This is a genomic window from Nonomuraea sp. NPDC049709, assembly GCF_040674815.1.
GTDB lineage: Bacteria > Actinomycetota > Actinomycetes > Streptosporangiales > Streptosporangiaceae > Nonomuraea.
Genome location: NZ_JBFANM010000049.1, coordinates 54959 through 97091, shown reverse-complemented (window position 1 = coordinate 97091; position 42133 = coordinate 54959). Strand labels below are relative to the sequence as shown.

32 protein-coding genes and 3 pseudogenes are annotated in these 42133 nt (G+C 68.9%); 19 read left to right on the top strand and 16 right to left on the bottom strand.

The annotated features are described in order from the left end of the window. The 3 genes from AB0J69_RS39430 to AB0J69_RS39420 all read left to right on the top strand — a co-directional run. On the top strand, positions 1-717 hold a 717-nt coding region (locus tag AB0J69_RS39430; protein WP_364128587.1), incomplete at its 5' end, for a fumarylacetoacetate hydrolase family protein. Further along, positions 718-1731, top strand: coding sequence for an alcohol dehydrogenase catalytic domain-containing protein (locus AB0J69_RS39425; protein WP_364128584.1), 1014 nt, complete (start codon positions 718-720; stop codon positions 1729-1731). A gap of 12 nt (positions 1732-1743) precedes the next feature. Then, positions 1744-1938: a hypothetical protein gene (locus AB0J69_RS39420; RefSeq protein WP_364128581.1), complete on the top strand. Its 195-nt coding sequence runs from the start codon at positions 1744-1746 to the stop codon at positions 1936-1938. On the opposite strand, the gene AB0J69_RS39415 is transcribed toward AB0J69_RS39420, so the two are convergent. The 4 genes from AB0J69_RS39415 to AB0J69_RS39400 all read right to left on the bottom strand — a co-directional run bounded on the left by AB0J69_RS39415 (position 1925) and on the right by AB0J69_RS39400 (position 7562). Continuing rightward, a complete protein-coding gene (locus AB0J69_RS39415) occupies positions 1925-2107 on the bottom strand; it encodes a hypothetical protein (RefSeq protein WP_364128578.1) in 183 nt (60 codons plus the stop codon). The two genes, AB0J69_RS39420 and AB0J69_RS39415, sit on opposite strands and share 14 nt — an antisense overlap. Further along, complete coding sequence (locus AB0J69_RS39410; RefSeq protein WP_364128575.1) at positions 2104-2616, bottom strand: FAD-dependent oxidoreductase; 513 nt, start codon at positions 2614-2616, stop codon at positions 2104-2106. The genes AB0J69_RS39415 and AB0J69_RS39410 overlap by 4 nt, the downstream gene beginning before the upstream one ends. 134 nt (positions 2617-2750) lie before the next feature. Beyond that, positions 2751-3851 (bottom strand): hypothetical protein, encoded by a 1101-nt coding sequence (locus tag AB0J69_RS39405; RefSeq protein ID WP_364128572.1) that lies wholly within the window; start codon positions 3849-3851, stop codon positions 2751-2753. Between the two features lie 624 nt (positions 3852-4475). Continuing rightward, positions 4476-7562, bottom strand: coding sequence for a BTAD domain-containing putative transcriptional regulator (locus AB0J69_RS39400; RefSeq protein WP_364128570.1), 3087 nt, complete (start codon positions 7560-7562; stop codon positions 4476-4478). A 72-nt stretch (positions 7563-7634) separates the two neighbouring features. On the opposite strand from AB0J69_RS39400, the gene AB0J69_RS39395 reads away from it, so the two are divergent. Next, positions 7635-8225, top strand: coding sequence for an NAD(P)H-dependent oxidoreductase (locus tag AB0J69_RS39395; protein ID WP_364128567.1), 591 nt, complete (start codon positions 7635-7637; stop codon positions 8223-8225). After that, complete coding sequence (locus AB0J69_RS39390) at positions 8222-8767, top strand: dihydrofolate reductase family protein (RefSeq protein ID WP_364128564.1); 546 nt, start codon at positions 8222-8224, stop codon at positions 8765-8767. The genes AB0J69_RS39395 and AB0J69_RS39390 overlap by 4 nt, the downstream gene beginning before the upstream one ends. A 265-nt stretch (positions 8768-9032) precedes the next feature. Here AB0J69_RS39390 and AB0J69_RS39385 read toward each other — a convergent pair whose 3' ends face one another. Further along, positions 9033-9392: an SGNH/GDSL hydrolase family protein gene (locus tag AB0J69_RS39385; protein WP_364128612.1), complete on the bottom strand. Its 360-nt coding sequence runs from the start codon at positions 9390-9392 to the stop codon at positions 9033-9035. A 48-nt stretch (positions 9393-9440) separates the two neighbouring features. On the opposite strand from AB0J69_RS39385, the gene AB0J69_RS39380 reads away from it, so the two are divergent. From AB0J69_RS39380 to AB0J69_RS39360, 5 genes are all read left to right on the top strand, one after another. Then, positions 9441-10079 (top strand): LamG domain-containing protein, encoded by a 639-nt coding sequence (locus AB0J69_RS39380; RefSeq protein WP_364128562.1) that lies wholly within the window; start codon positions 9441-9443, stop codon positions 10077-10079. A gap of 690 nt (positions 10080-10769) precedes the next feature. Next, the gene (locus AB0J69_RS39375) at positions 10770-12335 is read left to right on the top strand and encodes a CBM35 domain-containing protein (protein WP_364128559.1); all 1566 of its coding nucleotides are present in this window, start codon (positions 10770-10772) and stop codon (positions 12333-12335) included. A 969-nt stretch (positions 12336-13304) separates the two neighbouring features. Further along, positions 13305-14579, top strand: a complete 1275-nt coding sequence (locus tag AB0J69_RS39370) for an erythromycin esterase family protein (protein WP_364128557.1) — start codon at positions 13305-13307, stop codon at positions 14577-14579. A 358-nt stretch (positions 14580-14937) separates the two neighbouring features. Beyond that, the gene (locus AB0J69_RS39365) at positions 14938-15276 is read left to right on the top strand and encodes an RICIN domain-containing protein (protein ID WP_364128555.1); all 339 of its coding nucleotides are present in this window, start codon (positions 14938-14940) and stop codon (positions 15274-15276) included. 400 nt (positions 15277-15676) lie between these two features. After that, positions 15677-16930 carry a hypothetical protein gene (locus AB0J69_RS39360; protein ID WP_364128552.1) on the top strand — a complete coding sequence of 418 codons (1254 nt, stop codon included), beginning with the start codon at positions 15677-15679 and terminating at the stop codon, positions 16928-16930. Between the two features lie 324 nt (positions 16931-17254). On the opposite strand, the gene AB0J69_RS39355 is transcribed toward AB0J69_RS39360, so the two are convergent. Both AB0J69_RS39355 and AB0J69_RS39350 read right to left on the bottom strand, forming a co-directional pair. Next, on the bottom strand, positions 17255-17488 hold the full coding sequence (locus AB0J69_RS39355; protein ID WP_364128549.1) for a hypothetical protein: 234 nt from the start codon (positions 17486-17488) through the stop codon (positions 17255-17257). Then, a complete protein-coding gene (locus tag AB0J69_RS39350) occupies positions 17413-18012 on the bottom strand; it encodes a hypothetical protein (RefSeq protein WP_364128546.1) in 600 nt (199 codons plus the stop codon). The genes AB0J69_RS39355 and AB0J69_RS39350 overlap by 76 nt, the downstream gene beginning before the upstream one ends. A gap of 305 nt (positions 18013-18317) precedes the next feature. On the opposite strand from AB0J69_RS39350, the gene AB0J69_RS39345 reads away from it, so the two are divergent. The 4 genes from AB0J69_RS39345 to AB0J69_RS39330 all read left to right on the top strand — a co-directional run bounded on the left by AB0J69_RS39345 (position 18318) and on the right by AB0J69_RS39330 (position 22716). Continuing rightward, a complete protein-coding gene (locus tag AB0J69_RS39345; RefSeq protein ID WP_364128543.1) occupies positions 18318-18899 on the top strand; it encodes a TetR/AcrR family transcriptional regulator in 582 nt (193 codons plus the stop codon). A gap of 186 nt (positions 18900-19085) precedes the next feature. After that, complete coding sequence (locus tag AB0J69_RS39340; protein ID WP_364128540.1) at positions 19086-20027, top strand: NADP-dependent oxidoreductase; 942 nt, start codon at positions 19086-19088, stop codon at positions 20025-20027. A 94-nt stretch (positions 20028-20121) separates the two neighbouring features. Next, a complete protein-coding gene (locus AB0J69_RS39335; RefSeq protein ID WP_364128537.1) occupies positions 20122-21228 on the top strand; it encodes a Gfo/Idh/MocA family oxidoreductase in 1107 nt (368 codons plus the stop codon). Between the two features lie 564 nt (positions 21229-21792). Beyond that, complete coding sequence (locus tag AB0J69_RS39330; protein ID WP_364128534.1) at positions 21793-22716, top strand: SDR family NAD(P)-dependent oxidoreductase; 924 nt, start codon at positions 21793-21795, stop codon at positions 22714-22716. Between the two features lie 105 nt (positions 22717-22821). On the opposite strand, the gene AB0J69_RS39325 is transcribed toward AB0J69_RS39330, so the two are convergent. Next, positions 22822-23841, bottom strand: a complete 1020-nt coding sequence (locus AB0J69_RS39325; protein ID WP_364128531.1) for a DUF4331 family protein — start codon at positions 23839-23841, stop codon at positions 22822-22824. A gap of 998 nt (positions 23842-24839) precedes the next feature. On the opposite strand from AB0J69_RS39325, the gene AB0J69_RS39320 reads away from it, so the two are divergent. Then, positions 24840-27767: a LamG-like jellyroll fold domain-containing protein gene (locus AB0J69_RS39320; RefSeq protein WP_364128609.1), complete on the top strand. Its 2928-nt coding sequence runs from the start codon at positions 24840-24842 to the stop codon at positions 27765-27767. A gap of 204 nt (positions 27768-27971) precedes the next feature. Here AB0J69_RS39320 and AB0J69_RS39315 read toward each other — a convergent pair whose 3' ends face one another. Then, positions 27972-29090, bottom strand: coding sequence for a hypothetical protein (locus tag AB0J69_RS39315; protein WP_364128528.1), 1119 nt, complete (start codon positions 29088-29090; stop codon positions 27972-27974). Positions 29091-30201: 1111 nt separating this feature from the next. Between AB0J69_RS39315 and AB0J69_RS39310 the strand changes: the two genes are divergently transcribed. Both AB0J69_RS39310 and AB0J69_RS39305 read left to right on the top strand, forming a co-directional pair. Further along, on the top strand, positions 30202-30471 hold the full coding sequence (locus AB0J69_RS39310; RefSeq protein WP_364128607.1) for a DUF262 domain-containing protein: 270 nt from the start codon (positions 30202-30204) through the stop codon (positions 30469-30471). Then, positions 30384-30893: a DUF262 domain-containing protein gene (locus AB0J69_RS39305; protein WP_364128604.1), complete on the top strand. Its 510-nt coding sequence runs from the start codon at positions 30384-30386 to the stop codon at positions 30891-30893. The genes AB0J69_RS39310 and AB0J69_RS39305 overlap by 88 nt, the downstream gene beginning before the upstream one ends. A 277-nt stretch (positions 30894-31170) precedes the next feature. Here the strand turns inward: AB0J69_RS39305 and AB0J69_RS39300 are convergent, their stop codons facing one another. The 3 genes from AB0J69_RS39300 to AB0J69_RS39290 form a co-directional block, all read right to left on the bottom strand. Then, positions 31171-32655: an ATP-binding protein gene (locus AB0J69_RS39300; RefSeq protein ID WP_364128525.1), complete on the bottom strand. Its 1485-nt coding sequence runs from the start codon at positions 32653-32655 to the stop codon at positions 31171-31173. Positions 32656-34455: 1800 nt separating this feature from the next. Next, on the bottom strand, positions 34456-36126 hold the full coding sequence (locus AB0J69_RS39295; RefSeq protein WP_364128523.1) for a hypothetical protein: 1671 nt from the start codon (positions 36124-36126) through the stop codon (positions 34456-34458). A gap of 633 nt (positions 36127-36759) precedes the next feature. After that, a complete protein-coding gene (locus AB0J69_RS39290; protein ID WP_364128520.1) occupies positions 36760-37566 on the bottom strand; it encodes a TIGR03619 family F420-dependent LLM class oxidoreductase in 807 nt (268 codons plus the stop codon). Positions 37567-37656: 90 nt separating this feature from the next. On the opposite strand from AB0J69_RS39290, the gene AB0J69_RS39285 reads away from it, so the two are divergent. Beyond that, positions 37657-37812, top strand: a complete 156-nt coding sequence (locus AB0J69_RS39285; RefSeq protein ID WP_364128517.1) for a hypothetical protein — start codon at positions 37657-37659, stop codon at positions 37810-37812. Positions 37813-38114: 302 nt separating this feature from the next. Here the strand turns inward: AB0J69_RS39285 and AB0J69_RS39280 are convergent, their stop codons facing one another. Continuing rightward, positions 38115-38813 carry an SDR family NAD(P)-dependent oxidoreductase gene (locus AB0J69_RS39280; RefSeq protein WP_364128514.1) on the bottom strand — a complete coding sequence of 233 codons (699 nt, stop codon included), beginning with the start codon at positions 38811-38813 and terminating at the stop codon, positions 38115-38117. 310 nt (positions 38814-39123) lie between these two features. Between AB0J69_RS39280 and AB0J69_RS39275 the strand changes: the two are divergent. Beyond that, positions 39124-39249 (top strand): annotated as a pseudogene (locus AB0J69_RS39275) (transcriptional regulator); the annotation flags it as partial. 1094 nt (positions 39250-40343) lie between these two features. Here the strand turns inward: AB0J69_RS39275 and AB0J69_RS39270 are convergent. The 3 genes and pseudogenes from AB0J69_RS39270 to AB0J69_RS39260 all read right to left on the bottom strand — a co-directional run. Continuing rightward, positions 40344-40751 (bottom strand): thioredoxin domain-containing protein, encoded by a 408-nt coding sequence (locus AB0J69_RS39270; RefSeq protein WP_364128511.1) that lies wholly within the window; start codon positions 40749-40751, stop codon positions 40344-40346. A gap of 235 nt (positions 40752-40986) precedes the next feature. Continuing rightward, positions 40987-41771, bottom strand: a pseudogene (locus AB0J69_RS39265) (Na+/H+ antiporter NhaA); the annotation flags it as partial. A gap of 91 nt (positions 41772-41862) precedes the next feature. After that, a pseudogene (locus AB0J69_RS39260) lies at positions 41863-42090 on the bottom strand (Na+/H+ antiporter NhaA); the annotation flags it as partial. Positions 42091-42133 lie beyond the last annotated feature (43 nt).

The following is a 42133-nucleotide window of genomic DNA, read 5'->3' as shown; positions in this document are numbered from 1 at the left end:
CTGCTCGCCGACCGGGTCGCCACCGGCCGGCGCCGGGAGTTCGCCGGGGAGCGGATCGGCGCGCCGATCGCCCGGCCGCACCAGATCCTGTGCATCGGCCTCAACTACAGCGACCACGCCGCCGAGACCGGCCAGGCCGTTCCGGACGAGCCGATCCTGTTCACCAAGTCGCCCAACACCCTCATCGGCCCGAACGACGACGTACGCATCCCGCGCGGCGCCACCAAGACCGACTGGGAGGTGGAGCTCGGCATCGTGATCGGCCGCCGCACCTCCTACCTGGACACCGTGGAAGAGGCCAAGAACGCGATCGCCGGCTACTGCGTGGTCAACGACGTCAGCGAGCGCGCCTTCCAGATGGAACGCGGCGGCCAGTGGAGCAAGGGCAAGTCCGCCGAGACCTTCAACCCGGCCGGCCCCTGGCTGGTCACCCCGGACGAGATCGCCGACGTCACCAACCTCGGCATGTGGCTGGACGTCAACGGCGAACGCCGCCAGACCGGCACCACCAAAACGATGATCTTCGACCCGTACGTCATCGTGCACCACCTCAGCCAGTTCATGGTCCTGGAACCCGGCGACCTGATCAACACCGGCACCCCACCCGGCGTCGGCATGGGCCACAACCCGCCCATCTGGCTCCAGCCCGGCGACGTCATCGAGCTCGGCATCGACGGCCTCGGCACCCAGCGCCAGCACGTCGTGGGACCCCGATAGATGCGTGCCCTGGTGTTGACCGGCCCAGGTAAGGCCGAGGTCCACGAGGTCCGAGCGCCCGTCGCCGAGCCAGGCGAAGTGGTCGTGGACATCGAGCGGGTCGGCGTGTGCGGCACGGATGTCGAGCTGTTCACCGGCGAGATGAGCTACCTGCACACCGGCCGCTCCTGGTACCCGCTCCGTCCCGGTCACGAGTGGTGCGGACGCGTCAGTGCGGTGGGCGAGGGCGTGAGCCCTTCATGGCTCGGGCGGCGGGTCACCGGAGACACCATGCTCGGCTGCGGTCACTGCGACCGCTGCCGGGCCGGCCGTCACCACGTGTGCGCCGAGCTTGCCGAGATCGGCATCAGCCGGGGCCGCCCCGGCGCGCTGGCCGAGCAGCTCTCGGTGCCCGCCACGGCCCTGCACCACCTGCCGGACACCGTGGATCCCACGCTCGGCGCGCTCGTCGAACCAGGGGGTAACGCTCTGCGGGCCGTCCGCGCAGCGGGACTGGAGGCGGGTGATCGGCTTCTGGTCCTGGGCACCGGCACGATCGGCCTCCTCACGGCGCTGTTCGCCCGCGCCGACGGAGCCGAGGTCCACTTGATGGGGCGCGACGACGACGGCCTGCGTCTGGCCGCAAGCCTGGGCTTCACCGAGGCCTGGACCCGGGGGTCGCTGCCTTCCCTGCCCTGGGATGCCGTCATCGACGCGTCCAACGCGCCCGAGTTGCCCGCCCTGGCGCTCGACCTCGTCGAACCCGGCCGGCGTGTCGTCTACATCGGCCTGGCCGGCACCCCGTCCACGATCGACACCCGCGACCAGGCGCTCAAGGACGTCACCGCCGTCGGCATCCTGGGCGGGTCGGCCGGCCTGGCGGGAACCATCGCCGCCTACGCCGAAGCCTCGGTCGACGCCCGCCCCCTCGTGGCCGCCACGGTCGGCCTCGCCGAGACCGCCGACGTCCTGGCCGGACGCCGGCCGGCCGGTGCCGGGCCGGGCCCGAAGATCCACATAGACCCGCGCCGATAGGAGAGTACGAACGTGATCGATACGGCGGACCCCGACATCGCCGACCCGTACGCGAGCCAGCGCTCCGGAGAGCGGGCCGATGCCGGCGCGCAGGCCACGTTCCCGTTCGCCGGCACGCCGGACCGGGGCACCTGCTGCACGGCGGGCGATCTGCTCGCCTACGTCCGCGCGCTGCACAACGGCACGCTCCTCGTCATGACCGGGTGAGGAGCCGGCTCTCCACCGCGTCGGTGACCGCGAGGTGGCGGCGGCGGCTCGGCATCATCAGGGTCGGGTGGGAGACGCTCCAGGCCGCGCCGGCGCAGATCATCTCCTTGATGCGGGCGGCGGTCCGGCCCGTGATGACGGTGGACGTGACCTGACCGTCGGGGGTCACGCGCTGGATGATGGCATCGCGGCGTCCGAGGCTGATGCACTGCAGGCGTAGCCGATGGTGGTCCGGGGAACCTTGCGACCGGTCAAGCGCGCGGCGATCGCGGCCTCAAGGTCCGGGTAGGCTTCGGCGATCTCGGTGGCCGCCTCGATGCCGGTCAGGCCGCCGCCCACGATCAGTACGGTCCCACCGGGCTTCAGCTCGCCCAGGCGCGCCCGCAGCCGGACGGCGGCCTGCTTGCCGGCCACGTTGTGGGCGTGCTCCGCGACACCGGGGGTGCCGTGATCGGCGATGGCGCTGCCCAGGGCGTACACGAGGGTGTCATAGGCGAGGGTCTCACCGCTGAGATCGACGGTCTTGCCTGCCACATCGACAGCGGTGACCCGCGCGGTCCGGACCTGTACGCCGGTGCCCGCGTAGAGGTCGCGCAGCGGGCGGGGCGGCAGATCCTGCCCGCTCGCGAGCTGGTACATGCGCACCCGTTCGACGAACTCCGGGTCACCGTTGACCAAGGTGATCTACATCGTGCGCGAAGGTGTCGCCGCCATGCTCTCCCGGGCCGGCGTCGAGGTCGTCGCGTCCGTGGGCGACGCCGTCGAGCTGGTACGGGCCGCCGCCGCCGAGCAGCCGTGCCCGACGGCGCTCGTTACGGCCTGTCCTGCAGCACTCCCGTCAGCCGGTCGTAGCGGTGGACACGCACGCTGGACTCGGCGCGGTTCTGCAGTCCCCTGACCCGCACGACGAGCACACCTTGCTGAGCTCGGTCCTCGGTGCTGACGCGGAGCCAGGGCTCACCGTCACGCAGCGCGATGACATCCTCCACCAGATCGCCGTCGTACCCCGCCGCGATGGCGTACGTACGGCCTTCAGGTGAAGCGATGTCGATGCCGCCGTCCTGCCGAAGCGTGAAGGTGACGACGAGATTGCCGCGGCCGCCGTTCGCGTCGCCCACGAAGTCGTACAGAGGCGCGGGATCGCCCACGTAGTATCGCAGCCGGCCCATGCCGGTGACGTCCATGCCGTTGTAGAAGTTGCGGCCCGCCGAGTCCAACCAGAAATGCGGGTTGTGGGTGGGCGAGCTGAAGCTCGGGCCGGAGTTGTAGGAGATGTGCCAGTGGGGAGGATTGTCGGCGTGCAAGGTGTTGTTGGTCTCGAAGCCCATCAGCACGAACCTGTGCCCCTTCGCCGCGGCGACCTCGACCAGGCCGGAGTCCCGGAGGATGGTGTGTGCCGCGACGAGCTGGTGCACCACCGATCTGACCGGGCCGGCCGGCCACGGCACCGCCGTCCATGGACCCGCGACGCGGTCAGGGTCGTTGTGCTCGATCCGCCAGTTCATTCCCGGCGAGATGTCGGGGAAGCTCCACACCTGGAGCGTCGGCTGGTTCGCGTCGGCCGAGGACTGCGTCATCGGCAGCGTGAACGAGAAGCTGTGCCTGTCGCCGGGTACACGGCGCAGCGCCAGCCGGGTGTCCTGGTGGACGACGGCCTCGATGTGCGTATCCGGCCAACGGACGGTGACCTCTATGCCCGCAGCGTTCTGCGGGCCTTGCACGAACGTGTAGTACTCCGCACGTGAGGCCACGGAGTAGTTCGCGCCGGGCAGGATCTCGTAGCCGGCGGGCAGCACGACCTCGGGCCGGCTGGGTTCGCCAGGCCGGCTACGCACGACGCGGAAGGCCGCGTACGCCGTCGCCGCCGCCTGGACGGCGCCGGGCAGGGCGACCGCCAGGCCGGCAACGGGCACGCCGGCGAGTAAGGCCCGACGGGACAAGGATCCAGACATGAGGGCATTCCTCTCAATCGCACCACGGGGGCTGTGCCGTCCGTTAGGCAGGGGACGCGCCTTGATCTTCTGCCTCGGGCCTACCGGCGGAACCTCCCCTCTCGGAACGGCAAGTGAACACGGAGCATCGTTTCCAGGCCACCCACCGGCAGATCGACGAAATCGTGCTCCTGCTGGAGTTGCTGACGTCGCCACGACCGAACGGTTCTACGTCGAGCGTGGCCTGTCGGTGGCCAAGAGCTCTGGCCGCGAGTACGTCGAGTTCGCCACCTCACCCGTCAAGCCCGCGCTCTACGGGCGCCATACCGCTGCCAAGGACGCCGGCGTCTCCCCGGCCGGCACCGGACCGCACCGGATCGCCGTCGGCAGCGACGCCGCGCACCTTCACCGACCCGGACGGGTTCGAACGGGAGGCCGCCTCCGCCTCACGCCGGCACGGCCACCTCAGGCGATTTGGGCGTCTGGATATCGAAGAATCGCTCCTGCATCAGCGGAGCAGGAGGCGGTCCAATGCCTCTGCCGGCCAGTCGGCGTACTCGCGCAGTTCCCATGTCCTGCCGGCTTCCGTACAGGATCACGACGTGCTCATGTGATCGTCTCGTCCAGGGTCTGGTGGCGGCCGGCGGTGTATTCAGTGGTGAAGATCTCTTCGCCCAGGATCTGGCGGCAGGTTGCGGCGATCCTGTCGGCGTCGGCACGTTCCGCCGGGGACGGCGGGAGGGCGGTGGCCTCGCGGGACGCAGCCGCCGCACCGAGGAGCCGGGCGGCGTGGGCGTGGGCGCCCGCGAGGGCCACGGCCCCGGCCAGGCCCTCCGCGGCGGAGATCACGCCGTGCGGGGCGTCGAGCTTGCGTGCCGCGCTGTACGCCTCCAGGTGCAGGGCGCGGGCGGCCTCGGCGTCGCCGCGTTCCTCGGCGGTGAAGCCCAGTTCGACCAGGACCATCGAGAGGTACAGGGGCTCGGCGCCGCCTCCTGACTTCGCCCGCCGTACCAGGTTGCCGAGGTGTTCCTGGGCGAGTTCGAGCTTGCCCTGCCGGCGGGCGGCGCAGCCGAGGCCGATCTCGGCGAGGATCTCGCCGCCCGAGTAGTCCTGTTCCATGGCGAGGCGGAGGGCGCGCTCGCACAGCTTCCAGGCCTTCGCGTAGTCGCCCAGTTGCACGTGGGTCCAGCCGAGCCAGGCGAGTTGGCCGCTGACCTCCGGCCACAGGCCCAGCTCCTCCGCCATGTGCACACCCTCCTCGTGCCGCCTGGCGGCGCGGTCGTTGTCGCCGGTCAGTTCTGCCAGGCCGCCCAGCCAGCTCGATGCCTGCAGTTGACCCCATCGGTCGCCGAGCTCGGCGAACAGCTCCGCGCTTCTGGTCGCTGCCTGCCCGAGTACGGTCAGGTCGCCGCGTACGTGCGCGAACTGGGCGCGAGTGCTCAGCGCCGCCGCCTCGCCCCACCGGTCGCCCGCGGCGCGCAGGGCCTCCAGAGCCCTGTCGAGCAGGTCTTCAGCGGCTTCCATCTCACCCAGGTTCACCAGCGATAATGCCAGGAACCACGCGGCCCTGGCCCGCTCGCCCAGCTCTCCGGCGAACACCTCGGCCGCCTGCTCCCGGCGTGCCACCCACTCGGCACTCCCGCCCTTCAGCACGGAGATGCCCACAAGCCACGCCATCGCCACAGAACGCACCCCGCCACCCGCCGCGGTGAGGGCGGTTTCGAGTGAGCGACCGGCCTCGGTCAGGCGGCCGCGCAGGTACCAGTACCAGGTGAGGGCATCGACGAGACGGAGGGTCAGCTCCGGGTGAGCGCCGTCCACGACCGCGCGGAGGTTGGCGGCCTCCGCGTCGAGCAGGCCGAGCCACTGGCGCTGGTCGGGGCCGTAGAGGTGGGGGGCGGCTCGTTCAGCGAGCTCGGTGTAATAGGCATGGTGGCGGTGCCGTACCTCATTCAGCTCGCCCGCCTCTCGCATGCGTTCCACGCAGTAGGCGGCGACGGACTCCAGCAGGCGGAAGCGGTTTCCCGCCCTGGCCACCAGCGACCTGTCGACGAGGCGGGCGAGCAGGTCGAGGACGTCCTCGGCGGCCACGCCGGCGCCGGGGCACACGGCCTCGGCCGCCTCCAGGACGCACCCGTCGGCGTGTACGGCCAGGCGGCGCAGCACGAGCCGCTCCTGCTCGGTCAGCAGCTGCCAGCTCCAGTCGATCATGGCGGTCAGCGTCTTCTGGCGGGGAGGCGCACCCCGATGCCCGGTCGCCAGCAGCCTGAAGCGGTCGTCCAGCCGCTCCACCAGGCCGTCCACGCCCAGCGCCCGCACCCTGGTGGCGGCCAGCTCCAGCGCCAGCGGGATCCCGTCCAGCCGCTTGCACAGCAACGAGACGGCGGGGGCGGTCGAGTCGTCGAGCCGGAAATCGCTCTGCGCGGCCGCCGCCCTGGCCGCGAACAACCGGACCGCGCTGTCCTGCTCCAGCGGCGGCACGTTCCACACCACCTCGCCAGGCAGCGCCAGCGGCTCCCTGCTCGTCGCCAGGATCCGGAGTTCCGGCGCGGCCCGCAGCAGCGCCTCCGCCAGGTCCGCCACCTGGTCCACGACGTGCTCGCAGTTGTCCAGCACCAGCAGCACCCGCCGGTTGCGCAGCGCACGCGCCAGCCGGTCGCGTGCCGTACGCGGCTCGCCGCCCGGGTCGCGGATCTCCATGACCGCCATCACGAGCTCGGCCACCTCGCCGGACCGGGGCATGGAGGCCAGCTCGACCAGCCAGACACCGTCGGCGTGGGCGGAGACCAGTCGGCCCGCCGTCTCCACGGCCAGCCGCGTCTTGCCCACCCCGCCGGACCCGCAGAGCGTCACCAGCCGATTCGTCCCGAGCTGTGCGGATACCGCGGCCAATGACTCCTCGCGTCCGATCAGCTCGGTGAGCGGAGCTGGCAGGTTGGTGGCGTGCCGTACCGCAGGAGCGAGGTCAGGGTCCTGGGCGAGGATGGCCCGCTGCAACTCGGCCAGCTCGGGGCTGGGGTCCAGGCCGAGCTCCTCTCCGAGCCGTTCGCGCAGGTCGGCGTAGCTGTCCAGCGCCTCGCTCTGCCGTCCGGCCCGATACAGGGCCTTCAGGTGTACGGCACGCAGCCGCTCACGAAGCGGATGCCGCGCCACCAGGTCGGCCAGCTCCCCGGCGAGCAGGGCGTGTTCCCCCAGCTCCAGCCGGGCCTCGGCGTGCGCCTCCACGGCGGTCAGGCGCTGCTCCTCCAGCCGGGCGATCGCCGCCCTGGCGAACTCCTCGTCGGCGAAATCGGCGAACGCCGGGCCCCGCCACAGGGCCAGCGCGTCGGCCAGCAGCGCGGCCCGCGTTCCCGGGTCTTTCGCCGCTTGTGCCTGCTTGGTGAGCTCGGTGAACCGGCGCGCGTCCACGGCGTCCGCCTCCACCTGCAGCAGGTAACCCGCGGGCCGGTGCGCCACCAGCTTCCGGTCGCCCAGCGCCTTGCGCAGCTGGGAGACCCTGACCTGCAGCGTGGCCGATGGATTGGCGGGGGCGTCGTCCCCCCACAGGTCGTCGACCAGCCGGTCGGCCGACACCGGGCGGCCCTCGTGCAGCAGCAGGTCGGCCAGGATCGCGCGGACCTTCAGCCCACGGATCGTGACGGGCACGCCGTCCGCGTCCCACACCATCAGCGGGCCAAGCACCCCAAACCGCATGACCGTCACCCTATGCCGGAGTGGTAAGAGCGGTGGAAGGAACCGGTAAGGGCCGCCCAGCACAGTGGTCACATGGCAAGCAACGAACGGCTGCGGGTGGCGGTGATCATCGGTAGCACCAGAAACGGCAGGTTCGGCCCGACGGTGGCCGAGTGGTTCGCCGCCCAGGCCCGCAGGCGAAGGGAGCTGGAGGTCGACGTCGTCGATCTGGCCGAGGCGCGGCTGCCCGAGGTCCTCACCGACGAGGACGAGGAGCCGCCCGCCGAGGTGCGGGCGCTGGCTCCGCGGCTGGCCGCGGCGGACGGCTTCGTGGTGGTGACCCCCGAGTACAACCACAGCTTCCCCGCACCGCTCAAGACCGCCATCGACTGGTACTACGCGGAGTGGCAGGCCAAACCGGTCGCCTTCGTGTCGTACGGCAGAGAGTCGGGCGGCCTGCACGCGGTCGCCCAGCTCCGTGAGATCTTCGCCGTGCTGCGGGCGGTGGCCGTCACCGAGGCGGTCAGCCTGCCCTGCTACTGGGATCTCTTCGACGCCGACGGCTCCTGGCCCAAACGGGGCGCGAGCTGCCATGCGGCGGCCGGAATCACGCTTGACCAGCTGTCATGGTGGGCCCGTACGCTGCGGGACGCCAGAAACGATCATCAATGGAGAGAACAATGAGGAAAGTCATCGCTTCGACCTACACCACGCTCGACGGCTACATCGACGAGCCGCAGAACTGGTCGTTCGACTACCGGACGGACGATGCCACCCAGTACGCCCTGGACCTGATGCGCAGGTCGGACGCCCTGCTGGCGGGGCGGCTCACCTACGAGGGGTTCGCGTCGGTCTGGCCGACCAGGCCCAGCGACGAGTTCTCCGACCGAATCAACGGCATGCACCATTACGTGGTCAGCGACACCCTGGAGAAGGCCGACATCTGGGGCACCTCCACCATCATCAGGGGCGAGAACCTCGTCGAGGAGGTCACCAAGCTCAAGCGGCAGCCGGGCGGCGACATCATCATCTACGGCAACGGGCAGCTGACCGACGCGCTGTCGCAGGCCGGGCTGCTCGACGAGTACCACCTGTGGGTGCACCCGCTCATCCTCGGTGAGGGTGAGCCGCTGTTCAGGCGTGAGTCGAAGGCCAAGCTGAAGCTGCTGGAGAGCAAGACGTTCAGCTCCGGCCTGGTCATCCTGGTCTACCAGCCCGAGCAGTAGACCGGGATGACCGTTGCGAACCCGCCTCGGTCAGCGGAACCCGCCGAAGGCTCTTCGGCACCGTCCGGATCGCGCAGGTCGCGGATGGTGCCGGGGCCACGTCGGGAAGCGGCGGGCGTCACCCGCGTTCGGTCCTGAACGAGTATCGCGATCACTACAACGGGCATCGGCCGCATCGGGCTCGCGGGCGGCGCGGGAGTTCTGACGCCCGACAGGCCGTTCGAGAGAAGCAGGGCCGGGTGGACTTGCACCCACGACCCACGGATCATGGGTGCGTCACCCCTGCGCCGGTCCGGTGGCTTGGTGGTTCGGGTTGGAGGTGTGCGCGTACGAGCGGCGTGATCGAGGTGGCCATGTGGGCGTAGCCGGCTGCGTTCGGGTGCAGGCCGTCCGGCATTAGGTGCTCCTGGGCCGGTCCGAACACGTCGAGCCCGTCGACCAGGTGAACATCCGCGTCACCGTGTTCGCGCAGCAGGCGCACGGCCTCGGCGATATCGGCACGCGTCTCCGCCAGGCTCATCCCGGTCTGCCCGGTCTGCTCCTCGCGGCTGGGTGAGAAGATCGGCGACATGACCAGGATCGGCACCCGGGGGTGGCCGTCCCGGACGGTGCTGACGAATCCCAGGACCGCGGGCAGGAACGAGCGCTTGGTGAAGGCCCGACGACCCCGGACGTGTCACCGCGGCACGACAACACCGCGTACGTGCGGGGCGACGCGAGACTGACCGGCGGCCGGTACGGCAAGGGCCTGGCGCTGGACAAGGTCGACGACGGCGTCGAGGTGCCGTACACGCCCGCCGTGGACGTGGAGGATGGCGACTTCACGGCCATGACGTGGTTCCGGTACAACGCGGCCACCGGCTCGCACACCATCCTGTCGGCGTACCGGATCAATGCCGCGCCGCAGATGTGGCTGCTGGCCGAACCGGCGAGCAACCGCATCCGGGCCTTCCTCGGCACCGGCCTGGGCACCGCAGTGACGCTGGAGTCGCCGGCGGCATGCAACGACGGGGCCTGGCACCACATCGCGCTGCAGCGGATCGACCGCCTGCTCACGATGTACGTCGACGGTGCCCCGGTCGCGACGGGCACCACGCCGCCCGGCTCGGTCACCAACGGCCGCGAGTTCGGCGTCCACGGCCTGTCCGTCGGCCAGCGGCTCGCCGGCGCCAACCAGTTCCTCGGCACACTCGACGAATTCAGGTTGTACGGTCGCGCGCTGACGGCCGAGGAGCTTTCCGAGATCCGTACCCACAACGTGCCCATCGCCGGCCGGCTGCGGCTGCCCTTCGAAACGATCGACGCGACGTGACGTGATGACACATCGGCGGCTGTCGGTCGTGACAGCCGCCGGGGTGGCGACCAGCCCACTCATCGATCCCAGCACGAAACATGATCTCGGATCAGCCACTCGGGGGAGTGCTGACTTCCACGTCTGGAAGGGCGGGGCGAGCCACGCCGGCAAGGGGTACACACGACGGCCCGGGGGCGGCGAGCGGGATGAGGTCGCGGTGGGCGGGTGGTCGCACGCGTTGGGCGAGCACTACCGACGCGCCTCCTTCGCTCGAGACGGTCTCGAGCCGCAGCTTGAACCGCACGGGCCGGTCCCTTCAACAACCGGCACATCAGGGGTCGTGAGCGTCGCCGCGGAGGCGGCAACCTCGTCGATGCCCGCTGCCGGCTCGGTGCGACCGCCGGCCTGTTCCGGCACCGCCCGGATGGTGTGCCCGCTGTGGGCCTGCACCACGAGAGCCGTCAGCATTCACCGGGAGCGATCCGCGATGAAACTTTCATGGCGGATGCGGCAGCACGGCTGCACAGCATGATGATGACGCATTCGCCCCTTTCCGTCCCCCGTGACCTCGGCCGACGCGCCGTCTGCCGGTGGGGCTGCCGTGCCGCGGGGGGTTTCGTTTGCAGGCTCGGCCTTTTCATGCTCGGTGGTGCGTGCTTAGATTCGCTCGTCCTCGGAAAGCGCTTACCAAGTCTATGGAGACCAAGGATGCGCCTGAAAGCCGTCACTACCTGCGCCGGCCTGTTGGCCGGCGTACTCGTTGGACTGTCACCGTCGGCCGCGCACGCAGCGCCCACGCGGTACGAGGCCGAAACATCTCCGGCGGTCTGCACCGGCACGATCGACTCCAACCACGCCGGCTTCTCCGGCAGCGGCTTCTGCAACGGCACCAACGCCGCAGGCGCCCACGCCCAGTTCACGGTGAACGCCTCGGCGGCGGGCACGGCGACGCTGGCAGTGCGGTTCGCCAGCGGCACCAGCAGCAGCCGTCCCGCCGACCTGACCGTCAACGGTACGACCGTGCAGTCGGTGTCGTTCGAAGGCACAGGTGCGTGGAACACCTGGGTCACCAAGACCATGACCGTGTCGGTGAACTCGGGCAGCAACACCATCCGGGTCAACCCCACCAGCAGCGCCGGCCTGCCGAATATCGACTACATCGACCTGGAAGCGGGCGGCACGACGCAGCCGCCGGGCGACACCCTGTACGTGGCTCCCGGCGGCAGGGACAGCGCGGCCGGGACGCAGGCGGACCCGACCACGCTCACCTCCGCGATCACCCGCATCGCCGCCGGCGGAACGATCTTCATGCGCGGCGGGCGGTACGACTTCTCCCAGACGGTCACCATCGCGGCGGGCAACAACGGCACCTCCGGCGCCCGCAAGAAGCTGTCCGCCTACCCGGGTGAGACGCCGGTGCTGAACTTCTCCGCCCAGAGCGAGGATCCGGCGAACCGCGGACTTGCCGTGGGCGGGTCGTTCTGGCACATCTACGGCATCGTCGTCGAGCGGGCCGGTGACAACGGGATCCTCCTCGCCGGCAACAACAACATCATCGAACGCACCGTGACGCGCTTCAACCGCGACACCGGGCTGCAGCTCTCGCGGCTGGAAGCCGGGGCGCCACGGGAGCAGTGGCCGTCCAACAACCTCGTCCTGAGCGCGGTGTCGCACGACAACGCCGACTCCGACGGCGAGGACGCCGACGGCTTCGCCCCGAAACTCACCGTGGGCCCCGGCAACGTCTTCCGCTACACCGTCTCCCACAACAACATCGACGACGGCTACGACCTGTTCACCAAGAGCGACACCGGCCCCATCGGCGCAGTGACCATCGAGGACTCCCTCGCCTACGACAACGGCACCCTCAGCAACGGCGGCCAGGCCGGCAACGGCGACCGCAACGGCTACAAGCTCGGCGGCGAGGACATCGGGGTCAACCACGTCATCCAGCGCACCATCGCCTACGGCAACGGCAAGCACGGCTACACCTACAACCGCAACCCGGGCACGATGACGGTGTCGAACAATGTCAGCATCGGCAACGAGGAACGCAACTTCAATTTCGACGGCGGCTCCTCGGTGTTCCGCAACAACACCTCCTGCAACAGCGGGTCGAACGACAGGATCATCGGCAACGCCGACAGCTCCAACCAGTTCTGGTCCGGCTCGAACGGCTCCCGCTGCTCCTCCTACACCGGCGCCCTGGCCTGGTCCTTCGCCGCGGACGGCCGACTGATCGTGACCTTCGGCGGCACACCGGTCAGGCCGTAACAGCCTCCGCCGCCCGACGGCCGCCACCACCGCGGCGGCGGCCGTCGCACCCCCCACCGAGAACACCGCACAGGGCGGCCTCGACACCCGGTTCTTCCGGCGCGAGCCCGTCCTCCGACGGCGACCCTTCCGCGTCACCGTGGGTGCATGGCCGACCCTGCCAAGCCTTGACCAGGTGATCGCACAAAGCCGATCCTGCCGCCCCGCGGAGAGTGGTGCGGCAGGACCAGCTGTCTGCCCCTTCGAATCGGGCTCGTCCATGAGGCGCCGCTGTGCGGGAACCGGGGGTCCTCGCAGGAAGGCCGGAGCGGCCGGAGCGCGCTGAAGGCCGGCAGCGCTCCCAGGCCTGGTGGTCATCGGTGAGATGCCGGCGCAGGACCTGGATGGCGGGCTGCTCATCGAGGTCGGGTGCTGCTCCGGGGCGGGCAGGACGAGGCCGGGAGGTCGGATGCCGTCCCAGATGCCGGATCCGAGCCATCCCTCGCCGCAGGACCAGCGGTGCGGCGTCCGGTAGGAGGCGAGTTCAGCAGGCTCGGCGACGGCGCCGTGGGGCAGGCCGACAGGGCGTCGATGATCTCGGCGAGCGGGGGCACAGCATCGGCCGGCCGCTGTCGTGGAAGGCGAGCATCGCCTGATCGTCGCGGTAAAGCACCAGGCCGGGACGGCTGCCGAGCGGCGCGACCTTGCGCGGCCGCACCGGGGGGCTGGGTAACTCCAGCCGGTCAGGACGGCGGCCGTACCGGTCGGCCCAGCGCGCCGCCGGCTCCACGCGCTGCTCCTCCAAGGCGTCCTGGACGGTTTGCAGGACCAGCGCAGTAGCCCAAGAGACGACTGCTCCGTACGGCGTAGCCGAAAACCCTCCCAAGGAACGACGATCATTGTTGACATGCCGTGAAAGGGTCTTTTCGGACAGTAGGCGTGGAGGTGCGCACGTGCACGCCCGGAGCCACGACGGCGTGGAGGCATGAGATGACCAGCCAACAGAATGTGGCGAGCTGGATACGTGATCACGGGTCTGCTCTCGACACCCTGGAATTTGCGGCTCCCTTGGATGATCTCGAACCGCTCCGGGACGTCGTGGGCGACGCACGGGTGGTGGCATTGGGCGAAAGCTCCCACCACATTCGGGAGTTCTACCAGGTGCGCCATCGCATCCTGCGCTTTCAGGTCGAGCGTTGCGGTTTCCAGGTGTACGCCCTGGAGGCCCCCTTCACTCAAGGGCAGCTCCTGGAGAAGTGGGTGCAGGGCGGCCCGGGGACGGTGGAACAGGTCGCCGGGACCGGCATCGCCATGTCCCTGGGGCAATGCCGGCAGATGTATGAGGTGTTGACCTGGATTCGGCAGCGGAACGAGAAGCCCGAAGGGCCGTTGCTCAGATGTGTCGGAACCGACCTGCCTGGCGCCTTCGGATCGCCCCTGCCCGCGCTCGAAGCGCTTGCCGGCTACCTGAAGTGGGCTTGTCCCGAGGCGCTCCCCACCCAGGAGGCAGCCCTCGACGTGGTCAGGAGCTTCCACGACCCGGTCACCATGCAGGCCTTCGGCCGCTACCAGGAACTCGGCCCCGGCGAGCGGAACACGCTGACCAGTGCGTTGAGCCAGTTGACGGCCGTCATGCAGCGGTTGACCTTCGTGCAAGGCCGTCGGGGCCATGAGGCCGAGCACGACACAGCGCTGTGGCACCTTCGCGGGGCCTGGTACCTGGATCAGCTCCATCGCGCTACCTCAGGGGAGGGCTTCGAGGTCGCATCGACGTTTCGCGATGTCTACATGGCGGAGTCCGTCCTGCGGCTCCTGGACGGGGACCCGGGCACGCGCGTCGTGCTGGCCGCACACAACTGGCACATCCAGAAGACCCCCGCGGCCGAGGGCGGCGATCGCCTGCTGCTGCCGGCCGGAGCCCACCTCGCCGCCGCGCTGGGAGACGATTACCGGGCCATCGGCGTGACCTCGAGTCACGGCCGTACCGCCACCGTGGGCGAACCGACGCCGGAGCGGCCGGAGGGCACCTGGTACGACGCACCGCTCCCGCCGCCCACCGACCACAGCATCGAAGCGGCGTTCCCCACCGGCGCCCTCTGGACCCTCGCGAACCTGCGCGCGGCCCGCCCTCACGTCGAAGACGCGGAAGCCTTCCAGCAGTCCCGCATGGCCGACTACTTCCTCGACATACCGGTGTTCGCGGCGTTCGACGCCATCGCCCACGTATCGCACACGACCGGCACCGACTACGTGGTACGGCGCTGAGCTCCTCATGACTGCGCCGCCCCGGCCTACGCTGTGACCGGAAGCGCGCCCAGGCCCATGAGGCGCGCTCGCGGAGCAGCTTGGCTGCGGGCACGGACGGCCTCCCGCTGGACGGCCTTCCGCTGGACGGCCTTCCGCTGGACGGCCTTCCGCTGGACGGCCTTCCGCTGGACGGCTTCTCGCCAAGCCTTGCCGGGGAATCCAGAGGCGGGTGATGATGCGTTCTCGCTGGAACCGTCCGGCAACCGTGACGAAGACCGCGACGTCGATCACGACGAGCGCTGCGGCGGCGATGCCCGCGATCAAGGTGTCGAACAGCATGAGTCAATAACTTCCACTGGCCCCGAAGCCGGCTGGCATGCTGGTGGAATGCCATGATCAAAAACCTACGTACAGGCCCCCTGATCGCCGATCAAGGCTCGATGGATTGCAGGCTTCTCTTTCGCAGCACTCCGGCAAGTGCCTCGACGTGAACAACACCTCTACCGCGAACAACGCGCCCGTCATCCAGTACACGTGCGGCAGCGGCACCGACCAGCAGTGGCAACTCCGCGCCGTGTCCGGCACGAGCTACGTCGAGATCGTCGCCTGGCACTCGGGCAAGTGCCTCGACGTGTCCGGCCAGTCGACGGCAGACAGCGCCCGTCTCCAGCAGCACACCTGCTGGGGCGGCGCCAACCAGCGCTGGGACGCTTGAGGCCACACCAACCCGAAGCACGTGAACCACGAAGGCATCGGGCCGCCGGAGGGCGAGCAGTCTACGTGATCCTGGACGGCACCCCGGAGCGTCGTCCAGCCCGTGGTCCAGTTCTTCCCGCCCGGCGGCCAGCTGCCGGCCGCGCGACCGCCCCGCCGGGGAGAAGGCGGCCACCCAGGACGAACTGGTCCGGCTGCTCAAATCCAGCCAGATCCTGCGGACCACGGACCATCACCGCGCCCCGGTCACCGGCCAGGCCATGACGCGCAGGCCGTCGAGCATGCCCGGACCGGCGGTGCGAATGCTCCTGCCGGAGGCAGGCGTGTTGACGCCGTTTGTGCGGCATGTTGTGATCCACACATGCGTATTTGGTGATCATTTAGCAGGAAATGAGGTGGTTATGAGGTTACTCCAGCGTGCCGCCGCGGTTGTCATGCTCCTGGTGAGCGCGGCGGGCATCCAGGCCGCGCAGGGTGGACCGGCGCAGGCGGCTCTGCCCACCGCCGCCGTCGCGCTCGGCGACAGCTTCGTCAGCGGGGAGGGCGCGGGGGACTACCAGCCCGTCGTCGACACCTCCGGTACGGCACAGGACTTCCCCGGCTGGTCGGCGGCCAACAGCAACGCCTACTTCTGTCACCGGTCGGCGAACGCCTCGGTGTTCACGGCGTCGCTCCCGGGCATCCAGCAACGTTTCAACCTCGCGTGCTCCGGCGCCCAGCCCGCCGACATCGCCACCCCCGCCAGCGCCCGGGCCGAGGGACGCGCCGTCGCCGCGCAACTCGATCAGCTGCGCGCCCTCGCCCAGACGCACGACATCGACGTCGTCCTCGTCGGCCTCGGCTCCAACAACACCCAGTTCACCTTCGGCGACGTGGCCACGCTGTGCGCCAACCGCTTCATCGCCGACGCCTGGACAGGCTGGTGGGAGTTCTGGGCCTATCTGAAGGGCGAAGTGCCGCAGAAGCCCTGCACCGCCTCGGACCTGGCCACCGACACCGAGGTCGCCGCCGCCACCACCGAGACCACCGCGGCCCTGCGCCAGATCCTCGACACCCTCGCCCAGATCGACGCCGACGGCACCCACCAGGTGATTCTGCAGACCTACACCAACCCGCTGCCGCCCGACATCGCCCCGCAGTACCACGACGAGGACGGCCGCACCGACACGCGCGACAAGTTCCGCGCCCTCGGCGCCGAGCGCTACGCCGCCGGGTGCCCGATCCACCGTGCGAGTCTCGCCCCTGGGCACGTGTTCTCCCAGAACCTCGGCTCCCTGGTCAAGAACGCGCATGCCACGCTGGCAGCCGAACGCCCGGCGGCCGACCTGCGCGTACTGGACGTCCAGAGGGCTTTCGACGGGGCCAGGCTCTGCGAGAACCCCGGCAGCCCGGCGGGCGCGCTCGCGACGCCGGTCCGGGTACAGGACGGGCCGTCCGGCACGTTCATCACAAGCCTGTCGGGCTGGGACAAGATCGGTATCCAACGGGCGGCGAACACCTGCGTCACCTACTTCCAGACCTGCCAGGAGTCGTGGCACCCCAACGCCGCGGGCCACACGGTCCTCGGCCAGTGCCTGACCGGCGCCTTCGCCGCGGCGCCCCGCGCGGTCGTTACGTGCGCCCGTAACGCGGACGGCACGCTCGCCATCTCCTGACGTCTCCTCAGCTTCGCGTCCGGCTGTCTGGAGCCGGACGTGTCGCTGGGCAGGCGATCGGTCCGGGCAGCGCGGCGGGGACGGCGCCGCCAGAACTGCCGTCGGCGCAGGCGCACGGCTGGGTGTTGCTGCCCGCACTGGCCCGGCTCGGCGATACCGCCCCAGGACAGAGCCACACCCGACGAACCGCATCTCAACCCGCCCACGGCCGACGGCCGGCCGCCACCTCTCAACTGGTCCACTCCGCCGGTGATCGCACGGCATCGTGCCGTGTGCGGTGCCAGAACGCGGATAGTGCTGCTGAGCTGGGCGTTCGCCGGGTGATCAGGCTGCTCTGTGGTGCTCGTTGATCAGTCCGGTGACGGTGCTTCGGCGGTGGATCCGGGAGGTCATGTCGATCATCTGGCTGGGGTGGTGCAAGGGAGGGTGGAGGGAGCGGCTCTGATGTGGGCGATGATGGTGGAAATGGTGCTCGTACTCGGTCAGGACCTTGCGTAGGTGCCGCTCCCCATGGATGAGCGGGTGATCGAGGCACTCACGGCGTAGTGTTCCTGCCAATCGTTCGGCGAACGCGTTTGCCCGTGGTGATCGGACGGCATCTTGATGATCCTCACGCCGTTGGCGGTGGACACCTGATCGAACGAGCGGGGGAACTTGCCGTCACGGTCCCGGATGAGAAACCTGAAGGCGTCGGCGCGTTCATCCAGGTCCATCAGCAGGTTCCGGGTTTGCTGGGTGGTCCATGCGCCGGTTGGGTTGGAGGTGAGGCCCAGCAGGTGCGCGCGGCGTGTCTCGATCTCCATGACGAACAAGACATACAGGCGTTTGAGGAACACGGTGTCGACGTGGAGGAAGTCGCAGGCCAGGATGCCGGAGGCTTGCGAGGTGAGGAACTGTCGCCAGGTCGGTGAGGCCGGGGCGTGGCGCTGGGCCCAGGCCGGTCGCGAGGATTCGGCGTACTCCTCCTGTGAGCCTTTCGGCCGAGCCGAACCCGGGTGTGGCTGGCGAACCGCGCCGGCCCGCCACCGATCGGTCAGGGAAGTGGCCGGGCTCAGCCACCACTGGTGTCGCCGGAGCCGCACGCCTGGTGCCGATCGTCCACCCGTAAGGGACCCAAGAATTCCACGGGAGCATGGACCTGCCCCCGCCATATCCCCCCGTGTCTCGGAAAGTCACTCTCACGGGCGAGTCCAGCATCCCGAACACCCTCCAGCGGCCCGCAACGGGCCGTGACACGGGGAGCAGGCGGCCTGACCACCCCTGGGCGGGGCGCGTCGAAGTAGGCGGACCCCCGGCTCGACCAGCAGGTCGGCGCCTTGCCTTCCCCGGCCGGTTCGAGCGAGCGTAAACTTGACTGTTCGTTCCAGATAAGACTAGTCTGCGCTGCATGGCACGGGTGAGGGAGTTCGACACGGAGGCCGCGCTGGAAGCGGCGATGTCGGTCTTCCGGCACAAGGGCTACGAGGGCACCTCGGTGCAGGACCTGGTCGACGCCACCGGGGTGGGCCGCGGCTCTCTCTATGCGGCGTTCGGCAGTAAGGAGGGCCTGTATCGGGCGGTGCTTGATCGTTACCGGGAGCGGTATGCGCTCCCTCTGGTCGATCTGCTGCGCAGCGGCACCCCGGCACGGGAGCTGATCCGCGACATCCTGGTCGATCTGGTGGAGACCATCCTGCGGGACGGGCGCGAGCAGTCCTGTCTGATCGTCAGCGCCGCGACCGAGCGGCTGTGTCACGACCCCGAGGTGGCCACGCGGGTGGAGGCGACGACCTCGCTGCTGGAGGACGAGCTGACCGAGGTGATCGCGGCGGCCCAGGCCCGCGGCGAGCCGGTCGGCATCCGCGACCCCCGGGACTCGGCGAGGCTCATCATGACGCTCATTCATGGGTTGCGTGTCACGGGGGCGATCAATCCCGACCGCCGGCACCTGATGAGCATCGTGGAGGCGGCCCTGAGCTGCCTTGACTGATGTTTCACGCCCTAAATCTGTAACGATCATTCAAGATATTTGCCGTCGATAGCCAGGAAGGCATGCCATGGACGACTGCGACACGCTGCACCGCCGCTCCGACATCCGGGCCGGGGACAATTCGTGGGCGCTCAGGGCTCCCGCTGCGCGGAAGGCCGATCGGCCGGGCGCGTTCAGGAGCCGGCGGTGAAGGCCGTCGGCGCGTTCGGCTTCGGCGGTCCCGAGGTCCTGCAGGTGGTGCAGGTGCCTGAGCCGCATGCCGGGTCCGGATGTGTACGCATCCGCGTCCATGCCGCCGCGGTCAATCCGGCGGACACGCTCATGCGTGCCGGACAGGTTCGCCTGCCCGGCGTGCGGCCGCCGTACATCCCCGGGCAGGACGCCGCGGGCGTCGTGGACGAGATAGGCCCCGGCACCGCCACCGGCCTGCGGGTGGGCGACCGCGTGATGGCCATGGTCATGCCGAACGTCCCCGGCGGCGGCGCGTACGCCGAGCACGTGGTCCTGCCCGCTTCCTGGGTGGCCAGGGCGCCGGCCGCCGCCGGCCACGCCGAGGCCGCGACACTCCCGCTCAACGGTCTCACCGCCCGCCTGGCGCTCGACCTGCTCGCCCTGTCGCCCGGCCAGACGCTCGCGATCACCGGCGCGGCCGGCGCGGTCGGCGGCATGCTGATCCAGCTGGCGAAGGCCGACGGGCTGCGGGTCGTCGCGGACGCCGCTCCTGCCGACCGCGACCTGGTCCGGTCTCTGGGTGCGGACTCGGTGGTCGCCAGGGGCGGCGACGTGGCCACGCGGTTCCGCGAGGTCGTACCCGCCGGAGTACACGCTCTGGCCGACGCCGCGCTCATCGGTGCCCCGGTCGCGGCAGCGGTCCGCGACGGCGGCGGCATCGCCGCCTTCCGCGGCACGGCCGCCTTCGGCCCGCCCGAACGCGGGCTCGGCTATCACCACGTCTACGTCCCCGACTACGGCGGCAGACCCGACAAGCTCGACGCGTTGCGCCGCCTGGCGGAGACCGGTGCGCTGACCATGCGCGTGGCGGGCACGTTCCCGCCCGAGCAGGCGGCCGAGGCCCACCGTCGCTTCGAGGCCGGAGGCGTCCGGGGGCGGCTGGTCCTGCAGTTCTGACCCACCCCACCAATCCCCACCACACCAACCCCCCGGCACACGACATCGGTACACCCGTTCGCCACCGGCGACCGGGCATCACCAAAGGAGCATCATGAAGATCGGCGTCGGCATCATCGGGGCGAGCGTCGGCGGCTGGGCCGCCATCAGCCATGTCCCCGCGCTCAAGGCCCTTCCGGACTACGAGTTGCGCGCCATCAGCACCTCACGCCGCGAGTCCGCCGAGCGGGCCGCCAAGGAGTTCGACGTCCCGGCGGCCTTCGACGACCCCGCCGGCCTGATCGCCCACCCCGGCGTGGATCTGGTGGTGGTGTCGGTCAAGGTGCCCCACCACCACGCGCTGATCTCCGCGGCGCTGGCGGCGGGGAAGATGGTCTACAGCGAGTGGCCCCTCGGCGTCGGCACCGACGAGGCGGCCGACCTGGCCGCCCGAGCCGAGGCCGCCGGTGTCCGTACGGTGATCGGGCTGCAGGGCGGCTTCCTCCCGGCGATCCGTCACACCCGTGACCTGGTCGCGGACGGCTACGTCGGGAAGGTGCTCGGCACGACGCTGGTCGGATCGGGACTGTCCTGGAGCCCCGTGACCGACCGCGCGCACGCCTACCTCTACGACGCCACCGCCGGCGCGACGCTCCTGACGGCGTCGGCGCTGCACGCCCTGGAGGCGGTCAACGTCGTGCTCGGCGAGCTCACCGATATCTCGGCCAACCTGGTTCACAGCCTCACACAGGCACAGGTGATCGACGAGGGCTCCACCATCCCGGTGACGGTGGCCGACCAGGTATCCGTCACGGGCACCTTCCGCAGCGGTGCCGCCCTCTCCCTGTTCTACCGGGGCGGCTTCTCCCGCGGCGACAACTTCCGGTGGGAGATCAACGGCACCGAAGGCGACCTGGTCCTGACCGCCCCCGGCATCAACGGCAACCTCCAGGCTCTGGACCTGCGAGTTCAGGGCGGCCGGGGCGATGACCAGACGCTCGCCGACATCGCCCTCCCCGACAGCCGCTTCCATCCGGTCCCGCGCGACCTGCCCGCAACGGCGCAGGGCGTAGCCCAGGTGTACGCGCGCTTCGGGCGGGACCTGCGTGAGGGCACGCACACCGTGCCCGGCTTCGGCCATGCCCTGCGGCGGCACCGGCTCATCGACACGATCGAGCGGGCCTCCCGCACGGGAACCACCCGGATACCGGCCCCGGCATAGGCGAGCCGCCTGGGCGTTCTTCGTCGCATGGAACACATCACCAGGACATCCACCGGCAAGCGTGCCCCTGGCCAAACCGTGCAAACCGAAACCGTCGGTTCCCGGCTCGGCGACTGGTGCAACCGTGGGTTTCATCCTGCTGCGTGACCGCCCCCCACCTGATGATCGACGCCACCCTCGGTGCTTTCCCGAACCCGCGATGCCGAAGCATTCACCGCGCTCGCCGACGCAACAGCTCACCAGGTCAGCCTCAACGCGCCGATATCACCTCTCCTGGCAGCGCGGGTTCGGGAAAGCCGGGAGGTGCCCTGGATGCGACATTCCTTCAAGCCCGGTCAACCTGCCTCACCTGCCTGAAAAGATCATCTCGCTCTGACCTGCGGGAAGATGCCGACAACCCCAGATAGCAGAGCACGGCCGCAACCGGCAGGGTACGACGGTGAGCGGCGTCCCGCCCCACGCGACAGAGCAGGCGGACGTTGTGCCCTTGGGGGGCTCGTCTGTACTGGTCATCTGCCAGTTCGGCCGTGCTTCCGTACTTGCATCCGGATCGAGGAAACGCCCATGTCTGAGCTCTTCCGTAGTCCCTTCGACCGCCATTCGACCGCTTCGGAGGTGATCAAGAGTGTCGACCTCTCCGGCAAACGCGCAGTGATCACTGGTGCCACGTCCGGTATCGGTGTGGAGACCGCCCGTGCACTGGCGGCCATCGGCGCCGAGGTCACCCTCGCAGTTCGGCGTCCCGACGCCGGAGAGCAGGTCGCAGCCGACCTGCGGACCAAGACCGGCAACGACGCGATCCACGTCGCCCGGGTGGACGTGGCGGACCTGGCCTCGGTGAACGCGTTTACCGCTGCCTGGGCCGGTCCCCTGCACATCCTGGTCAACAACGCCGGGATCATGATGCTCCCCGAACTGGAGCGGGGCACCGGTGGCCACGAGCAGCAGTTCGCCACCAACTACCTGGGGCACTTCGCCCTGGCCCTGGGCCTGCACAGGGCACTCGCTGACGCCCGCGGTGCACGCATGGTGAACGTGTCTTCCAGCGGTCACATGTTCTCCCCGGTCGTCTTCGACGACCTGGACTATCGCTTCCGCCCCTACGACGCGCTGGGCGCCTACGGCCAGTCCAAGACCGCCGAAGTGCTCCTGGCCGTCGAGGCGGACCGGCGCTGGTCGGGCGAGGGCATCCGGGCGAACGCGCTGCACCCCGGGGCAATCGCCACCAACCTCCAGCGGCACACCGGCGGCCTGAAGACCCCCGAGCCCTACCGCAAGACCATCGAACAGGGCGCGGCCACCACCGTCTTCCTCGCCGCCTCCCCGCTGGTCGAAGGCATCGGCGGACGCTACTTCGAAGACGTCAACGAAGCCCCGCAGGTCACCTCACGGCCCACACAACCGGGCGTGCCCGGAGTGGCACCCTATGCGCTCGATGCCGCGAACGCCGAGCGCCTGTGGGATCTCGGCACCACCATCCTGCGCTGACCGCGGCCATGAGACACGGCGGAGATCCCGGCGATCGGAGAGTGAGGCTTCGAACTGCACCGGCGACCCCACCGAGGCCGAGCGGATCGGCGCGCACGTCGCACGTCAGGAGGTGGCTGCCGGGTGCGGGTCGCCGAGGTACGGGAACCGGTCCAGGGTGTCGGTGTGCGGCTGCAGGCCGGTGGGCGGGGCCTCGTTCTTGGTGAGGAACGCGACGCGGATGTCGATGACGTCTTCGGTGAAGGTCCGGCCATTGGGATACGCGGCCGGCTTGGACGGGTCGAAGCGCAGCACGTCCGGCAGCAGGCCGTGCTCCTCGATCGCGGCGATCGCCTCCTCGCGCGAGTAGCCGCCGGTGTGCCCCAACAGGTGGACGAACTGGTCGGTCCAGTTTTCCCGGTCGTCGACCGGCTCGCTGGCGTTGTAGTCCTCCTTGGTGTCGTCGGTGTTGAAGAAGCTGCTCATGGACGGGTGCCCGGCCCGGTCGGCGTGGACGAGCTCGCCGTCGCGCAGGACGCTGCACCGGCCCCAGATGTGCAGCTCGGGCTGGGGTGCCAGCTCCGCGGTCGGCAGTTCGATGGCCATGGAGAAGACGTTGGCCGTAGTGTTGGAGTCGACGCCGGTCCAGGGGGACTGCCCGCTCAGATGCGGTGCGGTGAAGTTTCGCTTGCCGCTGGTGTCGAACAGGTTCTTGATCCCGTCGAAGTCGAAGAAGAAGGCGTCGCTGCGGCTGCCGGCGGCCACCTTGTACTCGCCGCTGCTGACCACGTTGGCCTGGGGGCCGAAGGAGACGGCCGCGTCCGACACGATCTCGGTGCCGGCCGCCTCGGGGCTGCGAGCCTGCGCACCCGTGGCCATGTAGACACTGTAGGTCTGGGAGCCGTCGGCGGCCGGCGGGCTGAAGACCCAGCTGAAGGCGATGTCGGTCAGGTAGTCGCCGTCGTTGTCGATGTTCAGGCGGTACACGGCGTCGGGATGCAGGGCGTCCGCGTTGGGATTGGCATTGAGGATGATGACGGTCCTGCCCGGATCGCCGGGCGCGGTGAAGGCGTAGAGGTCGCACAGATCGAGGCGCTGGTCTCCGAGGGGCGGCCCGAGGCTGAGGCCGGTGAAGTGGTTGGACATGTCGGGCCCTTTCATTGCTCGCTCACCAGATGCCTGCTGGAACGTTCCATCGCCGGGTGCGGCGCGGTCGCGTCCCGTGGAGTGGCGTCGGAATCGATCTGCGCTTGATCCTGTTTCTGCAGGTTAAGCCCTGTCCACCGAAATGACCGAGAGGTGTGGACGCGTGGCGAGTCGCGCGGCTCAGCCACCCGTTCACAGCCGGGCCCGCGCGTTCAACTGCTGAGCATCCGGCGCGGGAGCGAGGTGCCCACGATGCGCTCGCACCATCCTGACGGTCAGTTGCGTCATATGCCTGAACCGGCGAAGGCAACATACGCCTCTTCCTCTGGTCTCGGGTAGCGCTTGGCATCCGAGAGCACCTTGCTGCGGTCAGAAATGGCGCCTGAACACCTGGGACTCATCGCACGCTCACCACCTGCATCCACCGGCCCGACCAAGAAGGGAACCCCGAACCTGCACTACGAGCAGGGCTACGACGCCGACGGCAACGGAACCGTCAGCTGGAGTGCCGTGGGTACGGAGCGGGTCACCGCCCGGTTCGACGGCAAGGCGTACGGCCCTGCGCCGGGGGAGAGTGGCGCAACGTCGAAAGCCTCAACGGCTGCAAGAATTCGCAGTTCGGCGCTGATTTCAACGCCGACGGAATCGGCGACATCTTCTCCGAGACCGCCGGCACACTGAACCTCTGGAAAGGCGAGGGCGACAACGAATTCGGCCCCGCCACCGCCATCGGCCCGGACTGGACCCCCTCCGCTCACCAGCGAGCGGCGCGTCATTCTCGCCGCGGCGCTGAGGACGCTCTGGAGGCGCTGATCGCCTTGTATGGCGAGCGTCCCTCCGTACCGCCACCTCCGTTGCCCGACTCTCCCCGGCGCGGCCTGCGCCCTCCTTCAGCGGCCGAGCCGTGAAACCGGCGTGTAACCGGATCTTCCTAGGTTGGGAGGGCCGGGACGGATGGGCTGGTCAGGGGTGGGGACAGGATGCTCCGAGTGGTGGTCATGGTCGTTGCGCTGATCATGGGGCTCGTCGCGGGCCTTCCGGCGACGGGGGAGATCCGCGGGGGAGGCCGCGTGGCGGTGGCCGGAGGCGTGGCGCCGCCCGACGACGAATCCTCCGCGATGCAGCGGGCCAGAGAGCTCGGGCAGCCAGTGGAGATCATGTCGAGGCGGACCTCCACGACACAGGTCTTCGCCGAGCCGGACGGCACCCAGCGCATGGTCGCCTCGGCGCTGCCGACGTTCGCGCTGAAGGGCTCGTCCTGGGTGGACATCGACACGGCGCTGGAGCCGCAGGCCGACGGCACGGTGGCGCCCGCCGCGGCCGACCTCGACCTGGCCTTCTCCGGGGGCGGCGCCGGGCCGCTGGTACGGGCCGCCAGGGACGGCGTGTCGGTCGCGTACACGTGGCCGGCGCCGCTGCCCGTGCCCACGCTGAGCGGAGCGACCGCGACCTACGCCGACGTGCTGCCCGGCGTGGACCTGAAACTCACCGCAGGACCCGATGGCTTCTCCCAGGTGCTCGTGCTGCGGCGACCGGTACCGGACCTGGCCGAGATCCGTCTCGGCACCCAGGTGACCGGAGGCACGCTGCAGATAGACAAGGAGGGGAACATCACCGTGCTCGACGGCGCCGGTGGCGTCGCGATGCACGGCAACGCGCCGCAGATGTGGGACTCGTCAGGCGCGGCCACCGAGACCGGCGACCGTCTCTTCGGGCCGCGGACCGGGGACGCGACGGCTGCGGTCGCCGCGCGCCTGGAGGGGGCCACCCTCGTACTGACTCCCGATCAGGAGTTCCTGAGCACGCCCGGCCTGACCTTCCCCGTGTACATCGACCCTCCCATGCACGGTGCCGGCCGGGCCGCCTTCGCCTTCGTCTCGCGGCACTTCAGCGGCACCCGGTACTACGGCAGCCGCGACGTGGCCAGGGTCGGCTACTACAACGACCCGAACGTGCCCTACGGCCCCGTCCAGGACACCTACCGGTCCTTTTTCCGGATGAACACCGCCGCGGTCAACGGCAAGCACATCATCAAGGCGACCTTCCGTACGTACGAGGTGCACTCCTGGTCGTGCTCGGCGCGGCCGGTGGAGTTGTGGCACACCGGCGCGATCGGCACGGGCACCACCTGGAACGCGCAGCCGAGCTGGAAGTCCCGGGTCGCCACCGTCAACGTGGCCAAGGGCTACGGCTCCAGTTGCGACGAAGGCGGGGTCGACTTCAACGCCACCTCGATCGTGGCCACGGCGGCCGGTGGCAGGTGGCCGAACCTCACCCTGGGCCTGCGCGCCTCCAGCGAGAGCGACAAGTTCGGCTGGAAGAAGTTCCGCAACAACCCGGTTCTGGAGATCACCTACAACACCAAGCCGAACGTGCCCGACCAGCGCTCCGCGATGGTGGGCGCCAGCCAGGGGGTGCCGTGCGCCACGGGGACGGCGGCACCGTACGTCACCACGCCGACGCCCACGCTCCGGGCCCGGGTCAGCGACCTCGACGGCGCGAGGGGCCAGACGGTCCGCGCGCACTTCGAGTGGTTCACCACCAACGGCGCCAAGCTGGGTGAGCGCTACACGACCTACGTCGCCAGCGGCACGCCGGTGACCGCCCCGATCCCGGCCGGCGTGTTGGCGGACGGGGCCAAGGTCTCCTGGCGGGTACGCGGCCAGGACGGCACCGCCACCAGCGGCACCAGCGACTGGTCGCCGTGGTGCGACCTGATCGTGGACACGAGCAGCCCGTCGAAGTCGCCGTCCGTCACCTCCGCCGACTACCCGGAGACGCCCGAGGGCGGCGATCCTGTCCCCGCCGGCGGTGTCGGCGTCATGGGCACCTTCACCTTCCGCCCGGACCCGGCCGACAAGGACGTGGGCGCCTTCCTGTACGTCCTCAACGACGACGAGCCGGGCACCGCGACGGCCGTGCCGGTGACCGCCGACGGCAGTGCGGTGATCAAGGCGACACCGTCACGGAACCTGCTCAACACCCTGTACGTGTGGAGTCGCGACAAGGCGGGCCACCTCGGCCCGTACAAGCGCTACGAGTTCAGCGTGCGCTCGGCGGCGGCCCCGCTGGCCCACTGGAAGCTGGACGAGAGCACGGGCGAGGTCGCGAACGACTCCTCCGGCAACGGCCACCACGCCACCCGGGTCGCGGCCCCGGTGGCCGCCGACGGACCGGCCTGGATCAAGGGCTGGGACAGGGGCGCGGCGCGGATGAGCAAGGGGGGCCGCTTCCATTCGCAGGCAGCCGGGCTGATCCGCACCGACCGCAACTTCAGCGTCGCGGCGTGGGTGCGGCTCACGGACAAGGCGAACAACCGGATCGTGCTGAGCGTGGACGGCGCCCACCGCGACGGCTTCCACCTGATGTACAACGCGACGTTCGACCGGTGGGCGATGGTCATGGCCTCCGCGGACACCGCCGAGCCGGTCACCTACCACATGGCCCGCTCCGACGGGCCGCCCGCGCTGAACAACTGGACCCGCCTCGTGGGCACCTTCGACGCGGCCACCGGCAAGATCGGCCTGTACGTGGACGGCCGCCCGCAGGCGATAACCGGGACGCACTCCGCCCCGTGGAACGCGACGGGCGTGCTCAACATCGGCAGGGGGAAGAACCCTGACGTCCCGTGGTGGGGCGAGGTGGACGACGTCCGCGTCTACAACCGGATGGTCTATCCCACCGAGGTCGCGACGCTCGCCAACCGGCCGGTCGTGGCGGAGGGCCACTGGAGGTTCGACGAGCCGAGTGGCCGCACCGCCCTCGACTCCTCGGGCCGGGGCCGCCACGCCGAGTTCAACGGCACGGTGATCCGTTACGACGGGTGGCTGGGCGGCATGGTGCGCACCGGGCTGCCCAACACCGCTCCCGCCGGCGAGGCGGGCACCGCGGCCGTGCTGACCGGGTACGTCCACGAATCGGTATGAGCGGTGCTGATGATCCGCTTGCAGATGGCGTTCATGCTTTGAGCATTGCAATCGGCGCGCAGGTTGCCCCCGCCTATGACATGGTCTGCTCCAGGTTGCCGCGTATCTGGAGCAGGCCATGTCATGGGAGCAACCTTCGACGAATTCAGTGCTGGTTTGCTATTTCACTGGCGCCATGTCCGAGGTCGGCATGCTTTCTGGGTGCTACAGCAGCCGTTCGTTTAGGGTGGCTGCTTCTTCTCGGGCCGCGGTGAGGAATGCTCGGCGGAGTTGTTGGTGTGAATTCTCGGCGTTTGCGGGGGAGGGGTGTTGGGGGTTGGTGTGCTGATAGAGGTGCCAGCAGGTGTGGATGCCGTGGAGCAGGTTGTCGAGGAGGTCGGAGGCGGGTCGGGCGGGGTCTAGCGAGGTGAGGGGAAGGTACACGCTGTCGGGGCTGAGGTCGAGTTCGGAGTGGTCGGCCTGGGCCCTCCCGATGAGGTGCTGGGCGGCCGTGATGCGCTGTTGGACTTCGAGGATGCCGCGTAGGTGGCCGTCGGCGACGTGGAGGGCGTTGCGGATGAGGGGCATGACCACGTGCCGGGCGCGGGCGCCGGCGTCCATGGCTGTGGTGATGTCGGTGAGACTTTCGAGGGCAAGGGGTTTGTCGTGCTGTTCGGCGCTAGCGACCACCTGGATCGGGTGCAGGCCGGTGTGCTGGGCGGTGATGGTGACGGCGGCGTAGAACCAGTGGGCGGCGGCGATGGCGGCGGCGGTGGGATCGACCTGCGTGAACAGGTCCTGGCTGCCGAAGGGGTTGTCGTGCAGCAGGCGGTCGGCTTGGGAGATCTGCAGAGGTGAGGCGTCTTCGCGGCTGAGGGCGACGGCTTGCTGGGCGCGTTCGGACAGGTCGCCGCGTTCGGCCTGTTCGATGGCGGCCAGTTCGGCGGCGACATCGGTACTGACGTGGGTGGTGAGCTGAGAGGTGTCGAGTACGCGCAGGGTACGGGCGACGGCGTGGGCGGCTTGCTCGACCTTGGTACCGATGGGCTGGTCGGCGGGGCGGGTGGCGGCGATCAGGGGCAGGATCTTGGTGAAGGCGTCGCGTTCCTGTTGCCGGTGCCAGCCGAGGCTGTGGGGGTTGTGCCGGTCGGCGGCGGTGGCGGGGTGGGTGTAGGAGCGCCAGCAGACGTGCGACAGGCGAGTCAGGTCGGCGGCGAGCTGGCGGGTGTCGTGGTGGAGCTGGTCGTGGGTCAGCCGGGCCACGATGGTGGCGGTGTCGCCGATGCCGGTGCTCCACTGGGCGAGAAGCGTGTTGTGGGCACGGTCGATGGCATACCGAGTCACGAAGACCTCTTCAAGGAAAGGGAGGACCAGAGAATGAGAGCTCTGCTCGGGGCAGTTTCTGGCCATGCCCAGGATGCTGGATCCGCCGCTCACGTGAAGCCTTTTTGACATTGTCACGAGTCCCTGATGGGCGCTTTTGCGGCGAGACACGGCATAATTCCTTCTCCTGCGCCGGTTACGATGCGGTATGGCATGGCACCGTCGGCTTGGGCGCCGCGATGGCATACCGCTTCGCAAAGACGGGTGTACCCCGCTTCAAAGTCGTCGCGGGGCGCTCGACCTGCAGGGGGTGAGACCTGATGCGGCGGACATGCCGACGATCCTGCGGCACGACCTATGGCGAGGAGCGGTAACGAAGCGTTGGCGTCGCGTACGAACTCAAGGTGGTGCAGCGCACGCTGAGACATGCCAGGATCGTGCTGACCGCTGACGCCCACGTCTCGGTGCTGCCGCACCTGTATCAGGGCACACCGTGGCAACGATCAGATGGCGCGGCTACAACCTCGTGTGAAGCCGCAGGTCGGCGTGGTCGGGAAGGTGGGACTTGCACCCGCGACCCACGGATTATGAGGCTCTATCGGTGTTGGTTGCCCTGCGGGCAGGATTTTCCGTGCCACTGTGTCGGCCTCTGATGCCGCGTTCCGTCCCGTGCCGTGGACGTGCGAGCAACCACCGAACAACCGCACCACTCTTACCTACAGTAGTGCCGTTATGCGTAGAATGTGGGTATTCCCTTGAGTAATGTAGCCGCTGCGCCACATGAGGCGCAGCGGCTAGCGAACGGAAATGAGCAGCCATTGAGCAATCTGCGATCGCCCTTACGAGATCAAAGGAGTTGTCTGCGTTGTCCGACCAGCTACGACACTGCCGGTTGTCAACCTCCGCGACGGTCCAAGTGCCTGCCATGAGCTCCTGAGTGAGCGAAGCGGGGGGTACTAATCGAGGGCATCTGTCTGTCTGATTGTTGCAGGCGCTCGCTGCTGTACGGCGCCGTTGTATCGTGCAAGTGCTGCTGTCTACCATCAAAGCGGACTTTGCAGTTATCCCACGGTGCATCGTAAGTGGTGCGTCTTTGAGATACATCGATTGCACGGGCAGTGAACGGCACGGCATGAAGGCGAACGAAACCACCCTTCGTAAGCTCATTCAGGGCGACCAACAATTACTGGTCCCCCTTCACCAGCGTCAATACACCTGGGAACGTCCGCAGCTCACGCAACTTTGGTCCGATATCACCGCCCAGGTCGACGTGCTGGCCGAGCAACGGTACGGTGCACCAAGCCACTTCTTGGGATCGGTGGTCCTCGCTCCGGGGCCAGAGCTGGCACCGAGTCGTCCCAATGGATCATCGTGGATGGACAACAGCGTCTCACCACCCTGATGCTCGCGCTCTGCGCGATCCGGGACCACCTGATGGCTGATGAGGATCCCACAGCTCTGGAACGCATCAACGAGCTGCACCTGATCAACAAGTTCCAGCAGGGAGAGTCGCGCTACCGGCTCCTGCCCACCCAAGCGGACCGAACGGCGTTCAAGGCTTGCGTGGATGGCACGCGGGAGGGCAAGTCCGACAGGTTGATCGGCAACGCCTACCAATTCTTCCGCGGGATGTTGAAGGAGTTCGACGATCCAGCAGACCGTCATGACATCGCGCGCGTGGAGCCGGTGCTGCTGGACCGCCTCAACCTCGTGCAGATCATGGTGGAGAAGGACGGCAACACGTTCCGTATCTTCGAGTCGATCAACAATACGGGCATGCGGCTCTCGACCGCTGGCGCAACCTCCGCCAGGCGATCAGAGTGAGGATCCGTCCGGAAACCCCCTTCGAGGCGACCGAGGCCATCCAAGGTCTCAACATCAGCCCTGACTTATTCCATCGTGACAAGATGCGTCGTTTTCCGAAGAGACTGAACGGAGACAAAGAGAAGATTCATTTCGCTCGTTCAGTCATATGCGCTGATATCACCGCGTTCGATCGCCTGCTACACACGCTTGCGACGGAGTGATCCAATCCTGCGGGCCGGAAATCAGCACATCGTCCAAGGGGCAGAATCAGTTCCGATCGAAACTCGGACACCCGTCACACGCGCAGGACGGTGACCTGGCGGCCGGACGGTGTAGTCGCCTGGTCGAAGCCGCCGCGCTCCTTCCATGACGGGGCTTCGGGGCGGCGGTCGAAGATGACCAGGACGCCGGTGGTAAGGGTGAGGCGGTCGAGGTAGCGGTCGAGCTGGGCCAGACCCTCGGGTTTGGGGTCGTCTGCGCTGGGTCGCCACACCTTCAGTTCCATGGCCTCGCGTTGCATCAGCCGTTCACCGTCGGGGCCGCTGTAGGGCCAGCGAACGAGCACGTCCAGGCGTTTGGTGCCGGCGGCGTACTCACGGTCAAGGTAGCCGCCCCCGTTTACCAGGCGGTGGAGGAAGGCCATGAGGATGATCTGGCAGGCGGCTTCGTGGTAGCCCTCCTGCTGGATGAGGACTTCGCCGTGTTCGCGCCAGAACACGACGAACTCCTGCAGCAGGCGGGGCAGGTCGAACCGGCCGTCGGGGAGGACGAAGCTGTGCGGGTCGGCGTGGATGTTCTGTTCCGTCAGGTCGCCCAGCACCCGCAGGATGACTTCCCGATAGATGGGGTTGGCCACTTGCGGTGGGGGTTTCTGGGTGATCAGGCCCAGGTCGCGAGCGTAGGCCAGGTCGTCGGTGTTGTGGCGGTCGGTGTAGGGGCCGCCGGCCACGATCGGTTCCATCACCCGTTTGACCCGGGGCTCGTGCAGCCGGGCCGCCAGGGAGTCCAGGTGGGTGGCGCGCGCCCGGATCAGCCGCTCTTTCGCGTCCTCCACCTGCCCGGTGGTGATGGTGCCGGTCACCTTCATCTTGAAGGTGATCTCGTGGGCGAGGGCGTTGACCAGCCAGGGTTGTCCCTGGGTCAGCTCGAAGACCTGGTCCACGGCGTCTTTGGTGAACTCCTGGCCGGTCGCCTGGGTGTGCTGGTCGTAGAGCTCGGCGATCTGGTCGGCGGTGAAGTCGCTCAGGCGCAGGGAGTCAGCAAGGATGTTGAACGGGCTGGCCGGGCTGAACCGCGCGGGGTCGCCGCCCGAGGCGACCTTGTAGTCGCGCAGGTCGCGCAACCCGCACAGCACCACCGAGGCAGGAAACGGATGTCCCTTGTGCCGCGCGTTGTGGCCGTCGCGGAGCTGGCTGAGGATGCTGACCAGGCTGGCGCCCTGCAGGGCATCGATCTCGTCGAGGAACAGCACGACCCGGCGCGGGCAGCGGTCGCACCACTCACGCAGTGCCGCGCCGAACCGGCTGCCCGGAGTGGCCTGCGGCCAGGGATCCGGCGGCAGCAGCTCGTCCGGCCATCCCGACCACTGCACGGCGTCGCCGAGGGAATCGAGCAGCAGCGACTCCGCTGCGGCGTAGTCGTCGCCGGCCGCCTTGGCACGCTCGCAGGAGAACGACAGGGCGGCGATGTCACCCTCGGCGGTCAGCTCGGAGGCCAGGGTGTCCAGGACGGTCGTCTTGCCGGTCTGCCGGGGCGCGTGCAGCACGAAGTAGCGGTCCATCTCGATCAGTGCGCGCGCCTCGGGAAGCCGTGGTGTGGGGGGCAGCATGTAGTGGAGCCGCGGATCGCAGGGGCCGGTGGTATTGAAATACTTCGCTCCGGGTGGTGGCACGGTCGCATTCTGCCACCATTCTGATCGGAGTGCCTGGAGCAAGGGACCAAGGCGGCTGCAGGCCGTCAAGCGGGGCAGAGCCGGTCAGGCCGCTGGGCGGCTGTGCTCCCATGCGGTGGTGAAGAGCAATGATGCGTAGTCGTACATAAGCCCTGGTCGGTGCGCGCCGAATCCACCGCCGCCCTGGTCAACACCGCAGCCGCAGGCGCCCAGACCGCCCGGCTGATCACCCTGCGGACCACACCCGAGACACCACCACCTGAACCACCGAGCCCAGGCAGGCCCGCCGACCCTTCGGCGGGCCTGCCTGATGCCCTCAGTGGCTGTCACACAGGTGACGCAAGGCCGATCGATCCTGAACCTGCGCGATGCACGGGCCAAGCAGCTCGCTGCGAGAAGCAGCGGATCTTCAATCTGCTGGTCAGAAATGCCTGGTGAGCAGGACGAGCTGGATTGGACAAGGGTTGATCTCACGTGAGGCCGCCGTTGACCGACGAGGGGCCCTTGCAGGCCTTCTGGTTTGATCTTCTGATGGTCGTCTCTGAGGTCTGAGCTGACGATGGCGTCTAAATGATCTACCGCTATACACAGTCTGTATACAGGTGCAACCACCGAGCAATCAACCATGATCAACAACGCGTCCGAGGTTGGCGAGATCCGAGAAATCCCAGGTCGAACCAGGTATTGAAGAGTAGGGCGGGTGGGACTTGAACCCACGACCCACGGATTATGAGTGGGTTCCCTCGGTGGCGTTCAGTGTCACGGAGTGCTAGTTGTTACCGCTGTGGCCGGAATTTTACCGCCGTCGTGTCAGGTAGTGGCGATTGATGCCGCGCCGTATCACGTACACGCGAGCAATCACCGAGCAACCATGCGCCCTTGACCATCGCCATCATGTGCCGTTTGCTCACCAGGTTGCCGCTCGTCGGCCGTCAGCGGGTGGCCTGACTTCAGTGTTCTCGCTGACTCCTCACCGAGCCACCGTGCGTGGGGGTCAGTCCACATAAGCCCAACCCCACGATGAAATGATCTTGAGGGGTGCTGCTTCTGGTCGCAGGAGCACCGTTCAACCAAGGCGGTCTACGGACCGGTGCGAACGTAGCCCAGGTGGTGGGCGTCCCACTGCTGTTCCCGACGCTGCTGGTGCCGCTACTGCGCTGGCGATCGTCCATCTGCGGCTGTCAAGCGAACTGGCTGGTCACCCGCTTGGAGGTCTGTCAGGCGCATTAGGCAAGTCGTTCCGCATGCCGGGCATGGCAGGGGCTGACGCGAAAGACTTTCGTGCGCGTGCAGGGGTGGTCGGTCGGCCAAGGCATGTTGCCAGCGCTGACGGCACGGCGGGCTGCGGTGGCGGACGGTCGCGCTGGCCCCTTCATGACGCGCATGGACCTCGCCCCAACCTTGCAGGACATGCTGTCCGCATCGGTCGCCGGCACCCTGGCCTGCGCTGTCGCGCTCTGAGAAGGCGTCCGAGGCCGACGCCCTCGAACGGGCCGGCGTCACGGTGTCCGACTGCTGGGCCGACCCCAACGAGCCCCCGCGAACTGACCATCCGACCGGAGCACGCGCCCGGCGACTACTACGAAGTGCACGTCGTGGCGAGAGACCCAAGCGGGCTGAGTTCCGTGGTGCGGCGTGCCCAACGACATGGGTGACGGCGATTCGGATCGCCGTCACCCCGTCGGGAGGTTACGCGGGGGGCTGGGGGACGACGACCACGTGGGTGGCCTTCGCCGGCTCGATTGACGAGTTCCCCGCCAGCTGGATGACGTACGTGTGCTTGCCGGCCGTTGTCGGCGTGTCAGCGAAGCTGAACGACCCGTCGGCAGCGGCAGTCATCTTGGCCAGGACTTTCGAGGTAGTGCCATCGGGGTTGGAGACGTTACGTACGACGGTGACAATGGTGAGCGGGAAGGTGATGCCGTCGGCGGCGAACGTTCCGTTGAATTCGAGTCGCTCGCCGACGACGCCGGTGGCCGGGCCGGTCACCGTGAGCACCGGCTGGTACAGGCCCACCTCGACGATGGCCGAGGCGCCGCTGCCCCTGAACCATGAGTTGCCCGGCCAGTACAACCGATATTCGTACGACCCCCATTTCGGTGCGGTATCGGTGAACTGGTACGTGCCGTCCGCCTCCGTGGTGACTTCCTGGAAGGGCCGGGAGGTGCCGTCGGGGAGCCAGCGGTACAGCTCGAGCGTCTGCACGCCGGGCAGCGCGCCGGTGCTCAGCGTGAGCCGCCCGTTGAAGGTCAGCTGCTTGAGCGCGGTCGCCTCGGAGGGAGTCGTCATGGTGAGGGTGGAGGCGTGGTAGGGCGAATGCGGCAGCCGCCAGAGGTGCATCCGCCCGGTGTCAGGCTCCTTCAGCACCGCGTAGGTGAGTACGCCGTAGAAGGCGATGCTGCCCGCCACCAGCGCCTTCCCCTGGTGGTCGGCCGAGTAGATCACCTCCGCCGTGGCCGGGTCGTACACCACGAGCTCCGCCGCGTCACCCGCGGAGGAGTTCCAGCCGCCCACGACGTAGGCGCCGTTCGGGCTGGCCGCGACGGCGGTGGGGAGGCCGTGCTCGCTCAGCTCGCCGCTGTCGTAGGCGCGTGTCTTGGCGTTGGTCGTCGTGTCCCAGGCGTCGAACCGGTGGGTGTCGGCCAGCGCCGACAGCGCCGCTGACCCGTAGCCGGCGAGGGCGAGGTCCCGCAGGGACGTGTCAGCGCGGATCTCACCACGCGGGGTGGCCGGGGTGGTGCTGACGTCATACACCCTGATCGAGGCGGGGTCGGCTCCTGGCTCTCCCGCCACCAGAGTGCTCCCGGCGACGGCGACCAGCGGAGGCTGCGTCGTGCCTGGCCCGACCGGGACGAGGGTGGGTGTCGGCCTCCACAGCTCGAGGGCGACGACGCCTCCTTCCCCCGCTTGGCCGCACCCGTATCCGACCCACAGCCGCTCGTACGACTGGGCCAGCGTGGACGGGCACGGGTAGGTGGTGAGGTCGATCCGCTTGGTGATGGCCAGCGTTCCGATGTCGATCTCGATCACTTCATGCGAATCGCGCAGCGCCGCGTACACCTTCCTGCCGTTGTCCGCCACGGACAGGGCCACGGCACCGGACAGGCCGCTGATCGTGTCGATGAGCGCGCCGTCGCTTTTGGTGACCACGATCCGATCGTCGGCGGCGACGAAGATTTTGCCGCTCTGCCCCACCACGTCGCCGCCCCTGTCGGCGGCGACGCCGAGGTCGGTGACGGTGTCGGCGGCCGAGGCGGCGGGTGCCTGAGCGACCAGCAGGACCGCTGCCAGGATCAGGGACCCAGCCAGGGCGACTAATCGGTGGGAAAGAGGAGCACGGCCAGAGCTTGAGAGGCGCACATGCACTCCATTCTGAAGGGCGATTGTCGAACGTATGTTCGCACATTGGATCATCGTCGTCCAGAACGGCCTCGGGAAGGTGGTCCCATCGCCCGCCGCCCCAGGCGGACCTCGTACGGGCGTCGCCGACAAGGTCCTGACCGCGATGGGTACGGTGTGGGTCGGGTGCCATCCGAGGTCCATCGTTGTCGTCGGCGCGGTGTCGCCTCCGGAGCACATGCCTGCAAGGCCGGCCAACATGTCTTACGTGCCTACTTTGGCCTGCTGGGCGGCGCAGGCGCCCGAGGTCCTGGCGGCGCCTTGCTGTGGTGGCCCGCCCGGGCCACAGCTGATCGGCTTGGGCATGGACCCCGGCGACGGCGGCGCCGACCAGGCCGACCACCACACCTGGAACCTTCGCCGCGGGCGGGCTCGCGGGGCAGTTGCGTATCTTGCGTATGAGACGGCGCGACGACGACGCCGTGGTTCGAGTACTGGCTCGCGACGCCGGACGAACTCGCAGCCGCCGTCGCCGAGTCGGCGTGAACCCTGGAGGCTCTGGAGCGCGACCCGGCAGGCCCCGGCTACATCGCCCGCCTGCGCTGCTGAATGCTCCCGCGGACGCCAAGGTGCCGCGCCCGCACCGCAGGTGCTTCACGCGGGCGGGCCCGCCTTCACGCGCTGTACCAGCCGTTCCACCGACCCCCGATAGCCGTGGAGGTGCTCCAGCCACCACGTGGCGCCCGCCTCGGCGTAGGCCCGCACCGGCGAGCCCGGCTCGCTCACTCCGATGACCGCCACGTCGAGATCGCCTGCGGTGGCCCGGTGTCGGCGCAGCTCGCTGACCTGAGCGGCCAGGGAGTCGGGCGAGAGCGTCATGCGGCCCTCCTGGTCGTCGCCGGCGACGATCCAGCCATCCCAGCGGGCGGCCCGCCGAAGGGCGCCCGCGGCCGTGCCGCCGACCCACACCGGGACCCGGGGCCGCTGGAACGGCAGGGGTGCGAGCCGCACCCCGTCCACGGTGTAATGAGGGCCCCGGTGATGGACCTCGTCACCGGACCAGAGCGAGGTCATCACGTCGAGTGCCTCATCAAGCACCGCCCCGCCGGGACGCGCTGAGCCGAAGGCGGTGAACTCCTCCCTCACGCCGCCCAGCCCGGCTCCCAAGATCACGCGGCCGCCGCTCAGCCTGTCGAGCGTCGCCACGGTCTGGGCCAGGATCTCCGGGCGGTGCCGGGCCACGGCCGTCACCGCCGTGCCCAGCCTGATACGCGAGGTCGCCTGGGCCGCAGCGGCCAGGGCCACCCACGGGTCCGCCGACGGTGTGCCCCAGGCGAAGGCCAGATGATCCCACACCAGCACGGCGTCCCATCCGGCCGCCTCGGCCTCCCGGGCTAGAGTGACCAGGCGCGCCGGCTCCGCGAGCTCATCGAGGATCGCGACATCGATGCCGTAACGCATGCCCACACCCAAGCACCCGGCACCGACAGTTCCGTCATCAGACTTGACCTCAGCGATGACACCGCCATCACGCCCGCGGCCACGATGCAGGTGAGCGAGCCGGTGGCAGCCCTCCTGCCGGACCTGTCCGAGCAGGACGGGCAAGCCCGCGCCGACCTGATCAACCAGTTCTCGCAGCAGGAAACCGACCCTGAGCGGCAGCTGACGGCCTGGGAGGCGCCCGAAACCCTGGGTCCCCTGGTCTGACAAGATCAGTTGCGTGTCTCAGCTGCAGCACCGAATGGCCGCCCTTGTCGACGAAGCCGGCTACCACCGTGATGAGCCGATCGTGGCCGGCATGTAGCACGGCGGTCGGGGCGTCCCAGCAGGATGATCCGCTCGGTGTTCGCACAAGCCCGAAGCTCATCCCTCACGAGCGGGACCCCGCATGTCTCACACGCGGACTTGACCAGGAGATCTCTGGCCACCTGCCGGGGTGGTTGTCTCGCTTCCCATAGGAACACCACGGCTCACGACCGGCTGCGACACCACAGGGTGTCAGATCTGACTCAGACGGGCTGGCCGACCGGCCGGATGGTCAGGGTGTTGAGGTCGACGTCGGCCGGCTGGCCGAGGGCGAAGCAGATGGCCTCGGCGACGGGCTCGGGGGACAGGGCGAAGGGCGGGACGCCGCCTTGCCAGAAGGCGGTGTCGGTCATGCCGGGGTTGACGAGGGTGACGCCGACGCCGCGGCTGGTGGCGTACATCCGCAGGTTCTCGGCCATGCCGGTGACGGCCCACTTGGTGGCGGAGTAGAGGTTGGCGGGGCTGTTCTTCAGGCCGGCAACGCTGCCGATGAGCACCAGTCGCCCGCCCGTGGTCTCGAGGTGGGGCAGGGCGGCGTTGGCCAGCAGGGCGGGGCCGAGGACGTTGGTGAGGACCATGGGCGCCCACAGTTCCGGATCGCCGTCGGCGATGGTGCGCGGGTGGTCGGCGGGGATGAAGCCGGCGTTGGCCACCGCGGCGTGCAAGGCGCCGAAGTGTGCCACGGTGCGGGTCACGGCAGCTTGGGTGGCCGGCCAGTCGGCGGCGTCGGCGATGATGCCGAGCAGCCGGTCGGGGCGGCCGGTCTCGTCGAGGAAGGACTTGAGTTTGGTCTCGTCGCGGCCGGTGACGGCCACGCGGTGGCCGCGGTCGAGGAGCAATCGTGCGGTGTGGGCGCCGATGCCGCTGGTCGCGCCGGTGATCAGTACGGTCTTGCCGGTCATGGTCATACTCCTGGGTGTTGGAGGTCCTGTTGGTGCATCGCAGGAGGGCTTCGACGGTGATGGGCGGGCCGATCACCACGACACGAGCTGGTCGGACAGGGTCCGTCTCCGTATCGCAGGTCGCGTTCTCCCCGCTGATCCCAGGAAACCCGCCCGGCCGCGCACGAGGCAGAGCGCGTTTATAGGGGGACAAGCTCAACCCCTCTACCACCGCCACTTGCGCGAACCCTGCGGTTACCGTGGAAGGCATGGACGACCGGCCCGGCAATCGCTCCCAGATCCGGGATTCCTCGCCACCCGGCGCGCGAAGCTGACCCCGGAGCAGGTCGGGGTGCCCGCCAGCGGCCGGCGCCGGGTCCCCGGGCTGCGCCGCGAGGAAGTCGCGGTGCTGGCCGATGTGAGCACCGAGTGGTACACGCAGCTGGAGAAGGGTCACATCAGCGGAGGAGACCACGCGCCTGCCGTCGAGCAGCACGGTGCAGCCGCCGCACTGACCGTGGTCGCAGCCCTTCTTCGGGCCCGTGTCGCCGAGGTCCTCACGCAACGTGTCGAGGGGTGTACGCGGTTGTCCACGTTCAGCCGATGCGTCACATCGTTGACTCGCAACGAGAGCTCGCTGCGCATGTCGTTCGTCATGGTCTGTCCTTCGTCGGCGGGAACGTCAGAGGGAACTACGAAACCAGTCCCACGAAGGCGGCAGGCACCCAGAACTCGCGCGTCCTTGCCCGATCCTGCCCGAGCCCGGATCCTGCCCGAGCCTGGATCGGACCCGCTGCGTCCGGTCAATTCCGAGCAGGACAGCCGTTCTCCCGGCGATGCTGCTCATGAGCGCTGGGAGTGCCGATCAGGTAGACGCACTCCGGCTGGACGGCCACGTCCCCGATGTCGGGGACTTTCAGAATGGCGATGTTCCGGCCGGCGCCCACCTTGGACTGCTTGAAATCAATGCGTCCGGTAAACCCCGTCGAAAGGCTTGTCCCGCAGCGCCTGGGCCACGGCCGAAGGATGCGGCTCGACCGCGCCCTGCGTGAGTATGAGGAGTTCTACAACGAGCATCGAGCCCATCAAGCCTTGGCTCAGGCGAGTCCGTTACGCGCCGTTCCGGATCTCATCACTGATCCGGGCAGGATTCTCACCGTCAACGTACGCCGGCAAGACCGGCTTGGCGGAGTCCTCCACGAATACTCACATGCCGCTTGAACCGCATGGATGGGTTTTCGGCAGGCGCACTGCTCCTCGACGAGGACCACCGGGAGTGGCTCGAGCGCGCCGCCAGTCTCTCAAGGCCGGGACGAGTTTCGCCGGCGCCCGCCTCTACGGAGAGGACGCCGTCGCCGGGACTCGCCGGTCGACGGCGCCGAGATCCCGCCGCCGGACACGCGCTTCTCTGACACGTCAGTCCACCTCGGACTGCAGCCGCGCCGCCGCCTGGCGCCTGTACGGTCTCCTGGACAGAGCGCCGACACTGCGGTGCTTTCGTCGATGCGCGGTCGCCGTAGCCGCCCGTTATCCGTGGGGCAACGGCATCCGCTACTCGGCGGCGGGTGTGTCAGTCCGGGTCGTCAGCGCTCTGAGCAGCGATTGCGCGTCGTACGGGCCGACGTGCCGGCGGCCGTTGCTGAAGAGCGTCGGGACGGCGGTGATGTTCATGGCCTCGGCATCGAGTACGTCATCGCGCACTCGGCCGGTGACCTCGGCCGAGATGAGGTCCTGTTCGAACTGCTCGATGTCCAGGCCCAGGTCGTGGGCGATGTTGATGATGTCGGACGGCCGCTGGCTGTCCTGGTCGTCGAAGATCACGCGCGCGAAGTCGAAGAATCTGTCCTGTGCCGCCGCGGCCTCGGATGCCTCCGCCGCGGCGAGCGCGTCGGGGTGGATCTGCACGAGCGGGGCGTGGCGCCACACGTAGCGGAGCTGGTCCCCGAGGACGTCGCGCACCTCGAGGATGGAGCCCGACGCACTTGAGGCAGAAGCCGCACTGGAAGTCGCCGTGGTCGACGATCGTGTATGGCGCGTCCGGGTCTTCGAGCACGTGGTCGCGTGCCGGGTCGACCGGGCGCGCGAGCGTCTGACCGGAATCGTCGTCGGGGCGCACGGCATCCGAGACCCGGAAGACGATCGTCGTGAGCACGAAGGCGATGACGGATGCTGTGAGCACACCCACCCGCGCCTCGTCCTGCGCGATCTCGTCGTCGATCGCGAGGTCAACGATGAACAGCGAGATGGTGAATCCGATCCTGCACAGCGCGGCACCGCCGAGGATGCGGTCGAGGGTGAGTCCCGCTCCGAACTCGCCGAGCCTCAGGTGCCGGAGGAACGCGCTCGATCCGAAGACGCCGAGGAGCTTGTCGGCGACGAGGCCCACGACGATGCCCCACGCCAGGGCGGAGCCGGCCGCGGCCGGGAGGATCTCGGGGCTCAGCCTGACACCCGCGTTGGCGAGGGCGAACATCGGAAGGATGACGTACGCGACGTACGGGGCGTAGGCCGACTGGAGCCGCTCGTTGATCGAGATGGATTCGCGCAGGCTGCTCGCGGCGGCGCGGGCGTACTCGGTGTTGGGCGACTGGCGGAAGGTGCGCGCGAGTTCCAGTGCGTGCTCGACGTCGGTGCGGTTGGGGCGATACACGGGAACGAGCAGCGCGATCGCGACACCCGCGAGGGTCGGGTGCACGCCCGAAGCGAGGAAAGCCAGCCACACCACGATCGCGAGAGATACGTACACGGGCCGCGGCCGCCGCGGAGATAGCGCGTGAAGTACACACCGACGAGCCCTGCGGCGGCGACGAGGAGCGGCAGCGGGGTGAAGTTCTCGGTGTAGACCAGCGCGATGAGGCTGAGCGCCCCGATGTCGTCGACGACCGCGAGTGCCAGCAGGAAGACACGCAGGCGCCCGGGGACGCGCGGGCCGATCAGGGCCAGGGCGCCGACGAGGAAGGCCGTGTCGGTCGAGATCACGACTCCCCACGCATGCTCGTTCCCGGAGCCCCCATGCGATGAGGACGACAAGGAGTGCGGGCACCACCAGGCCTGCGATGGCGGCGGCGACGGGCACCAGGGCACGGGACCAATCCGTCAGCTCCCCGATCGCGAACTCCCGGCGTACTTCGAGCCCGACCGTGAAGAAGAAGATCGCCAGCAGCGCGTCGTTCACCAGTGCGTGAAGCGTGAAGTCCAGACGCAGGTCGCCGACGCCGACCATCAGATGAGCCTGCCAGACTGTCTCGTACAACGCCATGGACACGTTGGCCCAGACGATCGTCGCAAGCGTCGCCATGAGGAGGAGCAGAGCGCCGATCCGGTTCTGGCCCATTGCGCCG

Bases quoted from the DNA above. Each gene is read 5' to 3' on its own strand.
- AB0J69_RS39425 (WP_364128584.1), top strand. From the start codon at position 718: ATGCGTGCCCTGGTGTTGACCGGCCCAGGTAAGGCCGAGGTCCACGAG.
- AB0J69_RS39400 (WP_364128570.1), bottom strand. From the start codon at position 7,562: ATGCGGTTTGGGGTGCTTGGCCCGCTGATGGTGTGGGACGCGGACGGC.
- AB0J69_RS39395 (WP_364128567.1), top strand. From the start codon at position 7,635: ATGGCAAGCAACGAACGGCTGCGGGTGGCGGTGATCATCGGTAGCACC.
- AB0J69_RS39390 (WP_364128564.1), top strand. From the start codon at position 8,222: ATGAGGAAAGTCATCGCTTCGACCTACACCACGCTCGACGGCTACATC.
- AB0J69_RS39375 (WP_364128559.1), top strand. From the start codon at position 10,770: ATGCGCCTGAAAGCCGTCACTACCTGCGCCGGCCTGTTGGCCGGCGTA.
- AB0J69_RS39370 (WP_364128557.1), top strand. From the start codon at position 13,305: ATGACCAGCCAACAGAATGTGGCGAGCTGGATACGTGATCACGGGTCT.
- AB0J69_RS39365 (WP_364128555.1), top strand. From the start codon at position 14,938: ATGCTGGTGGAATGCCATGATCAAAAACCTACGTACAGGCCCCCTGAT.
- AB0J69_RS39360 (WP_364128552.1), top strand. From the start codon at position 15,677: ATGAGGTTACTCCAGCGTGCCGCCGCGGTTGTCATGCTCCTGGTGAGC.
- AB0J69_RS39345 (WP_364128543.1), top strand. From the start codon at position 18,318: ATGGCACGGGTGAGGGAGTTCGACACGGAGGCCGCGCTGGAAGCGGCG.
- AB0J69_RS39335 (WP_364128537.1), top strand. From the start codon at position 20,122: ATGAAGATCGGCGTCGGCATCATCGGGGCGAGCGTCGGCGGCTGGGCC.
- AB0J69_RS39330 (WP_364128534.1), top strand. From the start codon at position 21,793: ATGTCTGAGCTCTTCCGTAGTCCCTTCGACCGCCATTCGACCGCTTCG.
- AB0J69_RS39325 (WP_364128531.1), bottom strand. From the start codon at position 23,841: ATGTCCAACCACTTCACCGGCCTCAGCCTCGGGCCGCCCCTCGGAGAC.
- AB0J69_RS39320 (WP_364128609.1), top strand. From the start codon at position 24,840: ATGGTCGTTGCGCTGATCATGGGGCTCGTCGCGGGCCTTCCGGCGACG.
- AB0J69_RS39310 (WP_364128607.1), top strand. From the start codon at position 30,202: ATGAAGGCGAACGAAACCACCCTTCGTAAGCTCATTCAGGGCGACCAA.
- AB0J69_RS39300 (WP_364128525.1), bottom strand. From the start codon at position 32,655: ATGGACCGCTACTTCGTGCTGCACGCGCCCCGGCAGACCGGCAAGACG.
- AB0J69_RS39290 (WP_364128520.1), bottom strand. From the start codon at position 37,566: ATGCGTTACGGCATCGATGTCGCGATCCTCGATGAGCTCGCGGAGCCG.
- AB0J69_RS39280 (WP_364128514.1), bottom strand. From the start codon at position 38,813: ATGACCGGCAAGACCGTACTGATCACCGGCGCGACCAGCGGCATCGGC.